We start from the raw sequence: 55,655 nt of genomic DNA, 5'->3' as shown, positions 1-55,655 counted from the left end.
CGGTCCTGGCACGGTGTGATCGATCCGGGGCCCGCCCGAGCGGCGGGCCCCGTCCCGTATCCGCCCGTACCGTTCGAGGATTCTTCGACCATGCCCCGCTTGTCTCCGCACCTTCGCCGATCGGCCCGCGACCTGCGTCGTTGGGCGGCGCGCCCGCACGTTCTGTTCGGCGGCGTGTACGGGGCGGTCCTTGCCAGTTCGATGGTGGCCGCGCTCAGCGGGCAGGGGCCGACCGAGCCGGCCGACCGGCTCAATGACGCGCAGTGGCTCGTGATCACAGCGGTCGCCTCCGCCTCCGCCCACGGCTACGCGCATCTCATCGCCCGGCGCGGCGACGAGAGCGTGCACGGCGTGCGCGCCGTGGTGCGGCTGCTGCTCTCCGAATGGCCTCTGGTCCTGGCCACCACCCCGACGCTGGTCCTGCTGCTGGGTGCGGCGTGGGGCTGGTGGCCGTCCGACGGCGTCGAGTACGTGGCCTTCACCGTCAACGTGGTGCTGCTGTTCGCATGGGGGCTGCTCGCCGCCCGAGCCGGCGGCCGCACCTGGGGATCCGCGGTGAAGGTGGGCATGGCGGACGCGCTGCTCGGCCTATTGGTCGTGGTCGCCAACGTCTTCATCAAGTAGGCACCGCTGCCTGCGGGCTTCGGCCTGCCCGGGGTAGCCCGCCTGCGGGCCTGCTCAACGGTGCAGCTGCATGGCCCGGAGGAGTTCGGGGAACGTGGTGCAGGCCGCCGGATCGCCGATGGCGGTCATCGTCCACGCGCCGGCTGTCCGCGTCAGCTGCGCCATGATCAGCGCCGTGTGAGGGCCCGTGACCGGGAAGGTGCACCGGGCCAGTTCGACCCCCGCGCTCTCGTCGACGAGGCGGCAGTGAGCATTCCGTACGGTCTCGAAGGTGCTGCCGTCGAAGGAGCCGACGGCGAACACGATGCGGTCCGTGTGCGGGGGAAGCCGGGACAGGCGGGCGAAGAACGCCTCGGTGTCTCCCGCTTCCGCGGTGTCATCGGCGAGGAGAGCGGTGCTGTGTGCGAGGGACTCGTCCGGGTTGACGGGGTTGTCGGCGAACAGGACGTCCAGAAACCGTCCGTGGCTGTACAGCGCGGCGAACGTGCCGAGGTGGCCACGGCGGTGGAGTCCCAGTGCGCCGAGCAGGCCGGACCGCGGGGCGGGCTGCCAGCCGATGCCGACGCGGATCAGGTTGAGCGGGCGGCCGTCCGGCCTGAGCAGCGGAACCGGTCGGCCCTTGGCCATGAGCACGGGCACGGGGAGGGGCGCGGGGGCGGGCACGGGGACTCCAACTCTGAGCGATGGACTGGGCGGGGCGCGGGCTGCCTGGCGACGCAGGCGCTGTCCTCAGGCTCACGGGTCGCGCGAAGCGCGGGTATCCGGCTGCCGTCCGGGGCGGCCCCGCCGATCGGCCCGGCTTTCCCGCCATGTGACGGGGAGAGCCGGGCCGTTGAGGTGCCGGCAGGGGGGCCGGCACGCACTTGGCGGATTACTGCGCGGATACGAGGAGTTGGCTCGCCGCGAGCTGCGCGTACAGCTCGTCCTTCGCCACCAGCTCCTCGTGGGTGCCGATCGCGCGGACCTCACCCGCGTCCATGACGACGATCCGGTCGGCATCGGTGACCGTCGACAGACGGTGGGCCACCACGAGGACGGTCGTCTCGCGCGCCGTCTCGGCGATGACCTCCCGCAGCGCCAGCTCGTTGACGGCGTCGAGCTGAGAGGTCGCCTCGTCCAGGAGCAGCAGCCGGGGTCGGCGCAGCAGCGCGCGGGCGATCGCGACGCGCTGGCGCTCACCACCGGACAGCTTCGAGCCGCGGTGTCCGACCAACGTCTCCAGACCGCGGGGCAGTCGCTCGACGAGCGTGCCGAGCCGCGTCCGCTCGATCACCTCGCGGATGTCCTCGTCGCTCGCGCCGGGTGCGGCGAAGACGAGGTTCTCCCGCAGGGTGCCGGCGAGCACGGGCGCGTCCTGCTCTACGTATCCGATGACCGACCGCAGCGCGGACAGAGGCCACTGCGTGACGTCCCTGCCGTCGACCAGGACGCGGCCGTCGGTCGCTTCGTGGAAACGCTCGACGAGCGCGAACAGCGACGACTTGCCCGCCCCCGAAGGGCCGACGAAGGCCGTGAGTCCGCCTCCCGGCACCTCGAAGTCCACCTTCCGGTGGATGTCCGGCAGGCCGGTCCCGTAACGGAAGGACACGCCCTCGAAGCGGACCGACGCCGGACGCGGTGCTCCGTGCGTCGCCTGGTCCTGCGGCGCGGCGTCCCGGGGCGGCGCCGGCTCGGTGGCGAGGCGGTCCACTTCCTTGATCCGGGCGATCGCGACCGCGCCCTCCTGGTACTCGGATGCGGCCTCGACCAGCTTGTACACCGGCTCCATCAGGAAGAAGAGGTACAGCAGGAACGCGATGAGCGTGGAGACGGGCATGTCCCCGGACGACACCCGCGCTCCGCCCACGGCGAGCACGGCGAGGAACGCCAGCTCGACGGCGAGGCTGTCCGCCGTGCCGAGGACGGCCTCCCATTTGGCACCGCGCACGCCGTGGCGCCAAGCCTTGCGTGCCGACGCCTCCACGCGGGCCGTCTCCCGCTGCTCGGCACCGGATGCCTTCACCGTCCGGAACGCGCCGAAGACCCGCTCCAGGCCCGTGGACAGCTCTCCGACCGCCGCCTGCGCCCGCTCGGCGGCCTGCCCGATCCTCGGCATCAGCAGCGCGGCCGCCGCACCGACGACCACGACCACACCGAGCGTGACGCCCAGGAGGGTCAGATCGAGGAAGGCCATCACCACGACGGCCGCGACCAGTGTCACGGCGCCCGTCGCGGCGTTGACCACCGCTCGGGTCGTGACCGCCCGCAGCAACGTCGTATCGGAGGTCACCCGCGACATCAGATCGCCCGGCTGCATCCGGTCCACCGCCGAGACGCGCAGGCGAAGGAGCCGCCCGATGAGGCTCCGGCGCGCGGCGAGGACCACCGACTCGGCCGTCCGCTCCAGGACATAGGCGCCGAACGCCTCGGCCACCATGCCGAGCAGGATCACCGCGGTCATGGCGATCAGGATCGCGGCGATCGTGCCACCGGAGGAGAGCCGGTCGACCAGCGCCTTCGTGGCCAGCGGCTGGAGCAGCCCGCCGGCGGCCCCGGCCAGTGCGAGCAGCAGCCCGAGCGCGACGGCCCACCGCTGCGGACGGACGTACCCGTACAGGGCCCGGAGCGTCTCACGGGCGCGCGGGGACTCGGCACCCGTCGCCTCGCCGGCGGATGCGGTGTTCACAGGATTCCTTTCGTACGGTGCGTCGCACGCACCGCGTCATCGCGGAGGTCAGGGCGTACGGCGGCCCTCAACGGCCGCTCGCCGCCGACGCCGTGCCGGGGAACGTCCCTCGCCTCGCACGGGCGTCATGCCGACAGCCTGTGGGGGCGGGCCTTCCCCGGGCCAGCCGCCGGCCGTCGGGTGCGACCCCGCCGAGTGGCTGGAGTTGCGAGTGCTCGGGGGCGGGTGCGTTGCGGGCGGGGCGCCCGCCTCCGAAAAAGTGAGGCGGCTCCCCGGTGCCGGACACCGGGGAGCCGCCTCAGCTGTGCGCAGGGCAGGGCCTCACTCGATGAAGACCTGCACGGAGTCGGCCCGCCCGTCGTTCCGGTTGACGCCGACGAAGAACTCGCCCCCGATGTGGGTGATGTCTTCGATCTCGTCGACCAGGTTGTTCCCCGGGATTCCGATGTCGCTCTCCACGTCGCCCCCGGACCAGTTGTACTGGTACACCCAGTTCCAACCGGTGCTGGGCGTCGACGTGTTGATGGACTTGGTGTTCCAGATGTAGTTCTCGGAGCAGTCGATGCCTTGGTCGGAGCGGTTGTCGTGGCTCGTCAGATTGGTCTTCACCAGCGTCCATCCGCTCGTCAGCGCACCGGAGCCGGGATGGGTCCACAGGTTGCCCAGGCGGCGGGCGGCGTATTTGCCGGCTCCGCCGGCCGCCGTGGCGCTGTAGCAGAGGCCGCTGATGTTGCCGATGGGCAGCCGGACCACTTCGGTCGAGCCGATCGTTCCCGAGGCGTTGAGGTGGACGATTGCCACATCGGCGCTCGGGAAGGCCGACTGGCTGCCCTGGGTGGCGATCAGGGCCGGGCCCTGGCCCCGGTAGTCCGGGTGGTAGGCGAGGTCGTTGCCGTGGCCGAGTGCCGGGATGGAAGTCGGCGCCCCGGCGCAGGTCCAGCTGGCACCGTCCCAGGCGGTGCCGTCGCGCAGCCAACGGGACAGGACCGGCTCGGCCCCGCCCGCCTTGGTGAAGATGATGTAGAGCTGGCCGCCCGGCCCCGCGACCATGCCCTGCATGACGGTGCGTCCTGCCCTGCACGGGCTGCTGTTCGGGATGTTCAGCCGCTCCGCCCCGCTCCGGTCCGTGGCGGCGTGGGCGGACGTGGTCGACGCGATCGCGATCCCGGTCAGGAGTGCCAGGACGGACGCGAAACTCAGGAGTTTCCTCACTCGGTGCTCCCCCTAGTCGATAAGGGGAGGAGGCTAGCATTTGACGTGAACGCTGCATGTCGGGGCGACTTCAACTCGGCGCAATATCAACGGTGGTGACAGAAAGTCAGTCCTGTGTGCCGCGCGCACCGCTCACGTGGGGCAGGTCGTCAGGTGAGCGGTCCCAGGACCTCCTGCGATTCGATCAGCCCCTGGTCGCTGGGCTGCTGCCCCTCGCCGAAGACCCGTGTCGCCTGGCGGGCCCGGAACTCGAGGTGGGCGTCGGCGGGTTTGGCGTAGCCGTGGCGCTCCCTGGCCTGGGCCGGGGTGAGCACTTCGGCGTTCACGGGAGGAATGCCGAGTTTGACCGGGGCCACCACCGGGACGGTGGACGGTGAGATCAGGCCCAGCAGGGCCAGTTCGATCCTGGGGTGGAGGTGGGCGAGGGCGAAGGACGCCTTCATGACGGGCACGATGAGGGCGTCGAGGGCGCGGGACTGGCGGATGCCGGCCAGTTCGCGCATCCAGCGCGGCAGCGTGGCGATGGTGGCGATGCGCTGGGCCCGGGCGACCACCAGGCTCGCCGGCCTGGCCCAGCGCGGGACCGGCGGCAGGACGAGTTCGGTGCGCAGCAGGTGGTGCATCGCCTGGCGGGCGATCGGGCTCGCGGACAGCTTCGGGCGCATCTGCTCGAAGTACGCGCGCACGCCTTCGCGGCTGCGCGGGACGGTGTCGGGGGAGCAGGTCTGCAACTCCGCCGCGACGGCACAGGCTTCCCAGTACTCCTTCTCCTCTTCGGCGGTGAGCTTCCCCGGCCCGTACTTCTCGTACGCGTAGAGGATCGAGTGCCAGCCGGTGAGCTGGATCCAGAGCTGCGAGTCCGGATCGTTGGCGTCGTAGGTGCCTTCGCCGTACGGCAGTCGGCCGATCGCCTTCGAGTGGACCTTGACCAGGATGTCGGCGGCCTTGCAGACCTGCCGGGTCCCGGCGAAGGCCACCATCGCGAAGTACTTGAGCGTCCGGTCGTAACGGGTGCGCGCGCGTCGGTAGATGCCCTGGGTCGCATGGACCGCGGCGACCAGCGGCGGGTCCAACTCCTCCACCACCACGGCTCGTTGGAAACCCACGGTCGGTGCCGTGGGGTAGCTCCAGACCTTCCACACGACCGAGCCGGGCCCGAAGAACCCGTAGTCCTCGTGCGGTTCGAACGTCTCGCGCTTCGGCTTCGCCATGAAGGCGCTCCTCAGGAGTGAGCGGGCTGAGCCGCCGTCGAATACGACACCACTGTCTTAAATTAAGACACGCATGTCGTACGCTGCCAAGGTGCCGACGTCCTCCAGTTCACCGGACCGCCCCCGCAAGCGCCGGCCCTACGCGCCGCGCCTCCCGTTCGAGCAGCGCCGCGAGCAACTGCTCGACGCCGCCCTCTTCGTGATCGCGAACGACGGATACGACCGGATCTCCATCGACGCCGTCGCCACCCGGGCAGGCGTCGCCCGGTCCGTGGTCTACGGCGCGTACGAGAACCTCGACGCGCTGCTGCACGCCCTGCTCGACCGCCAGCAGGCGCGCGCCTTCGGCCGCCTGCTCCGGGCGATGCCCGACCCGAACGGCCCGTATGATCCGGCCGAGTTCGCGGCCGAGGCCGTGCGCAGGATGTCGGCGATGCTGCGCGAGGACCCCGACACCTGGCGGCTCATCCTGGCGCCGCCGGGCAACATGCCCGCCGCGGTACGGCGCCGGATCGACGCGGACCGCGAGCGGTTCCGGCGCCGGGTCGAGGGGTGGATCTCCCGCGCCCTGGCCGCGCGCACCGGGCCCGCGTCCGCCCCGCACCTGGATGCGGGCGTACTCGCCCACGCGCTCGTGGCCTGCGCGGAACACTTCGGCGTGCTCGCGCTGACCGAACCCGGCCGGATCGATCCCGCGCTCCTGATCGGGCAAGTGCGGGTGATCATGGGGGTGTTGCTGCCGCGGGAGCGGTGAGCCGCTCAGCCGGTCCTCAGTCCGGTTCGGGCGCCGGCCAGTCCGGCAGGAACTCCTCGATGGTGTCCAGGGTCCGACGCAGCTGGCGTACCAGCAGCTCCCGCACCGTGTCGCGGTCCGGATCCGTGCGGTCGAGCCAGTCGAGGGTCACGGCCTCCGCGCCGCTGAGCCAGCCGACCAGGGCGAGCCGGGCGAGGGAGGGGATGTCCTGCCGGCCGTACGCCCCGTCGGCGATCGCGGCGATCAGCTGCTCGCGGACGCTGTTGCGCAGGGCGAACACCTCGGTGTCGAAGCCCACTCCGCCCGTCACGATCGCGCGGTACGCGGCCCGGTTCTGCTCGGCGTAGCGCAAATAGCCGTCGACCGTACGGTGTGCGCGGACCGTGCGGGGCAGATCCCGGGCACCGGTCGCGCGGGCCACGAGCCCGTCGCCGGAGTCCTCCACGATGGCCAGGTAGTAGCCGCGCTTCGACTTGAAGTAGTAGTAGAACAGCCCCTTCGCGACGCCCGCGCGCTCGGCGATCTCGTCCATCGACAGCGCGTCGTACGAAGTGTCGGCGAACAACTTCCGTCCGATGGCGATGAGTTCGGCGCGGCGTGCCTTCGAACGGCCGGTGCCGTCGCGCTGTTGACTCTTATTCAAATTACGCCCTAGTCTCCAACTGCCCGCGGAATGCCCGCAGTATGGCGCCCCGCGCCGACCTGCGTCGATGTTCCGTGAGAGAACGGGCCGCATGCGCGCTCCCGCATCCGGCCGCGCACCCCCCCTTACGCACGCGGACGACGTACGGGAGGCACGGTGAGCTCACAGCAGCGCCCGGTCGAACTGGGCAGAACCAACTGGAAGAAGACCGCGGTCACCGCGCTGCCCGCGGTGCTGTGCGTCGGGTTGATGGCCTCCGTGATGGCCGAGGGCGCACTGGCGGCGTCCTTCGCCGTCTCCGGGACGAGTTTCCAGGTGTCCTCGGGCAAGCTCACCAGCGAGGGCCTCGCCTCGTACGTGCAGGTCGACCGCTCGGTCGACGGCAAGGGCCACCCGGTGGCGCTCCTGGGCATCGGGGACGCCACGCTCTCCGACATCTGCCAGGCCGCGGAGGTGAAGACACCGATCGGCACGGTCGTGTTCAAGCTGACCGCGGGCGGGGAAGCGGGCAACGTCACGGCCAGCAACCTCGTCATCGACGGCGAGGACCTGGTGGGCGACGCCCGCTTCGGCACGGCCCAGATCGGCCGGGACGCATCCACCCTGGACAGCGTCGAGGGGGTCAAGGGGGAGGCCGGCAAGTTCGGGCTCCAGGCAGGCGACATCGAAGTGTCCGGCGTGAAGTCCAACGCGTGGTCGGCGACCGGCGGGAACTTCCGGCTCAAGGGCATGCGGGTCGACGTCAGCCTGGACGGCAAGAAGTGCTTCTGAACCGCGAGGGCGAGGGCGGCGGCGGATGGCTGGACCGCCGGCTGCCCCTGCCCGAGGCACGCCGGGTGCTGCGCCGCTGGCGCCGGACCCGGCCGTTCTGGGGCGGGCTGCTGCTGATCCTCGGTGGCCTCGAACTGCTCCTCGTACCACTGTCGCCGCTGACGGTCCTGGTCAGCCTCGGCCTCGGCGGGATCGCCGCGATCGGCATCGGGCTCGCGCTGATCGTGGCCGGCCTGTTCCTGTGGCTGCTGCCGCACACGCGGCACTACGTCAGCATCAACGCCCTGATCCTGTCGGTGCTCTCGTTCGCCGCGACCAATCTCGGCGGCTTCCTCGTCGGCATGCTCCTGGGCATCGCCGGCAGCGCGATGGGCTTCGGCTGGACTCCGGTCGACCCGGACGCACGGGAGGCGGCGAAGCGCGCGCGGATACGGGACGGGCAGGGGACCCGCACCCTCGGTGTGCTGCTGCCGGTGCTCGTCGTCGGCGCCGTGTACGGGCCGGGCGTCGGCCGGGCCGCGGCCGCACCCGCCGAGGACCTCGTCGCGGCGCGGACCCCGCCCGCCGTCACCACCTCGCTCTTCGCTCCGCAGGGCTTCCTCTTCGCCGGGGTCGAGGAGCTGCGGACCGCCGAGGGCACGACCAAGGTCATGGTGCTCCGGATGAAGGCCGCATCGCTCGACGACTACCGGCTCCAGACCCGCGACGGCGGCGGTGAACTGGCCCTGGGCGCCGACACGTTGGAGCTCTCCGGCGATGTCACGCTCTACCTCACGAAGTTCAGCGGCTGCCTCGAAGGCCTGCTCTGCCTGACCTTCACGCCGGACGGACTGCCCGTCCCGCCCGTCGTACCGCCCTTCGTCTTCATGACCGACGTGCGGGCCGAACAGGTCCTGGTCACCTCGGACCTGATCGTCGCCGGCGGACTCACCCTGAAGGCCTCGCCATGATCCAGATCCAGGCCGCCCTGTTCTGGGCGTACGCCGTCGGCGCCACCTTCGCCGTCGCGGCCGGCCGGCAGCTGCAGATCTGGGAGCGGCTGAGCGTCGGCGAAGGGCCCCGCACGCGCAGCCGCGTGGCCAACCCGTATCTGACCCTCACGGTCCTGTTCGCGACCCTGCTGCTCGTCCCCACCGGTCTGTTCCTGCTCTGGCAGAACCCGTCCTGGGCGACCATGCACGTCGCGGAAGCGCACCGGGGAGTCTGGGCCGGGTTCGTGCTCCTCTACGCGGGCGGCATCCCGGTGGCCACGCTCCTCGGCTTCACCGCGGCACAGGCCCTGGTGCTCATGGGCGCCGGCTACTGGGCGTATCTCCAGGCCGTGGGCGGGTACTTCCTGCTCTTCGGCACGCTGATCCACGGCTGGGACGGCACCGGCTACGCGCGCCTGTTCTCCACCGGGGGACGGGACTTCGCCGACTGGCCGAAGGACAGCATCGTCAACAACGTCCTGGACTTCCTGACCTCCGGCACCTTCCTCGCCCTGCTGCTGCTCGGGGCCGCCGTGATCGGGACGATGCTGGTCACCGAGATCGCCTGGCTGATGGAAGGCTGGGAGCTGCCCGGCGGCGACGAGGACCGCAAGGTGCCCCGTATCGTCGCGATCGCCCTCGCGGCCGCGGGCGTGTACGGCCTGCCGTTCGCGGGCGCGCTGCTCGCCAGCGGGCTGATGCGCTGGCTCGGCGCCCCCTTCGGACTGCTCGTGTTCGCCGCGCTCGCGGGCGTGCTCCTGCTGCACCGCGGCTCACCCGTGCGATGGCTGTACGGGCTGGTGGGCATCCCGGAACGGCACTGGCGGGCGTCGGGGGACGCGGTGGTCGAGGCGGCGTGACCGGGGCGTGCGGTGCGGGTGACCGCGGGCCGCGCTCGGTGGGTGCGGGGCCGGCTCCACGCAGCCGGGCCCGCACCGCGCCCGTCATCCGCGGACGTCCTGGAACGCCGGCAGGGCGAAGATCCGGGTCTTGTCCTCGTCCGACATCAGCTCGATCAGCGGCAGCACCGCGTCCCAGAGGTCCTGCTTGTCCACCTCGCGGGCCAGCGCGTCCAGCTCCGGCTCGTCGAGCGCGCCGGCGGCGTCCGCCACCACCTTGCGGGACGCGTCCGGCAACACCTGTACCAGGGGCAGGAATTCGGCCCACAACCCCGTGGCGACCACGGCCCGTACGACACCGGCGAGCACCTCGGCGTCCTGGAGGGAGGGCAGGACCGCGACGGCCCGCAGCTCCTGTGCGGGCAGCAGCGCCACCAGCGGGAGCAGCGATTCCCACAGACCCTGTGCGGCTGTCACGGTGACCAGGGAGTCGAGCCGCTCGGGCGGCTGCGCGGCCGTGAGAGAGGCGATCCGGGCGCGCTGCTCTCCCGTGACCATCCCGGCGACTGCCAGTGCCTCGGGCCAGAGCCCGTCGGCGGCCGAGGAGATGACCGACTCGAGGCGCTCGCGGCCCATCAACTCCACGATCCGGCCGAGCTGTTCGGGCCGGTCGACCACGTAGCCCGTGCGCAGCACCGTCTCGTCCGGCACATGCGGCAGGATGCGGCTCAGCGCCGAGTCCCGTATGTGGCCGACGAACCGGCCCATGGTGAGGTGGTCACCGCGTTCGGCCAGGACGACGGAGATACGGACCGTGAGGTCCTCGTCGAGCCGGTCCACGATGCCGGGGATACGCCGCGGATCGAGGTACGCACACGCCTGCGCCGTGAACGCGACCGGCAGCTTCTCGATGATGTCGGCGGCGCGTGCGGGGTCGAGCCGGCCCGCGACCGCGGCGGCGAGCCGGGGTCCGAGCGCCTTCTGCGAAATGGCGGCCGCCACCCCGGCGGGTACCAGCTTGGTCGCGGCGGCGATCCGGTCCAGCATGTCCGGCGCCCGGTCGAACAGCGCGGCGACGGTCTGCTCGCGGAAGCGCCGCAGGTCCGCGAGGGGCAGGGTCCCGAGGAAGGCGAGCGGTGCGGGGTCCGCGTCCAGGAGCGCGGCGATCTTCTCGGTCTCGGCGCGGCGTTGCAGCACCTCGGCGCCGGCGTGCGGGGCAGCCATGGCAGTCCCTCCCGGTCAGCGGAACAGAATGCGGCGCACGGGGCCGCGGGCGAGTGCGGGCACGAGCTTGAGCGCATCCTCGGCGGCCCGGTTCAGACCGGAGGCTTGACTCTCGCGCCGGGCGCGCAGCGCTTCGGCCAGCAACCTCGCCTGTTCGGGGGTCAGTTGGGTGAAGCTCTCCGGCGGGGCGCTGCCCAGCTCGGCGCTCAACTGCGGTGGGGCATCCGTACTCATGGGACCTCCCGAGCGAAGTGGCGGTGGGGTCGATGAACGGTGGTCCGAGCGTCTTGGGTATTTGACTATTAGTCAATAGAGACCGCCGGACCGCGCCACCGGGCAGGAGCGGAGCGCGCCGTACGCGGCCTTTCGCTGCACAAACGGTGCGACATGCCGCGCCGATCTTCCGGAGTGACGCTGAGGACGCCCGAACCGTTCGGGCGTACGCGTCGGCGGGAGATGCGTCATGAAACTCCGCGATGAACTGCCGGTCGACCACCGGCTGGCCACGGTGTACCGGGCGGGGGCGGGCCTGTGCGGCCTGATCCTGCTCGTCTTCGGCTGTCTGGGCTTCGCGCGGCAGCTGAGCTTCTTCGATACGAACGGCGAGCGCATCGCTGGTCTGTCGACCAACGGGGCGCTGAGTCTGGTGTCGGTCCTCGTGGGTCTCGGACTGATCGCCGCGGCGGTGATCGGCGGGAACGTCGCGTCCACCGTGAACATGGTCGTGGGGACGCTCTTCGTCCTGAGCGGCTTCGTCCACCTGTTCCTCCTGGACCGGCCCGCCAACGTGCTCGACTTCGGCATGTCCAACGTCCTGTTCAGCTTCGTCATGGGGCTGTTGATCATGACGTTCGGGATGTACGGACGGGTGAGCGGCGGGCTGCCGCACGACAACCCGTACTGGCGCCGGCGCCACCCCGAGCAGGCCGAACAGGAGGACGCGGCGCGCGCCCGGCGGCTGACCGGCGGGGCTCCCGCGGCCCTCGGAACCGGCGCGCGGACCGCGTCCGCAGATTTCTCCGCATCCACCCGAGGGGGAGCCCCGGAAGTGGGGTTGAGTTCCCGCATCCGCCGGGAAGCGTTGCGAAGGGGAATGGAACGATGATGTCTCGCACTCCCATCTTGACTGCCACCACGGCAGGAGTGTTCGCGCTCGCACTCGCCGCGGCGGGCCCCGTGGGTGCCGCGCCCCAGGCCGAGGGCGACACGGCCACGGTCTCCGTCTTCCACGGCGTGCCCGGCCTGACGGTGGACGTCTACGCCAACGGTGACAAGCTCCTGTCGGACTTCGAGCCCGGTACGCTCACCGACCCGCAGCAGCTGCCCGCCGGTTCGTACGACCTCGAGGTGTTCAAGGCCGGTGAAGGACCCGACGGCGAACCCGCCCTCCAGAAGAAGGTGGACGTGCCCGCGGGCGCCGACGCCACCGTGGTCGCCCACCTCTCCGCGGACGGCAAGCCCCAGCTGAACGCGTTCGTCAACGACATGTCCAAGGTGCCGGCCGGCAAGTCCCGCCTCACGGTCCGGCATGTCGCGGCCGCCCCCGCGGTCGACGTGCGCGCCGCGGGGAAGCCGGTGTTCGAGGGCCTGGAGAACCCGAAGGAGGCGAGCGGTGAGGTCGCCGCGGGCACGGTCTCGGCCGATGTCGTCCTGGCCGGCACCGACACGGTGGCCATCGGCCCCGCCGACCTGAACCTCAAGGAGGGCACGAGCAACGTCGTGTACGCCTGGGGAAGCGCCGAGGACAAGAACCTCGCGCTGAAGGTGCAGTCGTTCAGCGGCATGCACTCGGCCCCGGGCGGGGTCGACGCCGGGGAGTCCGGCCGGATGGCCGTCAACTCCGGGCAGGACTGGCTCGCCTGGAGCGCGGGCGCCGGCCTGATCGCCCTCGCCGGCGGTCTCGCGCTGCACGGCCGCCGGGCCCGCGGACGTGCCTGACGGCTCCCGCTCCCGGTGGCTTCCGTCGTCGAGTGCGGGGTGGATCGCCCTCCCCGCGCTCGTCGCGGCGGTACTCGTCGCGGTCCTGCTGTTCGCGCGGAGCGCCGAACGCCCGGCCGGTTCAGGGGACTTCGGCCGGGCTCCGGGCGCGGCGGGGACGTCCCCGGCGTCGGCTCCGGCGAGTCCTGCCGCACCCTCCGAGCCCACGTCCGCCGGATCGGCGCGGGAAGGCGAGGGACCGGACGGCGAGGGACCGGACCGGCCCGCACCCGACGCGGGCCCGTCCGGTGCTGCCGGGGACCTCGTTCCCGTACGCGTCGACCTGCCCCGGCTCGGGGTGCGTGCGGCGCTTCGGCCCGTCGGAGTGGACGCCGACGACAGGGTCGAGATCCCTTCCCGTTCCACCGAGGCGGGCTGGTACCGGTTCGGTCCGGCTCCCGGGGGCGCCGAGGGTTCGGCCGTGCTGGTGGGTCATGTCGACGTGGAGACAGGGGAGTTGGGTGCCTTCGCCGCGCTCTACGATCTGCGGGCGGGGGACGAGGTGAAGGTGGTCTCTGAAGGCGCGCAGGGGAGTACGGAGACGACGGAGACGACGGAGACGACGTACCGGGTCACCGGCAGGCGCACGGTGCCGAAGCAGGAGCTTCCCGACGCGGTGTTCCGCCGCAAGGGGCCGCCCGTGCTGACGATGATCACGTGCGCCGCTCCCTTCGACCGGAGCCGAGGCGGCTACCAGAGCAATCTGGTGGTGACGGCCGAGCCCGTCCGGTCCGGCGGCTGACAGCGGAGGACGGTGTGCGGCCCGGACTGGCCCCGGAGGCGTGCCCGTGACGGAGGAGGCGGATCATGGAACACCCTGATCCGGCGGACCTCGCGGATCTCGCGCTCGGCCACCCGGTGCCGCGGTCGCTGCGCGCACACGTGGCCGGGTGCGCCCTGTGCCGGGACGAGGTCGCCGCGCTGTACGGGGTCGCGGAGGCGGCACGCGCGGCCTCGGCGGAGGACCGGCTCACGCCGCCGCCCGACGCGGTGTGGCGGGCGATCGCCGCCGAGCTCGCGGCCGGATCCCCCGGGCAGGGCTCGGGCGGCGAACCGGGCGCGGACGCGGCGTCCGCGTACGCAACGGACCGGCCCGGGCCGGAGATGCCGCCGGTACGCGGGGACCGACGTGGCGGGCGCGCGCCCGTGCCACCGCCCCGCCGCACCAAGGCGGCACTGCTCCTCGCCGCCGGCTGCCTGGCCGTCGGAGCCGCGCTGGGCAGCGGTGCGACGTGGTGGCATCTCGACGACCCGGCCGTGGTCGCGGTCCGGCCGGGACGGGAATCGCCCCTCGCACCGCTGGCGGTGGCGGACGCCCGGGGGACCGCCCGGCTCGACAGCACCCCCGGGGGCGGACGGACGCTGCGGATCGACGTCAGCGGGCTGCCCCGCAGCCAGGGCTACTTCGAGGTCTGGCTGATGGACAGCTCGCACCAGAAGCTGATCGCGGTGGGAGTGCTCGGCCCCGAGGGAAGCACCACCTTGCCGCTGCCCCCGGGCGTCGATCTGGCGGACTACCCGGTGATCGACGTCTCGGACCAGCCGTACGACGGCGACCCCGCCCACTCCGGCAGGAGCGTGGTGCGCGGCCCGCTCAGGAGCTGACCTGCCCCGGGCGTCCGGCGTACGGGCGCGCACCGTGCCCCGGCTCGGATCCCCAGCTCGGACGCGCGGCGCCGCAGCGCCGACCGGCGACCCCGCTTGCACCGGGCCAAAGCCCACCTCGTGCTGAGCGCTGCCGGAAAGCGCGGCGGCAGGAATGCGAGCCGGAAGGCAAGGGCCGCCTGGAATGCGACCGGGACGGCAAGGGCCGCCAGGAATGCGACCCGGACGGCAAGGAACGCATCCGCGCGGCAGCCCGCGCCGGAAGTGCTGGTGCAACGGACAATCTCGTACGGGAAAGGGCTGTCATGCTGGGACTGCAGTCAACCTCGGCTCAACGGGCCGTGCTTGTGGGTGAACCGCTCACAGCCGTCGATGCCGGCCGGGCCGTCGAGACCGTCCTGGCCGAAGTGTTCCGTGCCGAACGGGAACATGCGCAGGCCATCGATCCGGTCTTCGCGCGCGACGTGGCCGGACGCGTGGCCGCGTTCGCACAGCACGGCGGGAAGCGGCTGCGCACGGCCTTCGCGTGGTGCGGATGGCGCATCGCGGGCGGTACGGGGGACGCGGGGGACGTCCTGCGCACGGGGGCCGCGCTCGAACTCCTCCAGGCCTGCGCCCTCATCCACGACGATCTGATGGACGGCTCGCCGCTGCGGCGCGGGGCACCGGCGGTGCACGTGCAGTTCGCCGAGCTGCACCGGACCGCACGGATGCGCAAGGACCGCGAGGCCTTCGCGACCGGCGCGGCCGTGCTCGCCGGAGATCTCGCCCTCGCCTGGGCCGACGACCTGATGGCGGAGACCGCGCTCGAATCGCCCTACGGCCGACGGGTGCTGGGGGAGTGGCGGGCCATGCGCGGCGAGATGGTCGCGGGCCAGTACCGCGACCTGCACGCCGAACAGACCGGCGCCTGCGGACTCGACGAAGCCGTGACCATCGCGACCCTGAAGAGCGCCCTGTACACCGTCGAGCGTCCGCTCGCGCTCGGCGCGGCCCTCGCGGGCGCCGACGACCTCACCGTGGACGCGCTGCGCTCGGCGGGCCGGTGCGCGGGGCTCGCCTTCCAGCTCCGCGACGACCTCATCGGCGCCTTCGGCGACCCGGCCAAGACGGGCAAGCCCGCGGACGACGATCTGCGGTCCCGCAAGCTCACGTATCTGCTGGCCGTGGCACTCGTCCTGGCGGACGCCGCCGGTGACCGGAACGCCGCGGAAATCCTGTCACCCCGCTCGTCCGCACCTTCGCCCGCCGACGTGGCGGAGATGCGCCGGGCCCTGGAACGCACCGGTGCGCGTGAGGTCGTCGAGGCGAAGATCGCCGAACTCGCGGAGAAGAGCGTGCGCTACGTCGACGGGACCGGCGCGGAGCCCGCGGTACGGCGGGAGTTCGCCGCGCTCGTGCGGCGGGCGTCCGGTCTCGCGCCGCGGGAGGAGCGATGAGGGCCGTCAGCGGGCCGACCGACCATGTGGTCGTCGTGGGTGCCGGCCTGTCCGGACTCGCCTGCGCCCTGCACCTGTTGGGCGCCGGACGCCGCGTGACGCTCGTGGAGCGGGACGCCGGACCGGGCGGCCGGGCCGGGCGCGTGGAGCTCGACGGCTTCCGGATCGACACCGGCCCCACCGTGCTGACCATGCCGCACCTCGCGGACGAGGCCTTCGCCGCCGTCGGCGACAGCCTGGCCCGCCGCGTGGACCTCGTCCCGCTGCATCCGGCGTACCGCGCCGCCTTCGCCGACGGGACCTCCCTCGACGTGCACACCGACGCGGCGGCGATGGAGGAGGAGGTCCGCCGCTTCGCCGGACCGGCGCAGGCCGCCGGCTACCGCCGCCTGCGGCACTGGCTGGAGCGCCTCTACCAGGCGCAGATGCGGCGCTTCATCGACACCAACTTCGACTCGCCCCTGCAACTGCTCCATCCCGACCTGGCCCGGCTGGCCGCACTCGGCGGCTTCGGCCGCCTCGACCGGCGCATCGGCAGCTTCCTCACGGACCCCCGGCTGCAACGCGTGTTCTCCTTCCAGGCCTTGTACGCCGGAGTCGCTCCGGCCCGCGCGCTCGCCGCGTACGCGGTCATCTCCTACATGGACACCGTGGCCGGGGTGTGGTTCCCCAAGGGCGGCATGCACGCCCTGCCCCGGGCCATGGCGGACGCCGCCGCCGAGGCGGGTGCCGATCTGAGGTGGTCCTCCGAGGTCCGTGCCGTCGAGCAGTCCGGCGGACGCGCCCGCGCCGTCCATCTGGCCGACGGCGAGCGCATCGCCTGCGACGCGGTGGTCCTCAGCTGCGAACTGCCCACCGCACACCGCCTCCTGGGCCGGACGCCGCGGCGCCCCGTACCGCTGCGGCACTCGCCGTCGGCGGTGATCCTGCACGCCGGAACGGACCGCACTTGGCCCCAACTCGCCCATCACACCCTGTCGTTCGGCGCCGCCTGGGAGCGGACCTTCGAAGAACTCACCCGCACCGGGAGCCTGATGAGCGACCCCTCGCTGCTGATCACCCGCCCCACGACCCACGACCCGTCGCTCGCCCCACCGGGCCGCCACCTCCACTACGTGCTGGCGCCCTGCCCCAACACGACGGTCGGGCCCTCCGCCCCGGCCTGGCGCGACCTGGGCCCCCGCTACCGCGACACCCTCGCCGCCGAGCTCGAACGCCGCGGCCTGCACGGGTTCGAGGGCAGCATCCGGACGGAGCAACTGGTCACGCCGCTCGACTGGACGGCACAGGGACACGCGGCGGGCAGCCCCTTCTCCGTCGCGCACACCTTCGCCCAGACCGGCCCGTTCCGGCCGCGCAATGTGCTGCGGGGCATCGACAACGTGGTGCTCGCCGGCTGCGGCACCACCCCCGGGGTCGGCGTACCGACCGTGCTCATCAGCGGCAAACTCGCCGCGGCCCGCATCACCGGCGACCCCCGTCGCCGCCCCGCACGCGGGAGCCGAGGACGCCCGGCCGCGCGACTCCCGGTCGCCGAAGCCGCCGTCCGCGTCACGGAAGCGGACAGCCGCGAGGGAAGCAGGCGGTCATGACCCGACGTGAACTGGACGCGGCCGGGATCACCGACCCCGGCCTGCGCTCCGCGTACACCCACTGCCGCGAGCTCAACGCCCGCCACGGGCGCACCTACTTCCTCGCCACGCGGCTGCTTCCGGTACAGCGCCGTTCCGCGGTGCATGCCCTGTACGGGTTCGCGCGCTGGGCCGACGACATCGTCGACGACCTGGACCGGCAGCGCCCGCCCGAGGAGCGCGACCGCCTCCTGCGGGAACTGGAGTCGGACCTGGTGGCCGGCCTGCACGGCGGCGGGAGCGACCCGGTGGTGCGCGCGGTGGCCGACACGGCCTCCCGGTACGCCATCGACCGCGCCCACTTCGTGGACTTCATGGCCGCGATGCGCGCCGACCTCACGGTCACCGACTACGCCGACTACGCCGCGCTGCGCGGGTACATGCACGGCTCCGCGGCCGTCATCGGCCTGCAGATGCTGCCCGTGCTCGGCACGGTGGTGCCGCGCGAGGAGGCCGCGCCGCACGCCGCCGCCCTCGGCGAGGCCTTTCAACTGACCAACTTCCTGCGGGACGTGGGCGAGGACCTCGACCGGGGGCGGATCTATCTGCCGGCCGACCTGCTGAGCGCGCACGGCGTCGACCGGCCGCTGCTGGAATGGAGCAGGCGCACCGGCCGGCAGGACCCACGGATCCGCGCCGCGTTCCGCGCGGCGGAGGACCTGACTCGCAGCGTCTACCGCCAGGCCGAACCGGGCATCGGCATGCTCGACCCCCGGGTGCGCCCGTGCATCCGTACCGCTTTCACTCTGTACGGGGGGATCCTGGACGAGATCGCCGCGCAGGAGTACACGGTGCTGCACCGGCGCGCGGTCGTCCCGCGCCGGCGGCGGGCCGGCACGGCGGCGGTGGCCGCGGCCCGCGTCCTGGGAGCGCGGTGGCGCGCCCGCCGGACGGGCGCCGTCTCCCCAATTGCCCCACGTGACCTGGCAGTTCAGCGGAAAGGACCGAGCAGTGGCTGACGGAGCGGACCGGCCCCGCCGGACCTCACCCTTGCGCAGGCGCCGCGGCCCCGACTGGGCGGCGCAGGCCCCCACCTGGCGCGAGGCCCGTCCCGCACTCATCGCCGAGGTCCTCAAGCGGGCCTCGGCCCGCCCCTGCGGCAACTGGTTCGTCGTCGGCGCCGCACGGGAGTTCCGCGCGGGCGGCGGACCGACGGGCCGCACGGTGGGCGGTACCGAGATCGTGCTGTGGCGCGCGGAGGACGGGACACTGCACGCCGGTCCCGGGGCCTGCCCGCACCTCGGCGCACCGCTGAAGGACAGCCGCGTGGTCTGCGGCATGCTGGTCTGCCACTGGCACGGACTGGCCCTGGACGGCGGCCCGTTCGCGGGCTGGGACCCGTATCCCGTACACGACGACGGCGTCCTGGTCTGGGTACGGCTCGACCGCGTCGGCGGCGAGGAACCCACGGACCGGCCGACGGTTCCGGCCCGCCCGGACGCCCCCGGCTCCGTCGAGGCCGTGTACACGGGCTTCGGGCGGTGCGAGCCGGAGGACGTCGTCGCCAACCGGCTCGACCCGTGGCACGGCTCCTGGTTCCACCCCTACTCCTTCGTCGACCTCACCGTGACCCGCGCCCCCCGCGACGAGGACGACGACGCCTTCCTCGTCGACGTCTCCTTCCGGGTGACGGGCCGTCTGGTGGTGCCGGTGCGTGCGGAGTTCACGGCACCGGGCCCTCGTACCGTCGTCATGCGCATCACCGAGGGCGAGGGCGCCACGTCGGTGGTGGAGACCCATGCCACGCCGGTCACCGGACCGGGCGCCGCACCGCCGCGCACCGCGGTGGTCGAGGCCGTCGTCGCGGCCTCGGACCGGCGGGGGTTCGCGCTCGCACGCGCCGCTGCCCCGGTCCTGCGGCCGCTTATGCGCCGGACCGCAGGAAGGCTGTGGCGGGACGACCTCGCGTACGCCGAGCGGCGCTGGTCGCTGCGGAGTGCGGGGCGTTTCCCCGACTGAGTGCCCTGCATGGACGGTGCCCGGTCCCGACGGACCGGGCACACCTCGTTCGCGGCGAGGGCGAACTACCCTGACGGGAGCCGGAGTTCGGTCAGCCCCGGCCGAGGGAGGCGAGCGTGCGCAGCACCCGGGACCGCCCCGAGCGCGGCACCGTCCACAGCACCTGACCGCGCACACCCCGGTCGGCGAGCAGCGCGTTCGCGGCGAGGAAGCCCGTGGTGGCCGCCCGCTCCATCAGTGCCACCGGAAGATCGCAGCGCACCGCGTCACCGGCGAGCGTCAGCCAGGGGTACGGGCCTCGCACCGCGGGGCGCCGGTGGTACGAACCGACCGGGAACATCGGGCAGTCGGCCCGCCACTCGTGCCGGGCGTCCACCACGCGCGCGTCGCGGGTCTCCGGCCAGATCTCGTGCAGCCGGTCGACCAGACGCTCCTGCACCCGCTTGCGCTCGGGTGCCTCGCCCACGGCGTACGCGTGCAGCTCCACCACCGACCCGCCGGTCCGCGCGGCCCACCGGGCGGCCTCGCCCTCGTACCGGTCGAGGACGCTGATGTTGTCCAGGCCGTCGTAGCCGCTCGTCCCGAGGAACCCCGGGCGGTCGGCGCGCACGGGACGGTCGAGCCAGAGCCGCGAGACGAGAAAGGCCGGGGCGGTCCGCAGGGCGGCGATGTCCGCGCGCCACGTGGGGGTGCCGAGTCCGGGGGAGGCGGCGACGAGGGTGCGCAGACCCGCGGGATCGGTGGCGAGCACCAGCGCGTCGTACCGGTCCGTTCCGGCGTCCGTCAGGATCTCGGCCCCGTCGTCCAGCGGCCGCACGCCGTGCACGGGCGTGTCCGGGCGGATCTCCGCGCCGAGCCGCTGCACGTAGTCGCCCAGCGGGTCCCAAAGTGCTTGCGGGAAGGGCTCGTTCGGCACGTCGAACAGCAGACCCTCGGCCGAACCGAGGAAGTAGATGTGGAACATCAGCAGGAGCTCCGCCGCCGACAGCTCGGCCGGGTCGGCGAAGAAGCTGCGCGAGAACACCTCGAACGCGAGGTGCTGAGCCGCCTCGGGGAAACGCACGGACTCGAGGAAACGCGTCGCGCTCATCGCGTCGAAGCGCTCGTACGTCTCCGGCACGCGCACATCGAGCAGCGGCAGCGCCGCACGGGCGTCCATGGCCGCGAGGTCGCGCAGGCCGAAGGTGGGACTGAGCGCGACGAAGCCGAGCGCGCTCAGCGGCGGGGTGCGCGGGACCCGGGCGAAGCTGTCGGTGAGGCCGCCGCTGTGCCGCAGCGGGTAGTCGGGCAGCGGAGTCAGCCGCGCGAGGCCGGGGTCGGTGCGCCGCAGCAGGCCGCGGAGGTTGTAGTACTGCCGGAAGAAGGCGTGGAAACCCCGGCTCATGGTCACCTCGGACCCGTCGGCCAGGGTGGTCCGCCAGCCGGCGAGACGCCCGCCGAGCGACGCGCCGCTCTCGTACAGCGTCACGCGCGCGCCGCGCTCCACGAGCAGCGTGGCGGCGGCGAGTCCGGCGATTCCGCCGCCGATCACGGCGACCCTCGGTCCGGCACCGGCGGCGAAGCGCTCGACGCCCGGGGCGGGCCTGACCACTTCGGCCCTGCGGTCGCGTCCGCGGCGTGCGGGGTGCGGAGTCCGGGTCATCGTGCGACCTCCGGCGAAGCGGCGCCGGTGGATCCGTTGCGGGCGAGGAAGGTGTGCACGATGCCGGTCTGCCAGCCGGCGACCGGCGCGATCCGTACGCCGCTGAACCCGGCCCGTTCGATCCGGTCGGCGAAGGCCGGTGCCTGGTCGAACGCGAGGACGCTGCGCCACAGATGGTGGTAGAGCGCCCGGTCGCCGCCGAGCGTCCCGGCCGGGACGACGAAGCCGCGGCAGACGGCGGTCCACACCGCCCGGTGCCGGGCGGCACCGCTGAGGCTGTACTCGTGCACCGCAAGCCGACCGCCGGGCCGCAGCAGGCCCTTCACCGCGGCCAGGACCTTGTCCGGATCGGTGACGTTGCGGAACAGGTACGCGGCGAACACCGCGTCGAAGGGCCCGTGGTGCGCGGCGACCTCCTCGGCGGGCAGGTGCAGGAAGCTCACCCGGTCCGGCCAGGCCTTGGCCCGGGCACGCGCCAGCATGCCTGCCGACGCGTCGACCGCGGTGATCCGCGCCCGCGGCGCCGCCCGCAGCAGCGCGCGCGTGGACGAACCGGTGCCGCACCCCAGATCCAGCAGATGCAGACCCGCGCCCTCGTCGGGCAGCCGCAACCGGCGTGCCGAGCGCAGCAGATCGGTCCGGTAGCCGGGGTTGAGCCGGGTCAGGAGGTCGTACGTGCGGGAGGCGTTGTCGAAGGCGTGGGCCAGTTCGCCGTCACGCAGCAGTGTCATCGCTTGCTCTCTTCTCGAGGGGCCGCCTGTACGCGGGGGTCGTTCGACCGCCGCCGCAGGAAGGGGAGTTCGAAGGCGGTGCGCAGCATCGGGCCGACGGGACAGCGCAGCCCGACGGCCCACTCCTCGCGCAGCCGCGTCTCACCGTCGAGGAAGCGGAGCAGCTGGTCGGCGGGCGTCCGCCGGAACAGGCGGGTGAAGAACTCCGGCCCGTCCAGCCGTCCCGTGTCCAGGGCGCGGAGCAGGACGGCGTCCATGGCCAGGGCACGCCGGCCGTGCGGCTCCGGAACGTCGAGGTGCCCCGCGCGCAGCCCGGCGGCGATGGCGCGGCTCTGCCGCTGCACGGCGGAGAACGTGTAGCCCGTGGACGGGCGGGTGGCGCCGCCCGCCGTACCGATGCGGAACACCGACGGGCCGACCCGGCGGGGGAAGCGCGCGTCCGTCATGGGGATCACGCCCTGCTCCGCCGACTCCACGGTGAAGGCACCCAGGCCCAGGACGTCCCGGGCGTAGCGGTGCAGCGCGCTGTCGTACGCCGTCGTGCTCAGCGGCGTACGGGAGAACTCCGTGTACTCCACCAGCGCCCGGTCGGGCGACAGAGGAAGCACATAGCCGAAGGCCAGCCCGTGGGCGGGCTGGAGAACGCGGAAGTCCATCAGATCCGCGACCGCCGGATCGAAACGGTCGCCGGCCGTCCGTACGAACCAGCCGCGGAAGTGCTGGAGCAGGGTGGTCCGGGCCGGCGGCAGGGAGCGCAGCGGCCGCGAGTCGAAGACGTAGCGGGCGCGCAGGGTCAGGGACCGGCCCTCGGCCGTGGTGGCCCGCACCTCCGCGCCGTCGGCCACATTGCGCACGATGTCCGCCGTCGCCCGCACGAGCCGTGCCCGGGGCGCGGTCGCCAGGCGCTCGTGCACGAGGCGTTCGAACGCCGCCGAGCGCACCATGCGGTAACGCGCCGGAGCCGGGTCGACGGTCACCGCGCCGCCGTCCCGGCCGTGGATGCGCAGCTTCGGCCAGCTCGCACCGACCACCCCGGCCAGATCGTCGGGGTCCGCCGACCAGTAGCACCAGGTCCGCTCGGCCGGACGCAGCGGGCCGTCCGGTGCCTCGACCAGCGTCACTGCGACGGAGGTGTCGGACAACAGCCGGTGGGCGAGGGTCAGACCGGCGGCACCGCCTCCCACGACGAGGACGTCCGGCGGCCCGTCGGAGCGGGGTGGGGGCGTCACCGGCCGCTGCCCCGGCCGAGGGTGGCGAACGGTGGATTCCCGGTCTGGACAAGCGAGTTCACGTGGCACTCCGGATCACGGACGGGTCTCGGCTGCGAGGTTCTGTGCGAACTCTTCCGTCTGGGAGCACCGGTCGGATGCGCCGGGCAAGGGCCTGCCGCCGCGGAGCGCCTACGCCCTCAGCTCCCGCAGGCGGCCCGTACCGCGTCCACCGCGCCCTGCAAGGTGTGCAGGCGCGGGAAATCCCGGACCGTCGCGGGCCAGCCGGGTCCGCCGAGCAGCACCTGCGGGTGTCTGCGCGCACCGCGCAACCCCCAGTCGATGGTGCGCACATGGGCCGCGAGCGGCAGGTTCGCCGTCGAGCGGACCTGCGACCAGAGCACCACCGCGGCCGGACCGATCCGCCGTACCGCGTCCTCGAGCGCCGGTGCCGGGAGCGCCCCGCCGAACATCCGCACCGCGACGCCCTGTTCGCCGAGCGCTGCGGCCAGGGCCTCCAGCGCCAGTGTGTGCTGCTCTCCCGGGACGCACGCGAGGACCGCCGCCGCCGACCCCGAGCGCTCCGGGGACAGCGGTGCGCCGCGCAGGGCGGACGAGACATGCCAGGACAGCAGGTGCTCGATCTCCACATGCCGGTCGCCCGCGTCCTCCCAGCGGCGTCCCACGGCCTGGAGACACGGCATGATCACCTCCTGCCACGCCTCCACGGGCCCGTACGTGCTCACCACTCCGTCCAGCTGCTGCTGCACCGAAGCGGCGTCGAGTCGGGTGGCCGCGCTGGCGATGCCGCGCGATTCGGCGCGGGCGTTGCGGCCCAGGGGGAGGGCACCGGCCGGGGTGCGGCGAGGGTCCGCCGGCGCGGAGGACGTCGCCTCCTCGTCCGTGTCCGACTGTCGCTCGCCCTCCGTGCCGGGCCGCGGCTCGCCGCCCGCCGTGGCCCGGGCGGAACGGGCCGCCTCCGCCGGAGGCACGCCGAGCGCGGTCAACCGGCACATCTCTTCCAGGACCGCGATGTCCTGTGGCGCCCACCGGCGGTGCCTGCCCGCGTCGTGCCCGGACGGGCCGATGCCGTAGCGGCGGTCCCAGGAGCGGAGCGTGGTGGGCTGGATGCCGAGGCGGCGGGCGACGTCGCCGGTGGTCAGGCCCACGTCGGCGGAGACCGGCGCCCGGGGTGCGGGTGCGGTGTGCGCTGGGTCGGAGTCGGTGCTCACCCACTCAGTATAGAGCGCACAAACGATGCAAGTTGTAGCGGTGCGCGTTACGGGACACGGTTGCGTCACCTGCCACCGTTCCTTGGAGACCGACATGAGGCTCGCAGCGCACGCCGTACGGACCTCGCAGCCCACACGGGACTCTGGGCCCGCCGGGGAGACGTCGCCACAGCGCGACGGTGCCGTCCCGCACCAGGCGCCGACCGAACTGACGTATGCGGAACAACGCGTGGCCGAAGGGCTGCTGCGCGGCGAGGAGTGGGCGCTCGCGGCGGCCTACGAACGCCACGGAGCGCTTGTCTTCACCCTCGCCAATCGTTCGCTGGGGGACCGCGCCGAGGCAGAGGACGTCACCCAGCAGGTGTTCCTCGCCGCATGGCGGGGACGCGGCGGCTACCGGCCGGAGCGCGGACCGCTCGCCGCATGGCTGACCGGCATCACCCGCCGGAAAATCGCGGACGCCCTGGAGGCGCGGAGCCGCCGCGCCCGGCTCCTGGCCGCTGTCGACGCCGCGGCGGAGGCTCCGCGTGCCGCGCCCGCCGGCACGGACCCGCGCGCGGCCGTCGACCGGGTGCTCGTCGCGGACGAGCTGCGCCGGCTGCCCACGGCACAGCAACTGGTCCTACAGCTCGCCTTCTTCAAGGACCTGACGCAACAGCAGATCGCGGACCGCACCGGACTGCCGCTCGGCACCGTCAAGTCGCACACCCGGCGCGGGCTGCACAACCTCCGGCGCAGGCTCAGCCTTGCCGACCTGACGTGATCTGCCTGACCTGGCCACAGTCGGCGGCGTACTGCCGATGGTCATTGGCCCCCCTCGGCCGCCGGGGTGCGCTAGACCGCCCCCGCCGCCTCTCCGAGCGCGGTGTCCAGGATCGACAGGCCGAGGGCCAGCTCTTCCTCGGTCGCCGTGAGCGGGGGTGCGATGCGGAACACGCCGCCCATGCCCGGGAGTTGGACGATGTTCATGTGCAGGCCGAGTTCGAGGCAGCGCCGGGTGACGCGGGCGCCCAGTTCGTCCGAGCTCTCCTTGGTCGTGCGGTCGGCGACGAGTTCCAGGCCGGCCAGCAGACCGCGGCCGCGGATGTCACCCACCACCTCATGGCGGACGGCCAGCTCGTCCAGGCCCTTGCGCAGGAACGCGCCCAGTTCCAGGGCGCGTTCGTCTAGGCGTTCCTCGGCGAGCACGTCCAGCACGGTGTTGCCGACCGCGGCGACCAGCGGGTCCGAGACGTGCGTGGTGAAGAAGAGGAAACCGCGTTCGTACGCCTCCTGCTCGATCTCCGTGCTGGTGAGCACGGCCGCGAGCGGCAGGCCCGCGCCGAGGGTCTTGGAGAGCGTGAGGATGTCGGGGACGACCCCGTCGCGCTCGAAGGCGTACCAGGTGCCGGTGCGGCACAGTCCGGTCTGGGCCTCGTCGAGGATCAGCAGCATCCCGCGCTCACGGCACTTGTCACGGAGCGCCGCGAAGTAGCCGGGCGGCGGCTCGATGATGCCGCCCGAGCTGAGGATCGGTTCGACGAGGCAGGCGGCCAGGCTGCCGGTGGACTGCGCGTCGATCATCCCGAACGCGAAGTCCAGCTGGCGGCGCCAGTCGAGCTCGCCCTCGGGTGTGGTGAAGTCGGGCCGGTACGCGTTCGGCACGGGGATCGCGAAGTTGCCCGGCGCGGAGGGACCGTAGCCTTTACGGCCCGCGCTGTACGTGGCCGAGGCGGCGGCCTGTGTCATGCCGTGCCAGGAGCGGGCGAAGGACACGATCTCGTGCTTGCCCGTGACCAGTTTGGCCATCCGGATCGCGGCCTCGTTGGACTCGGCGCCCGTGGTCAGGAGCAGCGCCTTCTCCAGCGGGGCCGGCAGGGTCGCGGCCAGGCGCCGGGCCAGGTCCACGACCGGGCGGCTGATCATGCCGCTGTAGAGGTGGTCGAGGGTGGCCACCTGCCGCCGGACCGTCTCGACGATCGCGGGGTGCGAGTGCCCGAGGATCGCGCTCATCTGGCCCGAGGTGAAGTCGAGGATCCGCCGACCGTCGGCGGTGTACACGAAGCTGCCGGCGGCGCGCTCGATGATCTCGCGGGTGAAACCGCCGCCGTAGCGCACGAGATGACGGTCCGCGTCGGCCCAGAACGCGGACGCGGAGGCGGGGGAAGGGGTGGGAGTCGCAGCCATGAACCGACCGTAGGGCGGCGGCGAGCGCCGCGTCCATCACACAATTCCGCCTGTGCTGTTCGGGAAAACCGCACAACAATGGTGGGGTGATGAACCCCTGGAGGCTGCGGCTGCTCAGCCAGCTGGACACCCTCGGCACGGTCCGCGCGGTGGCCCAGGCCGCCAACCTCAGCCCGTCGAGCGTGTCCCAGCAGCTCGCCCAGCTGGAGACCGAGACCGGCACCGCGCTCCTGGAGCGCACAGGGCGACGCGTGCGGCTCACCTCCGCCGGGCTGATCCTGGCGCGGCGGGCCCGGGCGATCCTCGACCACATGGACAGCGTCGAGGCGGAACTGCGCGGGTTCGGCGAGGAGCCCTCGGGCCTCGTGCGGCTCGGTGCGTTCCAGAGCGCGGTGCACACGATGGCGGTGCCGGCGATACGGCGGCTCGCAGCGGCGTATCCCCATCTCGACGTCCAGATCCTGGAGTTGGAGCCGCACGCGAGCGTGCCCGCCCTGCGCGTGGGGGACGCGGACCTCGTCATCACCACCACGGACTTCGACGACCTGCCCCTCGGCCCCGACCTCGACTTCGTCCCGCTGGACACCGACCCGGTGCTGCTCGTGCTGCCGCCGGACCACCCCGCCGCCGGTCGCGGCCCGGTGGACCTCGCCGCCTTCGCGGACGAGCCGTGGGCCTTCGACATCCCGCAGTCGTACATGGCGAACCTGGCGCTGCGGCTATGCCGGCAGGCTCGGTTCGAGCCTCGGATCGTGGGCCGGTTCAGCAACTACATGCTGACGCTCCAGCATGTCGAGGCCGGCCTCGCGGTGGCTCTGCTCCCGGGCCTCGCGGTGAACGCCGGGCGCTACCGCGTCGCCACGCGTGAGCTGGCGACGCCCGTGACCCGCACCATCACGGCGGCGATCCGCCGTGGCGCGCCACCCCGGGCGGCCGTGCGCGCGGTCCTCGACGCCCTGCGACCCGCCGGCGGGGCGCCCGAGTAGTCGCCGAAGGAGGCCCGGCCGATGAGTTTCCCCCGCCGCCCGAGTCTGCCGTCGTGAGGGCCGGCTCCGTCGTACGGCGCCGACCGCATCCCGTGACGGCCGGCACCGTCGTACGGCGCCGACCGCATCCGCACCGCGACGAGACCACGGAGCACCCATGACGAACGAACTGCCCGGCCGCCCGCCCGTCGTCGACCTGGCCACCTGGCAGGCCGCCCGCGACGAACTCCTCGTCCGCGAAAAGGCGCACACCCGCGCGGGTGACGCCATCGCGGCCGCGCGCCGCCGGCTGCCCATGGTGGAGTTCGACGGCACCGTCGAGGTCACCGGGCCCGACGGACCCGTGCCGTTCCTCGACCTGTTCCAGGGACGCGACGAACTCGTGGTCTACCGGCACATGTGGTACGACGGCGCACCCCACCAGGGCCAGTGCGAAGGCTGCACCACCACGGCCTGGCACCTCAGGGACGCCGTGTACCTCAACGCCCGCGGCGTCTCCTTCGCCGTCGTGACCACCGGAGCGTGGGAAGAGGTCGCCGCGTACGTCGAGTTCATGGGGTACACCCAGCCCTGGTACTCGGTCCGCGGGGTCGAGGGACCGGCCGGCGGGGAGATGGGGTACCTCACCAGCTATCTGCGCGAGGGCGGGCGCACGTTCCTGACGTACTCCACGACCGGGCGCGGCAACGAGCGGGTCAACCCCGCCCTCGGCCTGCTCGACATGACGCCCTACGGCCGCGGCGAGGCGTGGGAGGACAAGCCCGCGACCTGGCCGAAGGGGCACGACGCCTGCTGGACCTGGCGCACCGACGCCGAGGGCAACCCCACCTGGGGCCCGACCAGCCGGCCGCTGCCGCAGTGGACCCGCCCCGGCGCGACCCCGGTGGAGACGCTCGGCAGGGCGGGTCACTGCCACTGAGGCCGGCCAGCCGCGGGGCGCGGCACCGGACGGCGGACGGCTCCGGTCAGGCGGCGGACGGCTCCGGTCAGGCGCTGCACAGGCAGAACGGGTGGCCCGCCGGGTCCGCGTAGACCCGGAAGCCGCGCTTGCCGTCCTCGTCGTTCAGGTCGAGCGGCATGGCGCCGAGCGACAGGGCCTGCGCCTCGGCGTCGGCCATGTCGGTGACGGTCAGGTCGAGGTGCATCTGCTGGGAGTTGTCCTCGGCCTGCGGCCACTGCGGCGGGCGGTAGCCCGGTGCGCGCTGGAACGCGATGCGGTGCCCGCCCGGTACGTACAGGTCGTACCAGTCGTCGTTGTCGTGCTTGATCTCGCCGCCCATCAGCGCGGCGTAGAAGCCGGCCAGGGCGGCGGGGTCGGGGCAGTCGACGGCGGTGAGGCAGTACTGGGCGACAGGCATGATGTCCTCCTGGGCGAGGTGTCCGGGCCCGGTGGCCGGACCCGGAGGTGGGTGCAGATGCGGGTGCCCGTACAGCACCACCTGATGCATCCGCGAGGTCGCGATGCGCACCACCCGGGCGCCCCGATTTCCCCTCCCGGCTCTTCACCTCCGGCACGCGGGGTACCCGCGGCGGTCCGGATCCGTTGAGGGGATGGACATGGAGTGGATGGAGCAGGCCGCATGCGTGGGGGAGGACCCGGAACTCTTCTTCCCCGTGGGCACCACCGGCCCGAGCGTGCGCGAGACGCAGGCGGCCAAAGAGGTGTGCCGACGCTGCCCCGTGACCGAGACGTGCCTGGACTGGGCCCTGCGCATGGGCCAGACGACCGGTGTGTGGGGCGGCACGTCGGAGGCCGAACGGGCGCCGATGCTGCGGGCGCTGCGCCGCAGGCGGGTGGGGGCACGGTCCCGCTGAACGCCGGACAGCCGCCGTTTCACCCGGCCGGGCGCGGGGACTCGTGCCGGTGATCGGCCGGTGACGGCCGGGAGACCGAGAAGAGGCGTCATCGCGATGAAGTGCACGCTGGAGCGTGTCGACGGTGTGAGCACCACGGCAAGGACCCTCAACGGGCCGCGTACGAAGGGCAGTTCGCCGCGCGTCGGCACGGCGGCCGGGCCGCGCGGTACGGGTACGCCGTACCGGCACGGCGACGGCCTCATCACCGCCGCCCGTCCGGCCCAGGACCCGTTCGGCTTCGGCCCGCACATCGACGAGGACGCGGCGGACCCGGAGGCCCACATCGTCCGCAGCGTGAACTGACGTGAGCTGACCGCCGCCGGGCCCTGCTTGGTGCCGTTCACTGCTCGGCGAACGGCACCGGCTCCCTGCCCTTCGGCTGACGCGGTGCCCGCAGGGACGGGACCTCCGGCAGCGCCCGGGTCTCGGAGGAGTCCGGCGTCAGCTTCACCTTCTCGCCGTGGTGCCGCACGACCACCGGATCACCGCTCAGCAGCGTGTACGTGGCCTCGTCCGGCGTGATGCACACGGCGATGCTGCGGCCGAAGGCCGTGACACGGAACGAGAGCCGGAACAGGTGCCCCGGCAGCCGCGGCGCGAACGACAGCGTGCCGCCCTGGCGGCGCAGCCCGCCGAACCCCGCGACCAGCGCGATCCAGCTCCCGGCCAGCGAGGCCAGATGCAGACCGTTGCGGGTGTCGTCCTTGAGATCGCGCAGATCGATCAGCGAGGTCTCCCCCAAGTAGTTGTACGCCAGGTCGAGATGGCCCGTGCGCGCCGCGACCACGGCCTGGCAGGCGGCCGACAGCGAGGAGTCCCGCACCGTCAGCTCCTCGTAGTACGCGAAGGCCCGCTCGGTCTCCTCCTCGGTGAACGCCTCACCGCGCAGGAACAGCGCGAGCACCAGGTCCGCCTGCTTGATGACCTGGCTGCGGTACAGGGCGAAGTAGTGGAAGTGGTTCATCAGCGGGTACTGGCCGGGGCGCGTGGCGTCGAAGTCCCAGCGTGCCCGGCGCGTGAACCCGGCGGACTGCTCGTGGACGCCGAGTTCCTCGTTGTACGGGACGGCCATCGCGTCCGCGGCCCGGCGCCAGCAGCGCACTTGTCCCTCGTCCACCCCGAGTCTGCGGGCCTCCTCCGGGTGCCGGTCCACGGCCGCCGCCGCTTCGCGCAGATTCTCCTGCGCCATCAGGTTGGTGTAGAGGTTGTCGTCCATGAGGGCGCTGTACTCGTCCGGGCCCGTCACCCCGTCGATGTGGAAGACGCCGTGCTCGTCCTGGTGCCCCAGGGAGTGCCACAACCGGGCGCTCTGCACGAGGAGTTCGAGCCCCACCTCCCGCTCGAAGTCCGCGTCCCCGGTGCACGCCACGTAGCGCACCACGGCCGCGGCGATCGCGGCGTTGACATGGAAGGCGGCCGCGCCCGCCGGCCAGTAGCCCGAGCACTCACGGCCCGCGATCGTGCGCCAGGGGAACGCCGCGCCCGCCAGGCCGAGCTGCCCGGCCCGCTCCTGCGCGACGGGCAGGGTGCCGTGCCGCCACTTCAGGGCCTGCGCCACGGCTTCGGGCGCCGTGTACGTGAGGATCGGCAGGATGTACGCCTCGGTGTCCCAGAAGCAGTGGCCGTCGTATCCCGGACCGGTCAGCCCCTTGGCGGGGATGGGCTGCTCCTCGGCCCGAGCGCCCGCCTGGAGGACGTGGAACAGGGCGAACCGTACGGCCTGTTGCAGCCGTTGGTCGCCGCGCACCTCGACGTCGGCGTGCTCCCAGAACGCGTCGAGGCGCTCGCGCTGCTCGCGGGCCAGGCCGTCCCAGCCCGTGTGCCGGGCGGCGGCGAGGGCCGCGTCCACCTGGTCGCGCAGCGCGGGCAGCGAGCGGGTGCGCGACCAGCCGTACGCCACGGCCTTGTCCACGCGCAGCCGCTGCCCCGGCCGCAGCCTGCTGACCACCGTGAAGCGCGCCAGGTCGGTCTCGGACTCGGCGGAGCTCTGCCAGCCGTCCGGCCCGTCCACGTGGTGCTCGGCGGCCACCGCCACGCGCAGCCTGCTCTTGGCCGTGATGTGGATCAGGCCCAGGTTCGCGCCGTACGCATGATGCTCCTCGGGTTGCAGCGGCGACTCCAGGACGGTGGCGCTGCGCGGATCGCCGTCGCTGGGCGGCAGTTGCTCGTTGGTGACGAGCTCGGACTGCACCACCACGCGCGTGTCGTGCGAGACGGGCTCCACCTCGTAGCGGATCGCCGCCACGGAGCGCTGCGTGAAGGAGACCAGGCGTGTGGTGCGCACGCGGACGCGGCGGCCCGCCGGCGAGGTCCACTCGACCGTGCGGTGCAGCATCCCGGTGCGGAAGTCGAGGGTGCGCTCGTGGTGGTGGAGCGTGCCGTAGCGCAGATCGAACGGCTCGTCGTCGACGAGCAGGCGCATCACCTTGCCGTTCGTCACGTTGATCACGGCCTCGCCCACGTCCGGATAGCCGTAGGCCTCCTCCGCGTACGGCATGGGCCGCAGCTCGTACACCCCGTTGAGGTAGCTGCCGGGCAGGCCGTGCGGCTCGCCCTCGTCGAGGTTGCCGCGCCAGCCGATGTGGCCGTTGGAGAGCGCGAACAGCGACTCGCTCTGCGGCAGCACGTCCAAGTTCAGGGATTCCTCCCGGACTTGCCACGGCTCGGTGCTGAACGCCGGATGTTCGATCACGGGCGGCCCTCCGCTCCTGCGGGGGCCGCCCCTGTGGTGGTGGACGTCATGTCCGCCGGGTACCTCGCGCAGGGCGGATCAAGCCGCCGCCGTCCGCGATCACCGGCTGACCGGCTTCTTCCCGCCGTTGTGCGACAGCGGTCACCGGCTGACCGGCGTCTCCCTGCCGATGTGCGACAGCTTCTCGGGGTTGCGCACGTGGTAGAGGCCGGTGATCAGGCCGTCGTCGATCCGTACGGTCAGGACTCCGTCGATCTCGCCGCCGATCCGGACGATCAGCGCAGGCGACCCGTTGGCCTGCACCGGCTCCACCGATCCGACGCCCGCGAGGTTCGGCACCGCGAACTCCAGGAAGCGGCCCACCTCTTCGACCCCGACGAGCGGATTCAGCTGCGCCTGCTTGAGTCCGCCGCCGTCCGTCAGCATCACCACGTCCGGCGCCAGCTTGTCGAACAGGCCCTGCAGATCACCGGTCTCGACCGCGCGCCGGAACGCGTCGAGCGCGTCCTGCGCCGCGTCCGAGGTGACCTTCTCGCGCGGCCGGCGCGCCGCGACATGGCTGCGGGCGCGGTGCGCGATCTGGCGTACGGCGGCGGGGGACTTGTCGACCGCGGCCGCGATCTCGTCGTACCCGAGCGCGAAGACCTCGCGCAGCACGAACACCGCACGTTCCGTGGGGCCGAGCGTCTCCAGGACGAGCAGCATCGCCGTCGACACGCTCTCGGCGAGCTCGACGTTCTCCGCCACGTCGGGAGCGGTGAGCAGCGGCTCGGGCAGCCACGGGCCGACGTACTCCTCCTTGCGGCGCTTGAGCGAACGCAGCCGCATCAGGGCCTGCCGCGTCGTGATCCGCACCAGGTACGCCCGCGGCTCGCGCACCTCGTCCAGGTCCACGCCGGTCCACTTCAGCCAGGTCTCCTGGAGCACGTCCTCGGCGTCGGCCGCGGAGCCGAGCATCTCGTAGGCCACGGTGAACAGGAGGTTGCGGTGCGCGACGAAAGCGGTGGTGGCGCGGTCCGCGGACTGGTCCATGTACGACTCCTCGGTGGGATGCGGCTCGGGTTCGCGCGCGGGGTCCGGACGGCCCGCGCGCTCTGCTTCCTCCATGGGATGCCGCACGGCCCGGAAGTGTGACAACGCCCGGGCCGGGCCGCGGCTTCCCGCCACCGCCCGACGCGCCGCATACGCCGCACGCACCGGGGCACCCGGACCGACAGCACCCGACGTCGTCACAGGAGGCCTTTCGATGACTGCCGTGCACACGCAGGTCCCCGAGGCCGCGGTCAAGGCCACCGCAGAGGTCCTGCAAGGCGCCCTGGTCGATCTGCTCGACCTGTCGCTGATCGCCAAGCAGGCGCACTGGAACATCCTCGGCCCCAGGTTCCGCTCGATCCACCTCCAGCTCGACGAGGTGGTCGCCACGGCCCGCAGCTACGCGGACACGATCGCCGAACGCTCGGCGACCATCGGCGTACCGCCCGACGGCCGGGCCGCGACGCTCGCCCGCCAGACCCGCCTTGCGCAGCCGCCGGAGGGCTGGCTGAAGGACGACGCCGTGGTCGAGCTGCTCGTCGAGGCGCTCGCCGGGACCATACGGCGGATGCACGAGCGCATCCACACCACCGGCGAGACCGACCTGGTGAGCCAGGACGTGCTGCTCGGCCTGACCGCCCAGCTGGAGAAGCACCACTGGATGTTCCAGGCGGAGCAGCCCACGCCCAGGTGAGCCCCGGATCCGCACAGCCCGTGCGGCAGGGGTCCGCACAGCGTGACCGGGTCGGCAACGGGGTCTGACCCCCGCACCGACGGGTACTCGGGACGGATGAACGTCATGAGCAACGCAACGATCGAAGGGGCGGCCGCGCAGGGCGGAGCGATGGGCATCGCGATGGCCCTCGTGGGGCTCGCCATCGTGGGCATGCTGCTCGGCGCCTTCTGGTGGGGCCGCCGCAGGCAGGACCGTGCCCCGCGTCCGCCGACGCCTGATGAGCAGCCGAAGCTGCCCGGGGGCCGGCGTTCCCGCACGGTCCAGGAGATGCGCGAACCCGAGGAGGTGCCGCGCGACGGCGACCGGCTGACACCGCACCAGCTGCGGCACTCCCCGACCCGGAGCAGCTCCGAGACCGAGCGCCCCAAGTGGAGCCCCGGGAGCAGCGGTGCCTTCGGCAGCGGCGGTCCCGGCGGGAAGCAGGGCTGAGACCCCATGGACGGCGCGGCACGGAGGTCCCGCGAGCTCGCGCGGACCCTGCTCGGCGAGTACGGCCGTACCTACGCGCAGGACGCCGGGATCCGGCTGCGCAACACCCCGCAGCCGCTGTACCAACTCCTCGTGCTCTCCTGCCTGTTGAGCGCCCGGATCCGCAGCGCGACCGCCGTGGCCGCGGCCCGTGCGCTCTTCGGCGCGGGCCTGCGCGACGCCACGGGCATGGCGGAGTCCGGCTGGCAGGAGCGGGTCGACGCCCTCGGCCGCGGCGGCTACCGGCGCTACGACGAACGCACCGCCACCCAGCTGGGCGAGGGCGCGGAGCTGCTGCGCGAGGAGTACGGCTGGGATCTGCGCCGGCTGCGCGACACGTGCGCCGACGTGCCCGCTCTGCGCGCGGAGTTGCAGCGGGTGCCGGGCCTCGGGCCCGCGGGCGCCGACATCTTCGTACGGGAGGTGCAGGGCGTCTGGCCCGAGACCGCCCCGTACTTCGGACAGAAGGCGCTGGACGGCGCCGAACGCCTCGGACTGCCGCGCCAGGAACGGAAACTCGCGGCGCTGGTGGACGACACGGAACACGTCATGTTCGCGGCGGCCCTGGTCAGGGCGGCCCTCGACCGGCAGGTCGCCGCGGACGTCATGGAGCGGGAGCACGCGTCCAACTAACCGTTGCCCTGGAGGGTTTGAGGGCGGAGGGAGGGGATACCCGGCCGCTGGCTGAGTGGCCAAGGGACTGTGGTTGCGGCCGCGGGTGCCGCCTGGGACGGCGGCGCTCGTGACCGTAACCCGGTCCCTTCAGTGTGTGTGGGGTGCGGGGGCGCCGTGCGCCAACGGAGGGCCGTTCGGCGGGCACGGCGCCGCAGGACGAAGGAAGGGGACGGACGGTGAAAGGTCTGCACCGGCGCAGGACCGTGGTGGTGACGGGAGCGAGCGCCGGCGTGGGACGCGCCGCCGCCCGGGCCTTCGGCGCACGCGGTGACCGGGTCGCGCTGCTCGCGCGCGGCCGCACCGGGCTCACGGCCGTGGCCGATGAGGTGCGGTCGGCCGGCGGGAAGGCCCTCGTCGTCCCCGCGGACGTGTCCGACGCCAAAGCCGTCGAGGCCGCGGCCGAACAGATCGAGGCGGAGCTCGGACCGATCGACGTCTGGGTGAACAACGCCTTCGCGGGCATCTTCGCGCCGTTCCCGGAGATCACCCCCGACGAGTTCCGCCGCGTCACCGAAGTGACCTATCTGGGCTGCGTGTTCGGCACGCGCGCGGCCCTGCGCCGGATGCTGCCGCGCGACCACGGCACGATCGTGCAGGTCGGCTCGGCCCTCGCGTACCGCGGGATCCCGCTCCAGTCGGCGTACTGCGGGGCCAAGCACGCGATCCAGGGCTTCAACGAGTCGCTGCGCTGCGAACTCCTGCACCACGGAAGCCGCGTCCGCACCACGATGGTGCAGCTGCCCGCCGTCAACACCCCGCAGTTCGACTGGGTGATCAGCCGGCTCCCCGGCCGCTCGCGTCCCGTCGCGCCCGTCCACCAGCCCGAGACCGCCGCACGGGCCGTCGTGCACGCGGCCGCCCATCCGCGGCGCCGCGAGTACTGGACCGGCGGCTCGACCGCGGCCACGCTGCTCGTCAACGCCGTGGCGCCGGGCCTGCTCGACCGCTACCTCGCCCGCCACGTGTACACGCGCCAGTGGGACGAGCAGGGCACCGGCTACTCGTTCGGGAACCTGTGGTCGCCCGCGGACGGCACGGGCGGGCCCGACGCGGGCGCACACGGCCGCTTCGACGAGGAGGCGCGGAAGCGCAGCGCGCAGGCCTGGCTCTCGCGGCAGCGCAACCGGCTCGCCGTGGCGGCGGCGCTCGGGATGGTGGTGGCGGCCGGGCGGCGGCGGACGGGGACGGCCCGCCGCTGAAGCCGGTCGCCCCAGCCCGGCTCCGGAGCCGTCTCAGTTCGAACTCTGCAGCTGCGGAAGCACCTTCGTCCGGTAGAAGTCGAAGAATCCGCGCTGGTCCGGACCGATCTGGCCCACGTACACCCGGTCGAAGCCAGCCTCCGCGAAGGCGGAGAGCGCGCTGACATGCGCGTCCGTGTCGTCGCCGCACACCATCGCGTCCGCCACCTGCTCCTCGGTGACCAGCGGCTCCAACTGCTCGAAGTGCCGCGGGGAGGGCAGGATCTGGCCCATCTCACCGGGCAGCAACTGGTTGGACCAGAGCCTGCGCACGGTGCGTACGGCCTCGTCGCGGTCACTGCCGTAGCAGACCTTCAGACCGCCGCTGACGGGCTTCGACCCGCCGCCGCCCTTGCGGAACTGCTCGACGAGCGCCGGGTCGGGCGTCATCGTGATGTAGCCGTCGCCCACGCGCGAGGCGAGCGAGGTGGCCTTGGACCCGAACCCGGAGACGTCGATGGGCACGGGCTCGTCCGGCACCGTGTACAGCCGGGCGTTCTCCACGGTGTAGTGCTTGCCGTAGTGGTTGATCTCCTCGCCCGTGAACAGCTGGCGCATCACCTGGACCGCCTCTTCGAGCATGTCGAGCCGGACGTGCGCGGGCGGCCAGCGGGTGCCGAGGATGTGCTCGTTCAGCGCCTCGCCGGAGCCGACCCCGAGCCGGAACCGGCCGTGCGTCATCACCGCGCTCGTCGCCGCAGCCTGGGCGACCACGGCGGGGTGCATCCGCAGTGTCGGACAGGTCACCGCCGTGCCGACGGGCAGCGATACGGCCTCCGCGAGGGCACCGATCACCGACCAGACGAAGGGACTCTGGCCCTGCGCCGCGTTCCACGGATGGAAGTGATCGGAGATCCACAGGGACTCGAACCCCGCCTGCTCGGCCATGCGTGCCTGCTCGACGAGCTCGGCGGGCCCGAATTCCTCGGTTGCCAGGAAGTAGCCGTACTCGGCCATGTGCTCACCTCCGCGTGACTGCCCGCCGAGTACCGCCGGGCGGCGCAGGGAAACCTGCACCGGCGCCCGGGCCGGAGCCCGGGCACGCGGAGTCATGCCTGCTCACTTGGGGTGCCGGACCTGGCTCGGAGGTTCCGCCGCGGACCGCTCAGGCCCACCGCAGCAGCGCGCCGAGACCGCCCGCCGGTGCACCTTGCGGCGGCACCGCGAGCGCCTCGGCGCCGGTCGCCGCCGCCGAGCGAAGGAGCGCGTCGTCGGCGCGGGCCGGCTCGGGATGGCGCTCGCCCAGGTACGGCAGGTCCGAACGCCGCACCGCCAACTGGTCCGGGTCGGGGCCGACCCAGACGGTGCGGTGGAGGTCGGCGCCCTCCGGCTGCACCAGCAGTTCGGCGATCCGGTGCTCCCGTGCCGCCTCCACCAGGCCCGGCACGCCCTCCGCCGCCGTGCGCCGCTCCCCGTCCGCGTGGCGCGCGGCCTCGAACCGCTCCAAGTCCTCGGCCACCCGCCGGTGTTCGAACGCGGCCATCGTGCCGCGCACGTCCTCGTCGAGGAGCCGGGTGTCCGCACCGGCCGCGCGCCCGCCGTGCGGGCTCTCGACGGTCCGCGCGCCCACCTGCTGCGGCAACTGCTCGTACACGGCGCGCCGTTCACGCTCACCGCCGACGAGGATCACGACGTCCGCGCGCGTTTCCTGCTGATGGGCGGCGATGGCCTCGGCGGTCAGGGCGGCGTTCTGCTGCCAGGTGTTCTCGACCTTGTTCTGGAAGTGGCGCTCCGACCAGTCGCCGGTGGGGGTGCGGTGCAGGGGCCAGGCGTGACCGGTCACCCCGTCGGTGAAGCGCGCGCCGTCCGGGCCGCGCAGCTCGAAGTCGGCGCCCTTGCGGTCGATGTACGCGACGAGGCACACGAGTTCACCGCTGTTGAGCTCGACCAGCGGGGCGATGCGCGGCAGCGTGCCCCAGCACGCCTGGTCCCCGGGCGGCGCGGTCAGGAGCGGCGGATCGAGGACGACCTCCCCCTCGGTGGCGAAGAACGCGCGGCCGGGGAAGGAGCGGTCGTCCCCGAGCCCTTCCACGGCGCTCTGCACGGCGCGGCAGGTGGCCTCGTCCGCGCCCTGCGCCATCAGGGAGCGGACCGCGGCCTGTGCTTCGAGACGGCGGTCGTTCGCCGTGGACTCGGTGTGCCGCGAGGTGTCGGCGTACACGGAGGCCCAGGGGCCGGGGCGTGCGCACAGCGGGTTGAGAAAGGCGAGGTCCATGAGTGTCTCCAGGGGTTGTACGTCACCCCGGGGCCCAGCGGTGCTGTACGTCGCCCTCGGGGCTCCCGCCGGGTACCCAGCCGTCGGGGGGTGACACGATCGCGGCACCCCGTCCGTCTACAGGGTCCCGCGTCCCCGGCCGGCGCGGCCCCGTATCCGGCCCGGGCCCCGCTCCGCCCGCCTCTTCCGGTCAGCCGGCGCCTGCGAGCGGTACGCGTACGACTGCGCGCGAGCGATACACGTACGACCGGCGCGCGAGCGATACACGTACGACTGGCGCCCGAGCGGACGCGTACGACCGGCACGCATCCGCTCTCGCGGCGGACCATCAACTACCCCTCCAGTGACCTCACTTGGGCAGCGCGAGCCGCAACTCCGACCGGCGCCGCGCCGGTTCGTCGAGCTCCAGGTCGGGCGCGGAAGGCCACCAGCTCGCGCCGTCCTCCATCAGGCGCAGCAGGATCCCCTCCCGGACGGCCCACGGGCAGATGGTGACCTTCGCGATCCCGGTCAGCTCCATGACCGTGTGCGCGACGAGCGCCCCCGCCAGGGACTGCGGGGCCCGCGCGGCCGAGATGCCGCGCAGCTTGGCCCGGCCGGACGAGGGCAGCGCGGCGAGCCGCTGGACCGCCTCGCCGAGGTCGTCGCGCCGCAGCTCACGCGGCGCGAACGGGCCGCGGCGGCCCGGCGGCGCTCCGCACAGGCGGGCCAGCTGCTGGAAGGTGCGGGAGGCCGCGATCGTCGTGCGCGGTCCCTCCCAGCGCACCCGCGCCGCCACATCGCGCAGCTGGTGGCGGATCGCCCGGCGCAGCGCCCGCAGCGCCTTCTTCGACGGCGGGTCCTCCCCGTCCAGGTACTCGCGCGTGAGCCGGCCCGCCTCGAGCGGCAGCGACACCGCGAAGTCCGGCAGCCGCCCGCGCCCCACGGCCACCTCGAGCGATCCGCCGCCGATGTCGAGCATGCCGAGCGGCCCGGCCCGCCAGCCCATCCACCGCCGGGCCCCGAGGAACGTCAGCTCCGCCTCCACCTCGCCCGGCAGCACATGCAGACGGACGCCGGTATCGTGGAGAACGGACTGCAGGACCTCGGAGCGGTTGGGTGCGTCCCGCACCACCGCCGTCGCGAAGGCGAACGGTTCCGGAGCGCCCCAGCGCACACTCTGCTCCCGCACCGAGGTGACCGCCTCGGTGAGCGCGGCCACCGCCGTGCGCGGTAACTCCCGGTCCTTGCCCAGCTGTTCGGCCAGGCGCAGCCGCACCTTCGCCGTGTGCACCGGCAGCGGTGCACCGCCCTCCACGTCCGCGACCATCAGCCGCACCGTGTTGGACCCCACGTCGATCACCCCGGTTCGCATGCCCCCACGGGTACCCGCGGCGGCGCGGAATAGGCCGGTCGCGCGTATGAGGACGGCGCTGCGGGGTAACCGGCGACGACGCACCCGGCAAGGACCAGCAGGGGCACGCGCGGGGACACCGCGCCGAGAGGCACCGCGAACCCCGGCGCACGCGGCAGCGGTTCCGCGCGCCCCGACCGTTCCGCGCGCCGCCGCACCTGACCCGCAGCCCCTCTCACGAAAGGTTCCGCCGTGTCCACGAAGGTCTCCGACCACATCCTGCAGCGCCTGCGCGCCTGGGACGTCGAGTATGTCTTCGCCTACCCGGGGGACGGCATCAACGGACTGCTCGCCGCCTGGGGACGTGCCGACAACAAGCCCGTGTTCATCCAGTCGCGGCACGAGGAGATGTCCGCGTTCGAGGCCGTCGGATACGCCAAGTTCACCGGCCGGGTCGGTGTGTGCGCGGCCACCTCGGGGCCCGGCGCCATCCACCTCCTCAACGGGCTCTACGACGCCAAGCTCGACCATGTGCCGGTCGTGGCGATCGTCGGGCAGACCAACCGCAGCGCGATGGGCGGCTCGTACCAGCAGGAAGTCGATCTGCACTCGCTCTTCAAGGATGTGGCGAGCGACTACTGCGAGGTCGTCAACGTGCCGCAGCAGCTGCCCAACGCCCTCGACCGGGCGCTGCGCACCGCCCGCGCCAAGCGCACCGTGACGGCCCTGATCATCCCGGCGGACGTCCAGGAACTCGAGTACGAGGCACCCGAGCACGCCTTCAAAATGGTGCCGTCCAGCCTCGGTGTGTCCCGGTACGCGCCGGTGCCCGCCGACGAGGACCTCGAGCGGGCCGCCGAGCTCCTGAACGCGGGCGAGAAGACCGCGATCCTCATCGGCCAGGGTGCGCGCGGGGCACGCGAACAGGTCATGGAGACGGCCGAGTTGCTCCAGGCCGGGGTCGCCAAGGCGCTGCTCGGCAAGGACGCGCTGCCGGACGACCTGCCGTATGTCACGGGCGCGATCGGACTGCTCGGCACCCGTCCCAGCTACGAGCTGATGCAGGAGTGCGACACCCTCCTCGTGATCGGTTCGAGCTTCCCGTACACCCAGTTCCTGCCGGAGTTCGGGCAGGCCCGCGCGGTGCAGATCGACATCGACCCGTTCATGGTCGGTCTGCGCTACCCCTTCGAGATCAACCTCGTCGGCGACGCACGCGAGACCCTCATCCGGCTGCTGCCGAAGCTCACCCCGAAGAAGCCGGGCAAGTGGCGCAGGAAGATCGAGAAGGACACGGCCCGCTGGTGGGAGGTGATGGAGCGGCGCGCCGCCGTCGAGGCCGATCCCGTCAACCCCGAGTACGTGGTGCACGCCCTCGACGCGCAGCTGCCCGAGGACGTGATCCTCACCGCCGACTCCGGCTCGGCGGCCAACTGGTACGCCCGCCACCTGCGGCTGCGCGGAGAGATGCGCGGCTCCCTGTCGGGCACGCTCGCGACCATGGGCTGCGGCGTCCCGTATGTGATCGGCGCGAAGTTCGCCCACCCTGACCGCCCCGCGATCGCCCTGGTCGGCGACGGGGCGATGCAGATGAACGGACTTGCCGAACTCATCACCGTCGCCAAGTACTGGGAGCAGTGGAGCGATCCGCGCCTGGTCGTCGCGGTGCTCAACAATCAGGATCTGAACCAGGTGACCTGGGAGATGCGGGCGATGACCGGTGCCCCGCAGTTCCTGCCCTCGCAGGCGCTCCCGGACGTGGCCTACGCCGACTTCGCCCGCTCCCTCGGTCTCGCGGGCGCACGGATCGAGAAGCCCGCCGACGTGGAGGGCGCCTGGCAGCACGCGCTCGCCGCCGACCGCCCGTACGTGCTCGACTTCCGCACCGACCCGGCCGTGCCGCCGATCCCGCCGCACGCCACCCTCGACCAGATCGAGGCGGCCGCCGTCTCCATCCTGAAGGGAGACAGCGACCGCACCGGGATGATCCGGCAGGGCTTCAAGGCGAAGGTCCAGGAGATGCTGCCCGGCTCACGGCACCGCGAGGGCGACGGGAAGTGAGCAGGACCTCGGTACGGGGACTGCCCCTGTACGGCGACTGCCCCTGTACGGGGATTGAGGCGGCCGTGAGCCCCGAGACTGCCCCTGTACGGGGATTGAGGCGGCCGTGAGCCCCGAGTGGCGCCTCAATCCCCGTACCGCACGTCCCCCAGGACGACCCCGCTCTTCGGCCGCGTGGGGATCCGCTCCAGCGGGATCCGCAGGTCCTGCGCGGGCATCCGGTACTCCAGCCGGGCCAGGCGCAGGGACAGCAGCCCGAGCAGCCGGACCGTGATGTCCTCGCCGGGGCAGCGGTGGCCGGCCGAGGCGTCGCCGCCGCCCTGCGGGATCAGCTCGTCGCGCTCCGGCGTACGGCCGGTGAAGCGCCCGGGGTCGAAGTCGTCCGGGCGCACCCAGAGCTCCGCGTCGTGGTCGTGGCCGTACAGGTCGAGCAGCACGAGCGTGCCCGCCTCGATGGGCTCACCGCGGTGGTGCAGCTCCTCCTGGGCCACGCCCGCGACGAACGGCGCGAAGGGATAGTGCCGCCGCACTTCGTGCGCGAAGGCCCGCGCGTACTCCTCGCCGCCTTCGCGCAGCAGCCGCTTCTGGTCCGGCCACTCGTGCAGCGCGTGCCCGGCGAAGGCGACGAACCAGCTGATCGCCACGGTCGGGCGCAGGATGTTGAGCAGTTCGACCGCGGTGGTGTGCGTGTCGATGAGCAGGCCGTCGGCGCCTTGGTGGTGGACCACGGCGTCCAGCACCGATCCGGGGTCGGCCTTGCGTTCGCCGGTACGGATCCGGGTGACGAGCCGCATCAGGCCCTGCTCGGCGCGGCGGCGGGCCCGCCGGGCCCGGATGTGGCGCGGCCCTGCGGTCGCGAAGCCGTCCACCATGGCCACGAGGTCGCGGGTCACGTCGTCCACCCGCGAGGCGTCGAGCGGGAGCCCGGCCCACCGGCACACGGCCCGGGTCAGCAGCCGGGCGCTCTCGTCGAACAGGACCACGCGGCGGCCGTCGGTCCACTGCTCGGCCGCGGTGTCCCAGGCCGCGCCCACGGTCGAGGCCAGCGCCTCGACCCGGTCGGGATCCTTGAGCAGGTCCACGAACATCGCCTTGCGCACCTGGTGGTCCCGGCCGTCCAGGGTGTGCACGGCACCGTGCCCGAACAGTGTGGAGAGCACCGGGCCCGGCAGCGCGTCGTGCCGCTCGATGCGGGGCTCCTCGTAGAAGAAGCGCACCGCCTCGGGGCCGCGCACGGCCACCGCGGGCCGTCCCATCAGGCGCGTACGCACCATCGGGCCGTCCGTCTGCTCCCACTGCGCGGGCAGCCAGCGGTAGCCGTCGGCAAGCAGCGGCAGGGTCTGGTCGGGCTCGCGGACCCGCATCGGGTTCTTCAGGAGTCGTAGTGCGTTCATGCCACTCGTAGTGACCCCCGTACGCACGGCGAAACGTCACGGAAGCCGCACATATACAGGAGCCGGGCAGTCCACGGAGTGAGATGACCCACCCCTTCACCCTCCTGAACAGGGGGGAGTTAGCATATGAGCGCCGCCTAGCTCGAAAGCGAAATCCCTGTGACTGTCAACGACGACTCGTTCACCAACTGGAAGCACCGCGAGGAGATCGCGGAGTCGATGATCCCGCTCATCGGGAAGCTGCACCGCGAGCGGGACGTGACCGTCCTGCTGCACAGCCGCTCCCTGGTGAACAAGTCGGTGGTCTCCCTCCTGAAGACCCACCGCTTCGTGCGTCAGATAGCCGGCGAGGAGCTCTCGGTCACCGAGACGCTGCCCTTCCTCCAGGCCCTGACCACGCTGGACCTCGGCCCCTCGCAGATCGACATCGGCCGCCTGGCCGAGGAGTACCGGGCCGACAACCGCGGCCTGAGCGTCGAGCAGTTCACCGCCGAGGCGGTGGCCGGCGCCACCGGCGCCAACAAGATCGAGTGCCGTGAGGGCCGCGACGTCGTGCTCTACGGCTTCGGCCGCATCGGCCGCCTCGTCGCCCGCCTCCTGATCGAGAAGTCCGGCTCCGGCAACGGTCTGCGCCTGCGCGCCATCGTGGTCCGCGGCGGCGGTGGCCGGGCCGCCGACGACCTCGTCAAGCGCGCCTCGCTGCTCCGCCGCGACTCGATCCACGGCCAGTTCCAGGGCACGATCACCGTCGACGAGGCGAACAGCACGATCACCGCCAACGGCAACGAGATCAAGGTGATCTACGCGAACGACCCCTCCGAGGTCGACTACACCGCGTACGGCATCAAGGACGCCATCCTCATCGACAACACCGGCAAGTGGCGCGACCGCGAGGGCCTCTCGCAGCACCTGCGTCCCGGCGTCGACAAGGTCGTCCTGACCGCCCCCGGCAAGGGCGACGTCCCGAACATCGTGCACGGCGTCAACCACGACAGCCTCAAGCCGGACGAGCAGATCATCTCCTGCGCCTCCTGCACCACCAACGCGATCGTCCCGCCGCTCAAGGCGATGGACGACGAGTACGGGGTCCTGCGCGGCCACGTGGAGACGGTCCACTCGTTCACCAACGACCAGAACCTCCTGGACAACTACCACAAGGCCGACCGCCGCGGCCGCTCCGCGCCGCTCAACATGGTGATCACCGAGACCGGTGCCGCCTCGGCCGTCTCCAAGGCGCTGCCCGACCTCAAGGCGCACATCACCGGCTCCTCGATCCGCGTGCCCGTGCCGGACGTGTCGATCGCGATCCTGAACCTGCAGCTGGCCCGCGAGACCACCCGCGAGGAGGTCCTCGACCACCTGCGCGAGGTCTCGCTGACCTCGCCGCTGCGCCGCCAGATCGACTTCATCTCCACGCCGGACGCGGTCTCCAGCGACTTCATCGGCTCGCGCCACGCCTCGATCGTGGACGCCGGCGCCACCAAGGTCGAGGGCGACAACGCGATCCTCTACCTCTGGTACGACAACGAGTTCGGCTACTCGTGCCAGGTGATCCGGGTCGTGCAGCACGTCTCGGGCGTCGAGTACCCGACGTACCCGGCTCCGGCCGTCTGATCTGTCTGATCCGTCTGATCCGTCTGGTCCGTCCGATCCGTACGGACAGGGAGGGCCGTCGCACCCGCGGGTGCGACGGCCCTTCGCCGTGCTGCCCGTTGCCGTCCGGGCAGGGTCAGTTGATGCCGCCCATCAGGCGCTGCACCCGCCCGCGGCACACCCAGATGGCGAGGCCCGCGACCACCGCCACGGCGGCCTCGGCGCCCACCACGCCCCGGCTGTCCAGGTTCACCCCGTAGGTGCTGAGCAGCGACATGATCGAGTCGCCCGCGGTGGCCGCGAGGAAGAACGCGCCCATCATCTGCGAGGCGTACTTCGCCGGCGACATCTTGGTCGTCAGGGACAGGCCCACCGGCGACAGGCACAGCTCGCCGACCGTCTGCACGAAGTAGATCGCCACGAGCCACATCGCCGCGGCCTTGTGACCGCCGGCCGCGGTGGTCATCGGGATCAGGAACACGAAGAACGAGATCCCCGCGAGCACCAGGCCCCAGACGAACTTCACGATGGTGCTCGGCTCCTTGCCGCGGCGGTTCAGCCACAGCCACGCGCTCGCGACCACCGGGGCGAGCGCCATGATCAGGACCGGGTTCACCGACTGGTACCAGGAGACGGGGAACTCCCAGCCGAGCACGCTGTTCTGCGCCGAGTCGCCGGCGAAGGTGGCCATCGTGTACGAGCCCTGGTCGTAGATCGCCCAGAACACGGTCGCGGCCACGAAGAACCAGATGTAGCCGGACATCCGCGACTGCTCGATCCTGGTCAGGGAGCGGTCCCGCTTGATGCGGACGAAGAGCAGCACGGGGACGAGGATCCCGAGCGCGGCCAGCGGCACGGTCAGCCACTTCTCGGTGATGGTGCCTGCCGTCCCGACGACGAGGTACAGCGCCGCGGCACAGGCCAGCGCGAGCAGCGACTTGACCGTCACGCTGCGGCGCTCGGCGGCGCTCAGCGGCTTGGGCACCACGTTCGAGGCCGCGCTGAGATGGCGGGTGCCGAGCAGGAACTGGACGAGGCCGAGGCCCATGCCGACCGCCGCGAGCGCGAAGCCGAGGTGCCAGCTGACGGTCTCGCCGACGGTGCCGATGGCCAGCGGCGCGAGCAGACCGCCGAGGTTGATGCCCATGTAGAACACCGTGAAGCCGCCGTCGCGGCGCGGGTCGTCCGGGCCGTCGTAGAGATGCCCGACCATCGTCGAGATGTTGGCCTTGAGCAGGCCCGAGCCGATCGCGACCAGCGCGAGTCCGGCGAAGAACGTGGGGGCGCCCGGCACGGCGAGCAGCAGATGGCCCGCCATGATGGCCACGGCCGCGATGGTGACGGTTCTGCGGGGACCCCAGACCCGGTCGCCGAACCAGCCGCCGGGCAGCGTCAGGAGGTAGACCAGGCCGGAGTAGAGCGCGAAGATCGCGGCCTCGCTCGCGAGGGTCATCCCGAGCCCGCCGCCCTGCATGCCCTTAGCGGCGTCCGCGCCGCCGGAGATCAGGTACAGCGGGAGCAGCGCGCGCATGCCGTAGAAGCTGAAGCGCTCCCACATCTCGGTCATGAAGAGCGTGGCAAGTCCGCGCGGGTGGCCGAAGAAGGTCTTGCCGCCGGGTCGGTGCTCCGGGGCGGGTGCGGGGGCCAGGGGCAGGCTGGTCGCCATGGGGCGTTCCTCGAGGGGTCGAGGCGCGCGCAGAGCCGTCGCGCGCCCGGGTGGGTGGCCGGCACCGCCGTCCGGTCCCGCTTCCCGATGCCGGGGGATGCGCGGGTCCGTGTCCGACGGGATCCACGCCCGCGACGCGCCCTTGCACCGCGGACCCGGCCTACAGGTCAGTCACTGCTTTCCACTGTGACGGCCCTGTGAGCAGGGCTTAAGAGCCCTTTGTCCATACGCGGAACATAAGGGCATCGGCCGAAAGTACGGGCGCCCCGGCCGGGTCCGCGCCGACGCCGCGTCCGACTGCGGCCCGCGCCGGAGGCGCCCGAGCGCGGCCCGCCCGGCACCGCGGCCGGCCGGTCTGCGACCCTGCCCGGGTGACGTACACGCCCGCCCGCCCCGAGCCGATCAGCGCCGACCCGCCCGGCCACCCGGCCCGCGCCCTGCTCACCCAGTCCTGGCTCGACCTCGCGTTCGTGCACTGGGCGGCCGACCCCGCCCAGGTCGCGCCGCTGCTGCCCGCGGGCACCGTCCCCGACACGCTGGACGGACTCACGTACGTCGGGCTCGTGGCCTTCCGTATGCACCGCGTCGGCTGGTTCCGGCTGCCCGGCGTCCCGTACCTCGGGTCCTTCCCCGAGACCAACGTGCGCCTGTACTCGGTGGACGAGCGCGGCCGGCGCGGCGTGGTCTTCCGCAGCCTCGACGCCTCGCGGCTGATCCCGGTGACGGTCGGCCGTGCGGCCTTCGGGCTGCCCTACCTCTGGTCGAAGATGTCCGTCCGCAGGGACGGCGACGCGGTCGCGTACGAGAGCCGCCGGCGGTGGCCCGGTCCGCGGGGCGCGAGCAGCCGCGTCGCGCTGCGGATCGGCGCCCCGGTCGAGGAGCCGAGCGAGCTCGAGCACTTCCTCACCGCACGCTGGGGCCTGCACAGCGCCTTCTTCGGCGGGGCCACCCGCTACCTGCCCAACCGCCACCCGCGCTGGCCGCTGCACCGCGCCGAACTGCTCGTATGCGAAGAGGAGTTGATCGAGGCGGCCGGGCTGCCGCGTCCCGTCGGACCGCCGGTCAGTGTGCTGTGGTCCCCGGGCGTTCCGGTCGAGTTCGGGCGCCCCGGACGCGGTCCCGCGGGCATCCCCACCCCCTGACGTTGCGCACGCACCCTTGACCCCGCATGGTCCAGACCAATAACTTCGGCGGGCCGACTCCCGTCGGCAGCAGGCCAGTTGGTCCTCGTCCGTCGACCAGGAATGAGCCTCCATGCGCCGAAGACTGCTTCCCCAGGCGGCCGCCGCCGTCTGCCTCGTCGCCCTGCTCGCCCCGTTCGCCCAGGCCCAGGAGAGCAGCCGCGGCGATGCTCAGGGCGAGCGCGGCCGCACCGCCCTCAAGCGCGTCGGCTACTTCACCCAGTGGGGGGTGTACGGCCGCGACTTCCAGGTCCAGGACCTGGACCGCAGCGGCGCCGCTGCCCGCCTCACCCACATCAACTACGCCTTCGGCAACGTCAGTCCGGAAGGCAAGTGCTTCCTGAACCCCGTGCCCGGCGAGTCCGACCCCTGGGCCGACTACCAGCGCCCGCTCGACGCGGAGAACTCCGTGGACGGCGTCGCCGACACCGACACCCAGGCGCTCGCCGGCAACTTCAACCAGCTCAAGGAACTCAAGGCCAAGCACCCCGGCCTGAAGGTGATGATCTCGCTCGGCGGCTGGTCCTGGTCCACGCACTTCTCCGACGCGGTGCGAACTCCCGAGTCCCGCAAGGCCCTTGTGTCCTCCTGCGTCGACCTCTACCTGAAGGGCAACCTGCCCAAGGACGGGGTGCGCGGCGGCGAGGGCGCGGCGGCCGGGGTGTTCGACGGCGTCGACCTCGACTGGGAGTGGCCCGGCTCCGAGGGCGATGTGGACACCGTGTTCCGGCCCGAGGACAAGCAGAACTTCACCGCGCTCGTCGCCGAGTTCCGCGCCCAGCTCGACGCGCTCGGCAGGAAGAACCGCAAGCACTACGACCTCTCCGCCTTCGTGCCCACCGCCGAGTCGAAGATCGACGCCGGCTTCGAGGTGAAGAAGATCATGCGGGACCTGGACTTCGTGACCCTCCAGGGTTACGACTTCCACGTCAGCGGCGAGAAGACCACGGCCCAGCAGTCCGCGCTGTTCGCGAAGGACGACTTCAGCGTGCACGGCACGGTGCAGGCCTGGCTCGAACGCGGCGCGCCCGCCCGCAAGTTGGTGGTCGGCATGCCCTTCTACGGACAGGGCTGGACCGGGGTCGGCGGCGGCGGGGACGGCCTCGGGCAGCCCGCCACCGGGCCCGCGCCCGCCAAGTGGGCCAACGGGTACGCCGATTACAAGGAGCTGAAGGCGCTCGCCGCCTCGGGCACGTACAAGCTCCACCGCAATCTGCGCGAAGGCCACGCCTGGCTCTTCGACGGCAGCACGCTGTGGACCTACGACGACCCGGCCGTGCTCGCCCAGAAGTCCCTGTATGTGAAGGCCCGCGGCCTCGGCGGCGCGATGTTCTGGTCGCTCGACGGGGACACCGAAGACGGCGAACTGATCCGCACCGTGGACCGCGCCCTCGGGCGCTGACCGCACCACGGCGCCCCGTGGCGCCGGCCTGAGACACCGCACCCCGGGGCGCTGCGAAGACCCCGCGCCCCGGGGTGCGGGACCACAGGCGGCGAGCCGGCCGGAACCTTCACGCCCGCGGGACCACACACGACGGGAGACGGCCGGCCCCTCACGCCCCCGGGCTCCTCACCGGCCCTCCGCGCGCCCCAGCTGCTCCCGCAGCAGAGCGAGCTCGGCCCGCAGCTGCGCGATGTCGTTCTTGTCGGCCGCCTGGTCCCCGTCCCGCAGCGTCACCAGCAGCGTGCCGCCAGGCTCCAGACTCACCGTGGTCGTCTCCGCGACGTCGTCACCGCCCTGCCGGCGCACCGCCACATCGAGGTCGGCCGTCCGCAGTCCGTAGCGCCGCACCGGCCCCGCCAGCCACCGCCCGTCCCGCGCGAGCTCCACCGGCGTGCCCTCCAGGAGCCGCCCGAGCCGGTCGGAGGCCTGCGCCGCCCGCACCATCGCCGCGTTCACCACCATCAGGACCGCGGCCCCGAAGGCGGCCCCCGTCACCGAATCGTCGGGCCCGATCACGGCGTTCTGCACCACGTTCGACAGCAGCAGCATCACGACCAGGTCGAAGGTGTTGAGCTGCGCGAGGTCCCGTTTCCCGGCGAACCTGAGCAGCACGAGCACGATGAGGTACACCGCGACCGTCCGCAGCGCCTTCTCGCCGTACGGAATCCCCGCATCCACCAGGTCGTGCCACACATCCGCTCCTCGGTCGTCCCCCGGCGGCGCGGTCCGCCGGCACGGGTCCCGCCGACTGTGGCACCCGTACGGGCCCCCACAGCGGGCCGCCACGCGGAGTGCGGCCTTGAATGGACAGGTGACCGCGCCCCAGGTGACCGCCCCGGACGACTGTCTGGCGCGCAACGAGTGGATCTGCGGCAAGTACCTGACCACCCGCAGCGAGATCCTCATGGACGCGGTGCTCCAGCATCTGGAGATCACCGCCGTGTCCGTGCTGATCGGCCTGGTGCTCGCCGTCCCGCTGGCCGTGGCCGCCCGCCGCTGGAACTGGGCGGCGGGACCCGTGCTCGGCCTGACGACCGTGCTCTACACGATCCCCTCGCTCGCGATGTTCTCGCTGCTGCTCCCGGTGTACGGGCTCTCCGCGGCGCTCGTCGTCGCCGGACTCGTGCTCTACTCGCTGACCCTCCTGGTCCGCAACATCCTGGCCGGTCTGCGCGCCGTGCCCGAGGAGACCCGGCAGGCCGCACGCGGCATGGGATACGGGCCGATCCGCCTGCTGCTCACCGTCGAACTGCCGCTCGCCGTACCGGCCGCCATGGCGGGTCTGCGCATCGCCACCGTCTCGGCCGTCTCCCTCGTCACGGTCGGCGCGATCGTCGGCTACGGAGGGCTCGGCAACCTCATCTACGCCGGCATGAACACGTACTTCAAGGCGCAGGTCCTCACCGCGTCCGTGCTCTGCGTGGTGATCGCGATCGCCGCGGATCTGCTGCTGCTCGGGGTGCAGCGCCTGCTCACGCCCTGGCAGAGAGGGGCGCGCGGATGAAGACGCTGAGCGACGCCTGGGACTGGCTCACCGACCCCGCCCACTGGTCGGGCGGCGACGGCGTCTGGCACCGTCTGACCGAGCATCTGCTGCTCACCGTGGTCTGCCTGGTGATCAGCTGTCTGATCGCGCTGCCCGTCGCGCTGGTCCTCGGCCACCTCGGCAAGGGCGGGGCGCTCGCCGTGAACATCTCCAACGTCGGCCGCGCGGTGCCCACCTTCGCCGTCCTGGTCCTGCTGCTCCTGACCCCGATCGGCAAATGGGGCCAGGGGCCGACCATCGTCGCGCTCGTCCTCTTCGCCGTACCGCCACTGCTCACCAACGCCTACGTCGGCATGCGCGAGGTGGACCGCAGCGTCGTGCAGGCCGCTCGCGGGATGGGCATGACGGGCTCGCAGATGCTGTGGCGGGTGGAACTGCCGCTCGCGCTCCCGATGATCCTCAACGGCGTACGGATCGCCGCGGTGCAGCTGGTCGCCACCGCCACCATCGCGGCGCTCGCGGGCGGCGGCGGACTCGGCCGCATCATCACCGCGGGCTTCAACCTCGCCTCCACGGCCCAGGTGGTGGCGGGCGCCGTCCTGGTGGCGGCCTTCGCCCTGATCGTCGAAGGGCTCTTCGAACTCGCCGAACGCCTCGCCCCGGGCTGGGCGCGGGGGAGGAGCGCGGCATGAGACGGATCGCGGCCGGCTGTGTACTCGTGGCGCTGCTCGCGGGCTGCACCACCGGGCCCTCCCTGGAGAACCAGGGCGAGGTCACCGCTCCGCCCGGCGACAGCAAGTCCCTGACCATCGGCTCGGCCGGGTTCACGGAGAGCGACCTGCTCGCGCAGATGTACGCGAAGCTCCTCTCCGCGGCTGGATACAAGACCACGCTCCTGACGGTCGCCAACCGCGAACTGTACGAACCGGCCCTGGAATCCGGCCAGATCGACGTCGTCCCCGAATACGCGGCCACCTTCGCGGACTGGCTGAACGCCAAGGCCAACGGAGCCGACGCACCCCCGGTCGGCTCACCCGACCTCGACGCCACGATGAAGGCGCTGCGAGACCTCGCCACCCCCCGCGGCCTCACGGTCCTCGACCCGGGCAAGGCGGTCGACCAGAACGCCTTCGCGGTCACCTCCGCGTATGCCAAGCAGCACAACCTCAAGACCCTCTCCGACCTCGGCCGCTCCGGCCTGAAGGTCCGCCTCGCCGCGGGCGACGAATGCGTCAAACGCCCTTACTGCAAGCCGGGGTTGGAGAAGACGTACGGGATCAACATCACCGCCGTCGACCCGAAGGGCGTCGGCACCACGCAGGCGAAGAAGGCCGTCCAGAGCGGCCAGGACCAGATGGTGCTCACCACGAGCACGGACGCCACACTCGGCGAGTTCGGCCTGGTCCTGCTCGCCGACGACAAGAAGCTCCAGAACGCCGACTACATCGTCCCCGTCGTCAACCGCTCACGGGCCGGCAGCGAGAAGGTCGCCGCGGCACTCGGCCGCCTCAACACGGTCCTCACCACCGCGGACCTGGCCTCGATGAACCAACAGGTGGACAGCTGGCGCCGGTTGCCGGAGGACGTGGCGGAGACGTATCTGAAGGAGAAGGGGCTGCTCTAGGTCTGGCGCGTGGGCGCGTGCGTGTCCCGCAGGATCCGGCCTGTGACCCCGGACCACCCCGCGCCCGAGCCGATCGCTGATGGGCCCGGCCTGCACGTCGGGATGGCGCCAGACCACTGCGGCGATCGCCAGATGCAGACCGACGGTGCAGGTGATGACGCCCGCGTACAGGGCAACGGCCAGGGGCTCGGTGCGGTATTCGGCCAGCAGGGCGGTGGGGAAGGGCAGCAGCGCGATGGCTCCGAGGGAGGCGAGGGTGAGCCGCAGGAGGGCGGGGTCCACCCGGCGCACGTGCCGGAACAGCTTGCGGTGGTCGCGCCAGAACGTCGCCAGGATGTAGAAGCTGAACAGGTACGCGGCCACTTGCGGTCACAGGTGGGCGACCGCGTGCCGCGAGCCCGCACCGTCCAGGCCGCCGGGCACCTCCACGTCGAGGACCAGGAGCGTCGTGGCGATCGCATAGATCCCGTCCGACAGAGCGATCAGCCGGTCCGGGCTGCCCCCCTCCTCGCGGTCACGAGCCCCGCCACGGGCTACGCGTCCGAGACCGAGTCGAACTCCACCTGGTCGCGGCTGACGCCCAGGGCGTCCGCGTCCACCGAGCGGCGCAGGGCCTCGTGCAGTTTCGCCGGGGTGAGGACCCCGAGGAAGCGGGCGCCGTCCAGGACCGCGACCCAGCCCGCGTCGTGCTGGAGCATCACACCGAACGCCGTCTTGAGCGGGGCGCCCACGGGGACCCAGGAGTTCATCCGGTGGGCCAGCTCGCCCACCTGCGCGTCTCCCGCCAGCGCGAGTTCGTCGACGCCCGCCCAGCCGTGCAGATCGCCGTCCTCGTCGAGGCAGACCGCCCAGCGGGCGCCCTGGGCGCGGAGCCGGGCCGCGGCCGCGGCGGCGGACTCGTCCAGGCGGGCGAGCGGCGGCTCCTCCAGGTCGTCGGCCTCGATCCGCGTGACCGAGAGCCGCTTGAGACCGCGGTCGGCGCCGACGAACTCCGCCACATACGGGGTGGCCGGATTGCCGAGTACGGCGCCGGGGGAGTCGAACTGCTCGATGCGGCCCTGCCCGTACACCGCGATCCGGTCGCCGAGCCGCACGGCCTCCTCGATGTCGTGCGTGACCATCACGACGGTCTTGCGGACGCTCGCCTGCATCTCCAGGAACTGGTCCTGCAACTGCTCGCGCACCACCGGGTCGACCGCGCCGAAGGGTTCGTCCATCAGGAGCACCGGCGGATCGGCGGCCAGGGCCCGGGCCACGCCCACACGCTGGCGCTGACCGCCCGAGAGCTGGTCCGGGTAGCGGGAGCCGTACTTCTTCGGATCGAGGCCGACCATGTCGAGCAGCTCCGCCGCGCGCGCCTTCGCCTTGGCGCGCTTCCAGCCCACGAGGGCGGGCACGGTGGCGGTGTTGTCGAGGATCGTGCGGTGCGGGAAGAGCCCGACCTGCTGGATGACGTAGCCGATACGGCGCCGCAGCTGCACGGGGTCCACCTGGGAGATGTCCTCGCCGTCGACGAAGATCTTCCCCTCGGTGGGCTCGATCAGCCGGTTGATCATCATCATCGTGGTGGTCTTGCCACAGCCCGAGGGGCCGACGAGCGTCACCAGTTCGCCCTCGGCCACCTCGAAGGACAGGTCGTCCACGGCCGTGGTGCCGTCGGCGTACCGCTTGGTCACCCGCTCGAACCGGATCATGAGCTCACGCTACGAGCGGGCGCAGGCGGCCGCACACCGGGTGCGGCCGTTCCGGGAGGGCCCTCGCGTGCGGCGGGCTCGTCATTCCACGAGGATCACCTGGAGCGTCCGCGGGCCGTGTACACCCTCCACCCGGTCCAGCTCGATGTCGCTGGTCGCGGAAGGGCCGGAGATCCAGGTCAGCGGGCGCCGCGGGTCCAGTCGGGAGAGTGCCTGCGGCACGGACGCGACCACCTGCTGCGGCACGCGTACGACGCAGATGTGGTGATCGGGGATCAGCGTGATGCGGCGCCGCCCCTGGTCGGGGGAGCCGTCGAGGACGATCGTGCCGGTCTCCGCGACGGCGAGGGCGCAGCCCGTCACCACCGCACCCACCCGGTCGAGCTCCTGGGGCGTGCTCACCGCACGGTCGTGGAGGCGCACGGGGTCGGCCGCGGCCAGCCATTCCGGAGGCAGGCCGGGCGGCACCAGAACGGTGTCCGGTCCCGCCTCGGCCAGCAGCCGCATCAGCAGGTACGGGAGCTCCTCCTCGTCCGTGCGGTGCACGAGGGCGCGATAGTCCGCGAGGTTCTCCGCCAGCAGATCGACGGTCTCGGCCGTCGTCCGCGCTCCGTGCTCCACGAGGTAGGTGCGCGGAACCTCCCGTACGTACGCCTCCGCCGCGCTCTCCGGGCGCTCACCCACCGCCCGCTGTACCCGCGCCAACACCCTTTCCCTGCTGCTCACTTGGTGCTCCCCTCCGCGGGGCCGCCCTGGGTGCGCTGCCACCAGTCGCGGAACGACTCGCGCGGAACCTCGGGCAGTTCCCGGCTCGCGCTCCACGCCCGGCCGGGGCCCGGCAGCCTGCGCGGATGGAGCCGCCGCGTCCCCGACGCCAGGCGCTGCCCGGTGCGCAGGACGCCGGGCCGGCGGAAGGCCCAGGCCGCGGCCCGCATCGCCGCCCGCTCGGCCGCGTGCCCCTTGGCCGGACGTACGGTGATCCGCGCCCCGTTGCGTACCACCTCGCCGCCCTCGGCCACCCGCTCCCGCAGGTGCACGAGCACCTCGGGGATGTCGATGGCGACCGGGCACACCTCGTAGCACGCGCCGCACAGCGAGGAGGCGAACGGCAGCGACCTGTCGATCTCGCTGCCCATGCCGCGCAGTTGAGGGCTGAGGATCGCGCCGATCGGCCCGGGATAGACGGAGCCGTACGCGTGGCCGCCGGCCCGCTCGTACACGGGGCAGACGTTGAGGCAGGCCGAGCAGCGGATGCAGCGCAGGGCCTGGCGGCCCACCTCGTCGGCGAGGGTGTCGGTGCGGCCGTTGTCGAGCAGGACGAGATGGAAGGTCTTCGGGCCGTCCCCGTCCGTGGTGCCGGTCCATGTCGAGGTGTACGGGTTCATGCGCTCGGCCGTCGAGGAGCGGGGCAGCGTCTGGAGGAAGACCTCGAGGTCGCGCCACGTGGGGACGACCTTCTCGATGCCGACCACCGAGATCAGGGTCTCGGGCAGCGTGAGGCACATCCGCCCGTTCCCCTCCGATTCCAGGACCACGAGCGTGCCGGTCTCGGCCACCATGAAGTTGGCGCCGGAGATCCCGACCTTGGCGCGCAGGAACTTCTCGCGCAGATGCAGCCGCGCCGCCTCGGCCAGCTCGGCGGGGCTGTCCGTGAGACCCTCGGGCGCCGGACGGCCCCAACCGGCCATCTCCCGGCGGAAGATGGCGCCGATCTCGCCGCGGTTGCGGTGGATGGCGGGCACCAGGATGTGCGAGGGGCGGTCCTTGCCGAGCTGC

Annotated in this window: 53 protein-coding genes and 1 pseudogene (1 of these 54 cut by a window edge); 29 read left to right on the top strand and 25 right to left on the bottom strand. The window is 72.6% G+C overall.

Features of this window, described 5'->3' with window-relative positions; translation table 11 throughout:
* The first annotated feature begins 90 nt into the window (after positions 1–90).
* Entirely contained in the window at positions 91–624 is a 534-nt protein-coding gene (locus BLT97_RS02310) for a hypothetical protein (protein WP_176953604.1), read from the top strand.
* A gap of 54 nt (positions 625–678) precedes the next feature.
* Here the strand turns inward: BLT97_RS02310 and BLT97_RS02305 are convergent, their stop codons facing one another.
* From BLT97_RS02305 to BLT97_RS02285, 4 genes are all read right to left on the bottom strand, one after another.
* Positions 679–1,287, bottom strand: coding sequence for a TerD family protein (locus tag BLT97_RS02305; RefSeq protein WP_093606930.1), 609 nt, complete (start codon positions 1,285–1,287; stop codon positions 679–681).
* A gap of 208 nt (positions 1,288–1,495) precedes the next feature.
* Positions 1,496–3,289, bottom strand: a complete 1,794-nt coding sequence (locus tag BLT97_RS02300) for an ABC transporter ATP-binding protein (protein WP_093606929.1) — start codon at positions 3,287–3,289, stop codon at positions 1,496–1,498.
* A gap of 321 nt (positions 3,290–3,610) precedes the next feature.
* On the bottom strand, positions 3,611–4,501 hold the full coding sequence (locus tag BLT97_RS02295) for a hypothetical protein (RefSeq protein WP_143041301.1): 891 nt from the start codon (positions 4,499–4,501) through the stop codon (positions 3,611–3,613).
* 149 nt (positions 4,502–4,650) lie between these two features.
* Positions 4,651–5,712, bottom strand: coding sequence for an oxygenase MpaB family protein (locus BLT97_RS02285; RefSeq protein WP_093606926.1), 1,062 nt, complete (start codon positions 5,710–5,712; stop codon positions 4,651–4,653).
* A 73-nt stretch (positions 5,713–5,785) separates the two neighbouring features.
* Here BLT97_RS02285 and BLT97_RS02280 point away from each other — a divergent pair, with 73 nt between their 5' ends.
* The gene (locus BLT97_RS02280) at positions 5,786–6,466 is read left to right on the top strand and encodes a TetR/AcrR family transcriptional regulator (RefSeq protein ID WP_093606925.1); all 681 of its coding nucleotides are present in this window, start codon (positions 5,786–5,788) and stop codon (positions 6,464–6,466) included.
* Between the two features lie 16 nt (positions 6,467–6,482).
* Here BLT97_RS02280 and BLT97_RS02275 read toward each other — a convergent pair whose 3' ends face one another.
* Complete coding sequence (locus BLT97_RS02275; protein ID WP_245769097.1) at positions 6,483–7,109, bottom strand: TetR/AcrR family transcriptional regulator; 627 nt, start codon at positions 7,107–7,109, stop codon at positions 6,483–6,485.
* Positions 7,110–7,358: 249 nt separating this feature from the next.
* Here BLT97_RS02275 and BLT97_RS02270 point away from each other — a divergent pair, with 249 nt between their 5' ends.
* The 3 genes from BLT97_RS02270 to BLT97_RS02260 are packed head-to-tail and all read left to right on the top strand — an operon-like array spanning position 7,359 to position 9,711.
* Entirely contained in the window at positions 7,359–7,880 is a 522-nt protein-coding gene (locus BLT97_RS02270; RefSeq protein ID WP_425442656.1) for a DUF6230 family protein, read from the top strand.
* Positions 7,871–8,830 carry a DUF6114 domain-containing protein gene (locus BLT97_RS02265; RefSeq protein WP_342742684.1) on the top strand — a complete coding sequence of 320 codons (960 nt, stop codon included), beginning with the start codon at positions 7,871–7,873 and terminating at the stop codon, positions 8,828–8,830. Before BLT97_RS02270 ends, BLT97_RS02265 begins: the two co-directional genes overlap by 10 nt.
* Positions 8,827–9,711, top strand: a complete 885-nt coding sequence (locus BLT97_RS02260) for a hypothetical protein (RefSeq protein WP_093606922.1) — start codon at positions 8,827–8,829, stop codon at positions 9,709–9,711. The genes BLT97_RS02265 and BLT97_RS02260 overlap by 4 nt, the downstream gene beginning before the upstream one ends.
* A gap of 84 nt (positions 9,712–9,795) precedes the next feature.
* Here BLT97_RS02260 and BLT97_RS02255 read toward each other — a convergent pair whose 3' ends face one another.
* Both BLT97_RS02255 and BLT97_RS02250 read right to left on the bottom strand, forming a co-directional pair.
* On the bottom strand, positions 9,796–10,914 hold the full coding sequence (locus BLT97_RS02255) for a hypothetical protein (RefSeq protein WP_093606921.1): 1,119 nt from the start codon (positions 10,912–10,914) through the stop codon (positions 9,796–9,798).
* A 15-nt stretch (positions 10,915–10,929) separates the two neighbouring features.
* Positions 10,930–11,148, bottom strand: a complete 219-nt coding sequence (locus BLT97_RS02250) for a hypothetical protein (protein WP_093606920.1) — start codon at positions 11,146–11,148, stop codon at positions 10,930–10,932.
* Between the two features lie 229 nt (positions 11,149–11,377).
* On the opposite strand from BLT97_RS02250, the gene BLT97_RS02245 reads away from it, so the two are divergent.
* The 8 genes from BLT97_RS02245 (at position 11,378) to BLT97_RS02210 (ending at position 19,525) form a co-directional block, all read left to right on the top strand.
* The gene (locus tag BLT97_RS02245) at positions 11,378–12,019 is read left to right on the top strand and encodes a DUF4383 domain-containing protein (RefSeq protein WP_093606919.1); all 642 of its coding nucleotides are present in this window, start codon (positions 11,378–11,380) and stop codon (positions 12,017–12,019) included.
* Entirely contained in the window at positions 12,016–12,852 is an 837-nt protein-coding gene (locus BLT97_RS02240) for a DUF4397 domain-containing protein (RefSeq protein ID WP_093606918.1), read from the top strand. The genes BLT97_RS02245 and BLT97_RS02240 overlap by 4 nt, the downstream gene beginning before the upstream one ends.
* Positions 12,845–13,633, top strand: a complete 789-nt coding sequence (locus BLT97_RS37715) for a class F sortase (protein WP_245769096.1) — start codon at positions 12,845–12,847, stop codon at positions 13,631–13,633. The genes BLT97_RS02240 and BLT97_RS37715 overlap by 8 nt, the downstream gene beginning before the upstream one ends.
* Positions 13,634–13,698: 65 nt before the next feature.
* Complete coding sequence (locus BLT97_RS02230; protein WP_093606917.1) at positions 13,699–14,496, top strand: anti-sigma factor; 798 nt, start codon at positions 13,699–13,701, stop codon at positions 14,494–14,496.
* A gap of 305 nt (positions 14,497–14,801) precedes the next feature.
* Positions 14,802–15,935: a polyprenyl synthetase family protein gene (locus BLT97_RS02225; RefSeq protein WP_093606916.1), complete on the top strand. Its 1,134-nt coding sequence runs from the start codon at positions 14,802–14,804 to the stop codon at positions 15,933–15,935.
* The gene (locus BLT97_RS02220) at positions 15,932–17,527 is read left to right on the top strand and encodes a phytoene desaturase (protein ID WP_093606915.1); all 1,596 of its coding nucleotides are present in this window, start codon (positions 15,932–15,934) and stop codon (positions 17,525–17,527) included. Before BLT97_RS02225 ends, BLT97_RS02220 begins: the two co-directional genes overlap by 4 nt.
* Entirely contained in the window at positions 17,524–18,525 is a 1,002-nt protein-coding gene (locus BLT97_RS02215) for a phytoene/squalene synthase family protein (protein ID WP_093606914.1), read from the top strand. Before BLT97_RS02220 ends, BLT97_RS02215 begins: the two co-directional genes overlap by 4 nt.
* The gene (locus tag BLT97_RS02210; RefSeq protein WP_245769095.1) at positions 18,518–19,525 is read left to right on the top strand and encodes a Rieske (2Fe-2S) protein; all 1,008 of its coding nucleotides are present in this window, start codon (positions 18,518–18,520) and stop codon (positions 19,523–19,525) included. Before BLT97_RS02215 ends, BLT97_RS02210 begins: the two co-directional genes overlap by 8 nt.
* 91 nt (positions 19,526–19,616) lie before the next feature.
* On the opposite strand, the gene BLT97_RS02205 is transcribed toward BLT97_RS02210, so the two are convergent.
* The 4 genes from BLT97_RS02205 to BLT97_RS02190 form a co-directional block, all read right to left on the bottom strand.
* Positions 19,617–21,167 (bottom strand): FAD-dependent oxidoreductase, encoded by a 1,551-nt coding sequence (locus tag BLT97_RS02205; protein WP_093606912.1) that lies wholly within the window; start codon positions 21,165–21,167, stop codon positions 19,617–19,619.
* Positions 21,164–21,898, bottom strand: coding sequence for a class I SAM-dependent methyltransferase (locus BLT97_RS02200; protein WP_093606911.1), 735 nt, complete (start codon positions 21,896–21,898; stop codon positions 21,164–21,166). Before BLT97_RS02200 ends, BLT97_RS02205 begins: the two co-directional genes overlap by 4 nt.
* Positions 21,895–23,127 (bottom strand): lycopene cyclase family protein, encoded by a 1,233-nt coding sequence (locus tag BLT97_RS02195; protein WP_093606910.1) that lies wholly within the window; start codon positions 23,125–23,127, stop codon positions 21,895–21,897. The genes BLT97_RS02200 and BLT97_RS02195 overlap by 4 nt, the downstream gene beginning before the upstream one ends.
* A gap of 179 nt (positions 23,128–23,306) precedes the next feature.
* Positions 23,307–24,338, bottom strand: coding sequence for a MerR family transcriptional regulator (locus BLT97_RS02190; RefSeq protein ID WP_245769094.1), 1,032 nt, complete (start codon positions 24,336–24,338; stop codon positions 23,307–23,309).
* A gap of 94 nt (positions 24,339–24,432) precedes the next feature.
* On the opposite strand from BLT97_RS02190, the gene BLT97_RS02185 reads away from it, so the two are divergent.
* Positions 24,433–25,101, top strand: a complete 669-nt coding sequence (locus BLT97_RS02185; RefSeq protein WP_093606908.1) for an RNA polymerase sigma factor — start codon at positions 24,433–24,435, stop codon at positions 25,099–25,101.
* A 71-nt stretch (positions 25,102–25,172) separates the two neighbouring features.
* On the opposite strand, the gene BLT97_RS02180 is transcribed toward BLT97_RS02185, so the two are convergent.
* Positions 25,173–26,504, bottom strand: a complete 1,332-nt coding sequence (locus tag BLT97_RS02180; RefSeq protein ID WP_093606907.1) for an aspartate aminotransferase family protein — start codon at positions 26,502–26,504, stop codon at positions 25,173–25,175.
* Positions 26,505–26,593: 89 nt separating this feature from the next.
* On the opposite strand from BLT97_RS02180, the gene BLT97_RS02175 reads away from it, so the two are divergent.
* Together BLT97_RS02175 and BLT97_RS02170 are read left to right on the top strand one after the other, a co-directional pair.
* Positions 26,594–27,490 (top strand): LysR family transcriptional regulator, encoded by an 897-nt coding sequence (locus BLT97_RS02175; RefSeq protein WP_218137275.1) that lies wholly within the window; start codon positions 26,594–26,596, stop codon positions 27,488–27,490.
* Positions 27,491–27,647: 157 nt separating this feature from the next.
* Positions 27,648–28,409 (top strand): DUF899 domain-containing protein, encoded by a 762-nt coding sequence (locus tag BLT97_RS02170; RefSeq protein WP_093606905.1) that lies wholly within the window; start codon positions 27,648–27,650, stop codon positions 28,407–28,409.
* A gap of 67 nt (positions 28,410–28,476) precedes the next feature.
* On the opposite strand, the gene BLT97_RS02165 is transcribed toward BLT97_RS02170, so the two are convergent.
* Complete coding sequence (locus BLT97_RS02165; RefSeq protein ID WP_093607710.1) at positions 28,477–28,848, bottom strand: VOC family protein; 372 nt, start codon at positions 28,846–28,848, stop codon at positions 28,477–28,479.
* 199 nt (positions 28,849–29,047) lie between these two features.
* Between BLT97_RS02165 and BLT97_RS02160 the strand changes: the two genes are divergently transcribed.
* Complete coding sequence (locus BLT97_RS02160; protein ID WP_093607709.1) at positions 29,048–29,305, top strand: WhiB family transcriptional regulator; 258 nt, start codon at positions 29,048–29,050, stop codon at positions 29,303–29,305.
* A gap of 126 nt (positions 29,306–29,431) precedes the next feature.
* Positions 29,432–29,650 carry a hypothetical protein gene (locus tag BLT97_RS02155; protein WP_143041300.1) on the top strand — a complete coding sequence of 73 codons (219 nt, stop codon included), beginning with the start codon at positions 29,432–29,434 and terminating at the stop codon, positions 29,648–29,650.
* Between the two features lie 37 nt (positions 29,651–29,687).
* On the opposite strand, the gene BLT97_RS02150 is transcribed toward BLT97_RS02155, so the two are convergent.
* The gene (locus BLT97_RS02150; RefSeq protein ID WP_093606903.1) at positions 29,688–32,039 is read right to left on the bottom strand and encodes a glycoside hydrolase family 65 protein; all 2,352 of its coding nucleotides are present in this window, start codon (positions 32,037–32,039) and stop codon (positions 29,688–29,690) included.
* Positions 32,040–32,180: 141 nt separating this feature from the next.
* Positions 32,181–33,071: an RNA polymerase sigma-70 factor gene (locus BLT97_RS02145; RefSeq protein WP_093607708.1), complete on the bottom strand. Its 891-nt coding sequence runs from the start codon at positions 33,069–33,071 to the stop codon at positions 32,181–32,183.
* Positions 33,072–33,285: 214 nt separating this feature from the next.
* Between BLT97_RS02145 and BLT97_RS02140 the strand changes: the two genes are divergently transcribed.
* The 4 genes from BLT97_RS02140 to BLT97_RS02125 all read left to right on the top strand — a co-directional run bounded on the left by BLT97_RS02140 (position 33,286) and on the right by BLT97_RS02125 (position 36,149).
* Positions 33,286–33,765: a Dps family protein gene (locus tag BLT97_RS02140; RefSeq protein ID WP_093606902.1), complete on the top strand. Its 480-nt coding sequence runs from the start codon at positions 33,286–33,288 to the stop codon at positions 33,763–33,765.
* 105 nt (positions 33,766–33,870) lie between these two features.
* The gene (locus BLT97_RS02135) at positions 33,871–34,236 is read left to right on the top strand and encodes a DUF6479 family protein (protein ID WP_093606901.1); all 366 of its coding nucleotides are present in this window, start codon (positions 33,871–33,873) and stop codon (positions 34,234–34,236) included.
* A 6-nt stretch (positions 34,237–34,242) separates the two neighbouring features.
* A complete protein-coding gene (locus BLT97_RS02130) occupies positions 34,243–34,908 on the top strand; it encodes an HhH-GDP family DNA glycosylase (RefSeq protein ID WP_093606900.1) in 666 nt (221 codons plus the stop codon).
* A 218-nt stretch (positions 34,909–35,126) separates the two neighbouring features.
* On the top strand, positions 35,127–36,149 hold the full coding sequence (locus BLT97_RS02125) for an SDR family oxidoreductase (protein ID WP_425442631.1): 1,023 nt from the start codon (positions 35,127–35,129) through the stop codon (positions 36,147–36,149).
* 33 nt (positions 36,150–36,182) lie between these two features.
* Here BLT97_RS02125 and BLT97_RS02120 read toward each other — a convergent pair whose 3' ends face one another.
* The 3 genes from BLT97_RS02120 to BLT97_RS02110 all read right to left on the bottom strand — a co-directional run bounded on the left by BLT97_RS02120 (position 36,183) and on the right by BLT97_RS02110 (position 39,757).
* On the bottom strand, positions 36,183–37,145 hold the full coding sequence (locus BLT97_RS02120) for an LLM class F420-dependent oxidoreductase (RefSeq protein WP_093606899.1): 963 nt from the start codon (positions 37,143–37,145) through the stop codon (positions 36,183–36,185).
* 148 nt (positions 37,146–37,293) lie between these two features.
* Positions 37,294–38,403, bottom strand: a complete 1,110-nt coding sequence (locus BLT97_RS02115; RefSeq protein WP_093606898.1) for a baeRF2 domain-containing protein — start codon at positions 38,401–38,403, stop codon at positions 37,294–37,296.
* Between the two features lie 349 nt (positions 38,404–38,752).
* Positions 38,753–39,757, bottom strand: a complete 1,005-nt coding sequence (locus BLT97_RS02110; RefSeq protein WP_093606897.1) for a Ppx/GppA family phosphatase — start codon at positions 39,755–39,757, stop codon at positions 38,753–38,755.
* 231 nt (positions 39,758–39,988) lie between these two features.
* On the opposite strand from BLT97_RS02110, the gene BLT97_RS02105 reads away from it, so the two are divergent.
* Positions 39,989–41,797, top strand: coding sequence for a thiamine pyrophosphate-requiring protein (locus tag BLT97_RS02105; RefSeq protein WP_093606896.1), 1,809 nt, complete (start codon positions 39,989–39,991; stop codon positions 41,795–41,797).
* Between the two features lie 125 nt (positions 41,798–41,922).
* On the opposite strand, the gene BLT97_RS02100 is transcribed toward BLT97_RS02105, so the two are convergent.
* Complete coding sequence (locus BLT97_RS02100) at positions 41,923–43,191, bottom strand: cytochrome P450 (RefSeq protein WP_245769093.1); 1,269 nt, start codon at positions 43,189–43,191, stop codon at positions 41,923–41,925.
* 159 nt (positions 43,192–43,350) lie between these two features.
* On the opposite strand from BLT97_RS02100, the gene BLT97_RS02095 reads away from it, so the two are divergent.
* On the top strand, positions 43,351–44,805 hold the full coding sequence (locus BLT97_RS02095; RefSeq protein WP_093606894.1) for a glyceraldehyde-3-phosphate dehydrogenase: 1,455 nt from the start codon (positions 43,351–43,353) through the stop codon (positions 44,803–44,805).
* A 115-nt stretch (positions 44,806–44,920) separates the two neighbouring features.
* On the opposite strand, the gene BLT97_RS02090 is transcribed toward BLT97_RS02095, so the two are convergent.
* A complete protein-coding gene (locus BLT97_RS02090) occupies positions 44,921–46,450 on the bottom strand; it encodes a peptide MFS transporter (protein WP_093606893.1) in 1,530 nt (509 codons plus the stop codon).
* 371 nt (positions 46,451–46,821) lie between these two features.
* Between BLT97_RS02090 and BLT97_RS02085 the strand changes: the two genes are divergently transcribed.
* Positions 46,822–47,592 (top strand): YqjF family protein, encoded by a 771-nt coding sequence (locus BLT97_RS02085; RefSeq protein WP_093606892.1) that lies wholly within the window; start codon positions 46,822–46,824, stop codon positions 47,590–47,592.
* A gap of 112 nt (positions 47,593–47,704) precedes the next feature.
* A complete protein-coding gene (locus tag BLT97_RS02080; protein WP_093606891.1) occupies positions 47,705–49,033 on the top strand; it encodes a glycoside hydrolase family 18 protein in 1,329 nt (442 codons plus the stop codon).
* 168 nt (positions 49,034–49,201) lie between these two features.
* Here BLT97_RS02080 and BLT97_RS02075 read toward each other — a convergent pair whose 3' ends face one another.
* On the bottom strand, positions 49,202–49,768 hold the full coding sequence (locus BLT97_RS02075; protein ID WP_093606890.1) for a DUF421 domain-containing protein: 567 nt from the start codon (positions 49,766–49,768) through the stop codon (positions 49,202–49,204).
* Between the two features lie 118 nt (positions 49,769–49,886).
* Here BLT97_RS02075 and BLT97_RS02070 point away from each other — a divergent pair, with 118 nt between their 5' ends.
* From BLT97_RS02070 to BLT97_RS02060, 3 genes are read left to right on the top strand one after another with little or no spacing between them, the layout of a single operon-like run.
* Positions 49,887–50,579 (top strand): ABC transporter permease, encoded by a 693-nt coding sequence (locus BLT97_RS02070; RefSeq protein ID WP_093606889.1) that lies wholly within the window; start codon positions 49,887–49,889, stop codon positions 50,577–50,579.
* Positions 50,576–51,253 carry an ABC transporter permease gene (locus tag BLT97_RS02065; protein ID WP_093606888.1) on the top strand — a complete coding sequence of 226 codons (678 nt, stop codon included), beginning with the start codon at positions 50,576–50,578 and terminating at the stop codon, positions 51,251–51,253. The genes BLT97_RS02070 and BLT97_RS02065 overlap by 4 nt, the downstream gene beginning before the upstream one ends.
* The gene (locus BLT97_RS02060; protein ID WP_093606887.1) at positions 51,250–52,185 is read left to right on the top strand and encodes an ABC transporter substrate-binding protein; all 936 of its coding nucleotides are present in this window, start codon (positions 51,250–51,252) and stop codon (positions 52,183–52,185) included. The genes BLT97_RS02065 and BLT97_RS02060 overlap by 4 nt, the downstream gene beginning before the upstream one ends.
* 234 nt (positions 52,186–52,419) lie before the next feature.
* On the opposite strand, the pseudogene BLT97_RS39045 reads toward BLT97_RS02060, so the two are convergent.
* The 4 genes and pseudogenes from BLT97_RS39045 to BLT97_RS02040 form a co-directional block, all read right to left on the bottom strand.
* Positions 52,420–52,662, bottom strand: a pseudogene (locus tag BLT97_RS39045) (TMEM175 family protein); the annotation flags it as partial.
* Positions 52,663–52,718: 56 nt separating this feature from the next.
* Positions 52,719–53,879: an ABC transporter ATP-binding protein gene (locus BLT97_RS02050; protein WP_093606885.1), complete on the bottom strand. Its 1,161-nt coding sequence runs from the start codon at positions 53,877–53,879 to the stop codon at positions 52,719–52,721.
* Positions 53,880–53,960: 81 nt separating this feature from the next.
* Complete coding sequence (locus tag BLT97_RS02045; RefSeq protein ID WP_093606884.1) at positions 53,961–54,605, bottom strand: LutC/YkgG family protein; 645 nt, start codon at positions 54,603–54,605, stop codon at positions 53,961–53,963.
* A protein-coding gene (locus BLT97_RS02040; protein WP_093606883.1) for a lactate utilization protein B crosses the window boundary here: on the bottom strand, positions 54,602–55,655 show its 3' portion. 431 nt of this gene lie beyond the right edge of the window; 1,054 of the gene's 1,485 nt are visible here — the last part of the coding sequence; its start codon lies off the right edge, out of view; the stop codon is at positions 54,602–54,604. Before BLT97_RS02040 ends, BLT97_RS02045 begins: the two co-directional genes overlap by 4 nt.

Origin of the sequence: Streptomyces indicus (genome assembly GCF_900100315.1) — a bacterium.
In the GTDB taxonomy this organism is placed as follows: Bacteria; Actinomycetota; Actinomycetes; order Streptomycetales; family Streptomycetaceae; genus Streptomyces; species Streptomyces indicus.
This window is presented reverse-complemented; position numbering and strand designations above follow the sequence as displayed.

Bases quoted from the DNA above. Each gene is read 5' to 3' on its own strand.
- BLT97_RS02310 (WP_176953604.1), top strand. From the start codon at position 91: ATGCCCCGCTTGTCTCCGCACCTTCGCCGATCGGCCCGCGACCTGCGT.
- BLT97_RS02285 (WP_093606926.1), bottom strand. From the start codon at position 5,712: ATGGCGAAGCCGAAGCGCGAGACGTTCGAACCGCACGAGGACTACGGG.
- BLT97_RS02280 (WP_093606925.1), top strand. From the start codon at position 5,786: ATGTCGTACGCTGCCAAGGTGCCGACGTCCTCCAGTTCACCGGACCGC.
- BLT97_RS02270 (WP_425442656.1), top strand. From the start codon at position 7,359: ATGGCCTCCGTGATGGCCGAGGGCGCACTGGCGGCGTCCTTCGCCGTC.
- BLT97_RS02260 (WP_093606922.1), top strand. From the start codon at position 8,827: ATGATCCAGATCCAGGCCGCCCTGTTCTGGGCGTACGCCGTCGGCGCC.
- BLT97_RS02255 (WP_093606921.1), bottom strand. From the start codon at position 10,914: ATGGCTGCCCCGCACGCCGGCGCCGAGGTGCTGCAACGCCGCGCCGAG.
- BLT97_RS02250 (WP_093606920.1), bottom strand. From the start codon at position 11,148: ATGAGTACGGATGCCCCACCGCAGTTGAGCGCCGAGCTGGGCAGCGCC.
- BLT97_RS02245 (WP_093606919.1), top strand. From the start codon at position 11,378: ATGAAACTCCGCGATGAACTGCCGGTCGACCACCGGCTGGCCACGGTG.
- BLT97_RS02240 (WP_093606918.1), top strand. From the start codon at position 12,016: ATGATGTCTCGCACTCCCATCTTGACTGCCACCACGGCAGGAGTGTTC.
- BLT97_RS02230 (WP_093606917.1), top strand. From the start codon at position 13,699: ATGGAACACCCTGATCCGGCGGACCTCGCGGATCTCGCGCTCGGCCAC.
- BLT97_RS02225 (WP_093606916.1), top strand. From the start codon at position 14,802: ATGCTGGGACTGCAGTCAACCTCGGCTCAACGGGCCGTGCTTGTGGGT.
- BLT97_RS02220 (WP_093606915.1), top strand. From the start codon at position 15,932: ATGAGGGCCGTCAGCGGGCCGACCGACCATGTGGTCGTCGTGGGTGCC.
- BLT97_RS02215 (WP_093606914.1), top strand. From the start codon at position 17,524: ATGACCCGACGTGAACTGGACGCGGCCGGGATCACCGACCCCGGCCTG.
- BLT97_RS02205 (WP_093606912.1), bottom strand. From the start codon at position 21,167: ATGACCCGGACTCCGCACCCCGCACGCCGCGGACGCGACCGCAGGGCC.
- BLT97_RS02200 (WP_093606911.1), bottom strand. From the start codon at position 21,898: ATGACACTGCTGCGTGACGGCGAACTGGCCCACGCCTTCGACAACGCC.
- BLT97_RS02185 (WP_093606908.1), top strand. From the start codon at position 24,433: ATGAGGCTCGCAGCGCACGCCGTACGGACCTCGCAGCCCACACGGGAC.
- BLT97_RS02180 (WP_093606907.1), bottom strand. From the start codon at position 26,504: ATGGCTGCGACTCCCACCCCTTCCCCCGCCTCCGCGTCCGCGTTCTGG.
- BLT97_RS02175 (WP_218137275.1), top strand. From the start codon at position 26,594: ATGAACCCCTGGAGGCTGCGGCTGCTCAGCCAGCTGGACACCCTCGGC.
- BLT97_RS02170 (WP_093606905.1), top strand. From the start codon at position 27,648: ATGACGAACGAACTGCCCGGCCGCCCGCCCGTCGTCGACCTGGCCACC.
- BLT97_RS02165 (WP_093607710.1), bottom strand. From the start codon at position 28,848: ATGCCTGTCGCCCAGTACTGCCTCACCGCCGTCGACTGCCCCGACCCC.
- BLT97_RS02160 (WP_093607709.1), top strand. From the start codon at position 29,048: ATGGAGTGGATGGAGCAGGCCGCATGCGTGGGGGAGGACCCGGAACTC.
- BLT97_RS02145 (WP_093607708.1), bottom strand. From the start codon at position 33,071: ATGGACCAGTCCGCGGACCGCGCCACCACCGCTTTCGTCGCGCACCGC.
- BLT97_RS02140 (WP_093606902.1), top strand. From the start codon at position 33,286: ATGACTGCCGTGCACACGCAGGTCCCCGAGGCCGCGGTCAAGGCCACC.
- BLT97_RS02135 (WP_093606901.1), top strand. From the start codon at position 33,871: ATGAGCAACGCAACGATCGAAGGGGCGGCCGCGCAGGGCGGAGCGATG.
- BLT97_RS02130 (WP_093606900.1), top strand. From the start codon at position 34,243: ATGGACGGCGCGGCACGGAGGTCCCGCGAGCTCGCGCGGACCCTGCTC.
- BLT97_RS02120 (WP_093606899.1), bottom strand. From the start codon at position 37,145: ATGGCCGAGTACGGCTACTTCCTGGCAACCGAGGAATTCGGGCCCGCC.
- BLT97_RS02115 (WP_093606898.1), bottom strand. From the start codon at position 38,403: ATGGACCTCGCCTTTCTCAACCCGCTGTGCGCACGCCCCGGCCCCTGG.
- BLT97_RS02110 (WP_093606897.1), bottom strand. From the start codon at position 39,757: ATGCGAACCGGGGTGATCGACGTGGGGTCCAACACGGTGCGGCTGATG.
- BLT97_RS02100 (WP_245769093.1), bottom strand. From the start codon at position 43,191: ATGAACGCACTACGACTCCTGAAGAACCCGATGCGGGTCCGCGAGCCC.
- BLT97_RS02090 (WP_093606893.1), bottom strand. From the start codon at position 46,450: ATGGCGACCAGCCTGCCCCTGGCCCCCGCACCCGCCCCGGAGCACCGA.
- BLT97_RS02080 (WP_093606891.1), top strand. From the start codon at position 47,705: ATGCGCCGAAGACTGCTTCCCCAGGCGGCCGCCGCCGTCTGCCTCGTC.
- BLT97_RS02065 (WP_093606888.1), top strand. From the start codon at position 50,576: ATGAAGACGCTGAGCGACGCCTGGGACTGGCTCACCGACCCCGCCCAC.
- BLT97_RS02060 (WP_093606887.1), top strand. From the start codon at position 51,250: ATGAGACGGATCGCGGCCGGCTGTGTACTCGTGGCGCTGCTCGCGGGC.
- BLT97_RS02050 (WP_093606885.1), bottom strand. From the start codon at position 53,879: ATGATCCGGTTCGAGCGGGTGACCAAGCGGTACGCCGACGGCACCACG.